Origin of the sequence: Rhodovulum tesquicola (assembly GCF_024128855.1) — a bacterium.
GTDB lineage: Bacteria > Pseudomonadota > Alphaproteobacteria > Rhodobacterales > Rhodobacteraceae > Rhodovulum > Rhodovulum tesquicola.
Genome location: NZ_JAMYDV010000004.1, coordinates 1 through 54,498 on the forward strand (window position 1 = coordinate 1; position 54,498 = coordinate 54,498).

The 54,498-nt window shown below is 67.9% G+C and carries 60 protein-coding genes (1 of these 60 only partly in view); 23 read left to right on the top strand and 37 right to left on the bottom strand.

All coding sequences use genetic code 11. The annotated features are described in order from the left end of the window. Both NHN26_RS05230 and NHN26_RS05235 read right to left on the bottom strand, forming a co-directional pair. Window positions 1-125 (bottom strand): GTP-binding protein (locus NHN26_RS05230; protein WP_253088645.1); only part of this gene is annotated, 125 nt, incomplete at its 3' end. A 118-nt stretch (window positions 126-243) separates the two neighbouring features. Beyond that, complete coding sequence (locus NHN26_RS05235) at window positions 244-864, bottom strand: hypothetical protein (RefSeq protein WP_253088458.1); 621 nt, start codon at window positions 862-864, stop codon at window positions 244-246. A gap of 171 nt (window positions 865-1,035) precedes the next feature. On the opposite strand from NHN26_RS05235, the gene NHN26_RS05240 reads away from it, so the two are divergent. Then, window positions 1,036-1,395, top strand: a complete 360-nt coding sequence (locus tag NHN26_RS05240) for a hypothetical protein (RefSeq protein WP_253088459.1) — start codon at window positions 1,036-1,038, stop codon at window positions 1,393-1,395. Beyond that, window positions 1,382-1,720, top strand: a complete 339-nt coding sequence (locus tag NHN26_RS05245) for a type II toxin-antitoxin system PemK/MazF family toxin (RefSeq protein WP_290442827.1) — start codon at window positions 1,382-1,384, stop codon at window positions 1,718-1,720. Before NHN26_RS05240 ends, NHN26_RS05245 begins: the two co-directional genes overlap by 14 nt. 6 nt (window positions 1,721-1,726) lie before the next feature. Here NHN26_RS05245 and NHN26_RS05250 read toward each other — a convergent pair whose 3' ends face one another. Beyond that, window positions 1,727-4,036: a DNA topoisomerase IV subunit A gene (locus NHN26_RS05250; protein WP_253088461.1), complete on the bottom strand. Its 2,310-nt coding sequence runs from the start codon at window positions 4,034-4,036 to the stop codon at window positions 1,727-1,729. Between the two features lie 53 nt (window positions 4,037-4,089). Here NHN26_RS05250 and NHN26_RS05255 point away from each other — a divergent pair, with 53 nt between their 5' ends. The 4 genes from NHN26_RS05255 (at window position 4,090) to NHN26_RS05270 (ending at window position 7,419) form a co-directional block, all read left to right on the top strand. Continuing rightward, window positions 4,090-4,920, top strand: a complete 831-nt coding sequence (locus NHN26_RS05255) for an SDR family oxidoreductase (RefSeq protein ID WP_253088462.1) — start codon at window positions 4,090-4,092, stop codon at window positions 4,918-4,920. Between the two features lie 78 nt (window positions 4,921-4,998). Further along, window positions 4,999-5,571, top strand: a complete 573-nt coding sequence (locus NHN26_RS05260) for a cob(I)yrinic acid a,c-diamide adenosyltransferase (protein WP_253088646.1) — start codon at window positions 4,999-5,001, stop codon at window positions 5,569-5,571. 158 nt (window positions 5,572-5,729) lie between these two features. Continuing rightward, window positions 5,730-6,491 (top strand): electron transfer flavoprotein subunit beta/FixA family protein, encoded by a 762-nt coding sequence (locus tag NHN26_RS05265; protein ID WP_253088463.1) that lies wholly within the window; start codon window positions 5,730-5,732, stop codon window positions 6,489-6,491. A 1-nt stretch (window position 6,492) separates the two neighbouring features. Then, complete coding sequence (locus NHN26_RS05270; protein WP_253088464.1) at window positions 6,493-7,419, top strand: electron transfer flavoprotein subunit alpha/FixB family protein; 927 nt, start codon at window positions 6,493-6,495, stop codon at window positions 7,417-7,419. A 64-nt stretch (window positions 7,420-7,483) separates the two neighbouring features. On the opposite strand, the gene NHN26_RS05275 is transcribed toward NHN26_RS05270, so the two are convergent. Then, window positions 7,484-8,317: a DUF6473 family protein gene (locus tag NHN26_RS05275; RefSeq protein WP_290442828.1), complete on the bottom strand. Its 834-nt coding sequence runs from the start codon at window positions 8,315-8,317 to the stop codon at window positions 7,484-7,486. Window positions 8,318-8,467: 150 nt separating this feature from the next. Here NHN26_RS05275 and NHN26_RS05280 point away from each other — a divergent pair, with 150 nt between their 5' ends. Further along, entirely contained in the window at window positions 8,468-9,343 is an 876-nt protein-coding gene (locus tag NHN26_RS05280) for a 3-hydroxybutyryl-CoA dehydrogenase (protein ID WP_253088466.1), read from the top strand. Between the two features lie 101 nt (window positions 9,344-9,444). Here the strand turns inward: NHN26_RS05280 and NHN26_RS05285 are convergent, their stop codons facing one another. The 7 genes from NHN26_RS05285 to NHN26_RS05315 form a co-directional block, all read right to left on the bottom strand. Further along, window positions 9,445-10,305 (bottom strand): lysophospholipid acyltransferase family protein, encoded by an 861-nt coding sequence (locus tag NHN26_RS05285; protein ID WP_253088467.1) that lies wholly within the window; start codon window positions 10,303-10,305, stop codon window positions 9,445-9,447. Window positions 10,306-10,376: 71 nt separating this feature from the next. Beyond that, window positions 10,377-10,655, bottom strand: coding sequence for an HPr family phosphocarrier protein (locus NHN26_RS05290; protein WP_132693449.1), 279 nt, complete (start codon window positions 10,653-10,655; stop codon window positions 10,377-10,379). Between the two features lie 9 nt (window positions 10,656-10,664). Next, the gene (locus NHN26_RS05295; RefSeq protein ID WP_132693450.1) at window positions 10,665-11,057 is read right to left on the bottom strand and encodes a PTS sugar transporter subunit IIA; all 393 of its coding nucleotides are present in this window, start codon (window positions 11,055-11,057) and stop codon (window positions 10,665-10,667) included. After that, window positions 11,054-11,980: an RNase adapter RapZ gene (gene rapZ, locus NHN26_RS05300; RefSeq protein WP_253088468.1), complete on the bottom strand. Its 927-nt coding sequence runs from the start codon at window positions 11,978-11,980 to the stop codon at window positions 11,054-11,056. The genes NHN26_RS05295 and rapZ overlap by 4 nt, the downstream gene beginning before the upstream one ends. Further along, window positions 11,980-12,411: an HPr kinase/phosphorylase gene (locus tag NHN26_RS05305; RefSeq protein WP_253088469.1), complete on the bottom strand. Its 432-nt coding sequence runs from the start codon at window positions 12,409-12,411 to the stop codon at window positions 11,980-11,982. The genes rapZ and NHN26_RS05305 overlap by 1 nt, the downstream gene beginning before the upstream one ends. A 9-nt stretch (window positions 12,412-12,420) precedes the next feature. Next, window positions 12,421-14,124, bottom strand: a complete 1,704-nt coding sequence (locus tag NHN26_RS05310; protein ID WP_253088470.1) for an ATP-binding protein — start codon at window positions 14,122-14,124, stop codon at window positions 12,421-12,423. 29 nt (window positions 14,125-14,153) lie between these two features. Then, on the bottom strand, window positions 14,154-14,855 hold the full coding sequence (locus NHN26_RS05315) for a response regulator transcription factor (RefSeq protein ID WP_253088471.1): 702 nt from the start codon (window positions 14,853-14,855) through the stop codon (window positions 14,154-14,156). 334 nt (window positions 14,856-15,189) lie between these two features. Between NHN26_RS05315 and NHN26_RS05320 the strand changes: the two genes are divergently transcribed. After that, window positions 15,190-16,788, top strand: coding sequence for a phosphoenolpyruvate carboxykinase (locus NHN26_RS05320; RefSeq protein WP_253088472.1), 1,599 nt, complete (start codon window positions 15,190-15,192; stop codon window positions 16,786-16,788). A 66-nt stretch (window positions 16,789-16,854) separates the two neighbouring features. On the opposite strand, the gene NHN26_RS05325 is transcribed toward NHN26_RS05320, so the two are convergent. Beyond that, complete coding sequence (locus NHN26_RS05325) at window positions 16,855-17,616, bottom strand: sulfite exporter TauE/SafE family protein (protein WP_253088473.1); 762 nt, start codon at window positions 17,614-17,616, stop codon at window positions 16,855-16,857. A 166-nt stretch (window positions 17,617-17,782) separates the two neighbouring features. Between NHN26_RS05325 and NHN26_RS05330 the strand changes: the two genes are divergently transcribed. Next, window positions 17,783-19,468: an acyl-CoA dehydrogenase family protein gene (locus NHN26_RS05330; protein ID WP_253088474.1), complete on the top strand. Its 1,686-nt coding sequence runs from the start codon at window positions 17,783-17,785 to the stop codon at window positions 19,466-19,468. Window positions 19,469-19,527: 59 nt separating this feature from the next. Here NHN26_RS05330 and recO read toward each other — a convergent pair whose 3' ends face one another. Together recO and NHN26_RS05340 are read right to left on the bottom strand one after the other, a co-directional pair. Beyond that, window positions 19,528-20,253, bottom strand: coding sequence for a DNA repair protein RecO (gene recO, locus NHN26_RS05335; RefSeq protein ID WP_253088647.1), 726 nt, complete (start codon window positions 20,251-20,253; stop codon window positions 19,528-19,530). 60 nt (window positions 20,254-20,313) lie between these two features. Beyond that, a complete protein-coding gene (locus NHN26_RS05340) occupies window positions 20,314-20,646 on the bottom strand; it encodes a DUF1491 family protein (RefSeq protein WP_253088475.1) in 333 nt (110 codons plus the stop codon). A 69-nt stretch (window positions 20,647-20,715) separates the two neighbouring features. Between NHN26_RS05340 and NHN26_RS05345 the strand changes: the two genes are divergently transcribed. After that, complete coding sequence (locus tag NHN26_RS05345) at window positions 20,716-20,949, top strand: hypothetical protein (protein ID WP_253088476.1); 234 nt, start codon at window positions 20,716-20,718, stop codon at window positions 20,947-20,949. Here the strand turns inward: NHN26_RS05345 and era are convergent. From era to folK, 9 genes are all read right to left on the bottom strand, one after another. After that, window positions 20,910-21,818 carry a GTPase Era gene (gene era, locus NHN26_RS05350; RefSeq protein ID WP_253088477.1) on the bottom strand — a complete coding sequence of 303 codons (909 nt, stop codon included), beginning with the start codon at window positions 21,816-21,818 and terminating at the stop codon, window positions 20,910-20,912. The genes NHN26_RS05345 and era overlap by 40 nt on opposite strands. Before the next feature lie 199 nt (window positions 21,819-22,017). Then, entirely contained in the window at window positions 22,018-22,707 is a 690-nt protein-coding gene (gene rnc / locus NHN26_RS05355) for a ribonuclease III (RefSeq protein WP_253088648.1), read from the bottom strand. 5 nt (window positions 22,708-22,712) lie between these two features. Beyond that, complete coding sequence (gene lepB, locus NHN26_RS05360) at window positions 22,713-23,504, bottom strand: signal peptidase I (protein WP_253088478.1); 792 nt, start codon at window positions 23,502-23,504, stop codon at window positions 22,713-22,715. Between the two features lie 87 nt (window positions 23,505-23,591). After that, window positions 23,592-23,993 (bottom strand): holo-ACP synthase, encoded by a 402-nt coding sequence (acpS, locus tag NHN26_RS05365; RefSeq protein WP_253088479.1) that lies wholly within the window; start codon window positions 23,991-23,993, stop codon window positions 23,592-23,594. A gap of 16 nt (window positions 23,994-24,009) precedes the next feature. Continuing rightward, the gene (locus tag NHN26_RS05370) at window positions 24,010-24,759 is read right to left on the bottom strand and encodes a pyridoxine 5'-phosphate synthase (protein ID WP_253088480.1); all 750 of its coding nucleotides are present in this window, start codon (window positions 24,757-24,759) and stop codon (window positions 24,010-24,012) included. Window positions 24,760-24,788: 29 nt separating this feature from the next. Next, on the bottom strand, window positions 24,789-25,430 hold the full coding sequence (locus tag NHN26_RS05375) for a DUF2062 domain-containing protein (RefSeq protein WP_354595923.1): 642 nt from the start codon (window positions 25,428-25,430) through the stop codon (window positions 24,789-24,791). A 31-nt stretch (window positions 25,431-25,461) separates the two neighbouring features. Further along, entirely contained in the window at window positions 25,462-27,582 is a 2,121-nt protein-coding gene (locus NHN26_RS05380; RefSeq protein WP_253088482.1) for a RelA/SpoT family protein, read from the bottom strand. Window positions 27,583-27,628: 46 nt separating this feature from the next. Further along, window positions 27,629-27,985, bottom strand: a complete 357-nt coding sequence (rpoZ, locus tag NHN26_RS05385; RefSeq protein ID WP_253088483.1) for a DNA-directed RNA polymerase subunit omega — start codon at window positions 27,983-27,985, stop codon at window positions 27,629-27,631. Between the two features lie 37 nt (window positions 27,986-28,022). After that, a complete protein-coding gene (gene folK, locus NHN26_RS05390; protein ID WP_253088484.1) occupies window positions 28,023-28,661 on the bottom strand; it encodes a 2-amino-4-hydroxy-6-hydroxymethyldihydropteridine diphosphokinase in 639 nt (212 codons plus the stop codon). A gap of 114 nt (window positions 28,662-28,775) precedes the next feature. Between folK and NHN26_RS05395 the strand changes: the two genes are divergently transcribed. The 5 genes from NHN26_RS05395 to rnhA all read left to right on the top strand — a co-directional run bounded on the left by NHN26_RS05395 (window position 28,776) and on the right by rnhA (window position 31,869). Beyond that, on the top strand, window positions 28,776-29,351 hold the full coding sequence (locus NHN26_RS05395) for a LabA-like NYN domain-containing protein (RefSeq protein ID WP_253088485.1): 576 nt from the start codon (window positions 28,776-28,778) through the stop codon (window positions 29,349-29,351). 65 nt (window positions 29,352-29,416) lie between these two features. Next, window positions 29,417-29,863 (top strand): YqaA family protein, encoded by a 447-nt coding sequence (locus tag NHN26_RS05400; RefSeq protein ID WP_253088486.1) that lies wholly within the window; start codon window positions 29,417-29,419, stop codon window positions 29,861-29,863. 61 nt (window positions 29,864-29,924) lie between these two features. Then, the gene (gene ispH, locus NHN26_RS05405) at window positions 29,925-30,875 is read left to right on the top strand and encodes a 4-hydroxy-3-methylbut-2-enyl diphosphate reductase (RefSeq protein WP_253088487.1); all 951 of its coding nucleotides are present in this window, start codon (window positions 29,925-29,927) and stop codon (window positions 30,873-30,875) included. 25 nt (window positions 30,876-30,900) lie between these two features. Beyond that, window positions 30,901-31,350: a DUF3429 domain-containing protein gene (locus NHN26_RS05410; protein WP_253088488.1), complete on the top strand. Its 450-nt coding sequence runs from the start codon at window positions 30,901-30,903 to the stop codon at window positions 31,348-31,350. Window positions 31,351-31,416: 66 nt separating this feature from the next. Next, window positions 31,417-31,869: a ribonuclease HI gene (rnhA, locus tag NHN26_RS05415; RefSeq protein ID WP_253088489.1), complete on the top strand. Its 453-nt coding sequence runs from the start codon at window positions 31,417-31,419 to the stop codon at window positions 31,867-31,869. Window positions 31,870-31,915: 46 nt separating this feature from the next. Here the strand turns inward: rnhA and NHN26_RS05420 are convergent, their stop codons facing one another. Together NHN26_RS05420 and NHN26_RS05425 are read right to left on the bottom strand one after the other, a co-directional pair. Then, the gene (locus NHN26_RS05420) at window positions 31,916-32,734 is read right to left on the bottom strand and encodes an HTD2 family dehydratase (RefSeq protein ID WP_253088490.1); all 819 of its coding nucleotides are present in this window, start codon (window positions 32,732-32,734) and stop codon (window positions 31,916-31,918) included. A gap of 45 nt (window positions 32,735-32,779) precedes the next feature. Then, window positions 32,780-33,322 carry an NADPH-dependent FMN reductase gene (locus NHN26_RS05425; RefSeq protein WP_253088491.1) on the bottom strand — a complete coding sequence of 181 codons (543 nt, stop codon included), beginning with the start codon at window positions 33,320-33,322 and terminating at the stop codon, window positions 32,780-32,782. 118 nt (window positions 33,323-33,440) lie between these two features. On the opposite strand from NHN26_RS05425, the gene NHN26_RS05430 reads away from it, so the two are divergent. Then, window positions 33,441-35,102, top strand: a complete 1,662-nt coding sequence (locus NHN26_RS05430; RefSeq protein ID WP_253088492.1) for a thiamine pyrophosphate-dependent enzyme — start codon at window positions 33,441-33,443, stop codon at window positions 35,100-35,102. Between the two features lie 15 nt (window positions 35,103-35,117). Here NHN26_RS05430 and NHN26_RS05435 read toward each other — a convergent pair whose 3' ends face one another. Both NHN26_RS05435 and NHN26_RS05440 read right to left on the bottom strand, forming a co-directional pair. Next, entirely contained in the window at window positions 35,118-35,822 is a 705-nt protein-coding gene (locus tag NHN26_RS05435; RefSeq protein WP_253088493.1) for an aspartate/glutamate racemase family protein, read from the bottom strand. A gap of 105 nt (window positions 35,823-35,927) precedes the next feature. Next, the gene (locus tag NHN26_RS05440) at window positions 35,928-37,142 is read right to left on the bottom strand and encodes a TsoY family (seleno)protein (protein WP_253088494.1); all 1,215 of its coding nucleotides are present in this window, start codon (window positions 37,140-37,142) and stop codon (window positions 35,928-35,930) included. Window positions 37,143-37,265: 123 nt separating this feature from the next. On the opposite strand from NHN26_RS05440, the gene NHN26_RS05445 reads away from it, so the two are divergent. Then, window positions 37,266-37,559 carry a hypothetical protein gene (locus NHN26_RS05445; RefSeq protein WP_253088495.1) on the top strand — a complete coding sequence of 98 codons (294 nt, stop codon included), beginning with the start codon at window positions 37,266-37,268 and terminating at the stop codon, window positions 37,557-37,559. On the opposite strand, the gene NHN26_RS05450 is transcribed toward NHN26_RS05445, so the two are convergent. Continuing rightward, window positions 37,529-38,029 carry a GNAT family N-acetyltransferase gene (locus NHN26_RS05450; protein WP_253088496.1) on the bottom strand — a complete coding sequence of 167 codons (501 nt, stop codon included), beginning with the start codon at window positions 38,027-38,029 and terminating at the stop codon, window positions 37,529-37,531. The genes NHN26_RS05445 and NHN26_RS05450 overlap by 31 nt on opposite strands. Window positions 38,030-38,255: 226 nt before the next feature. Between NHN26_RS05450 and smc the strand changes: the two genes are divergently transcribed. Next, window positions 38,256-41,714: a chromosome segregation protein SMC gene (gene smc / locus NHN26_RS05455; RefSeq protein WP_253088497.1), complete on the top strand. Its 3,459-nt coding sequence runs from the start codon at window positions 38,256-38,258 to the stop codon at window positions 41,712-41,714. A gap of 6 nt (window positions 41,715-41,720) precedes the next feature. Here the strand turns inward: smc and NHN26_RS05460 are convergent, their stop codons facing one another. The 3 genes from NHN26_RS05460 to NHN26_RS05470 all read right to left on the bottom strand — a co-directional run bounded on the left by NHN26_RS05460 (window position 41,721) and on the right by NHN26_RS05470 (window position 44,502). Then, on the bottom strand, window positions 41,721-42,710 hold the full coding sequence (locus tag NHN26_RS05460; RefSeq protein WP_253088498.1) for a glutathione S-transferase family protein: 990 nt from the start codon (window positions 42,708-42,710) through the stop codon (window positions 41,721-41,723). An 86-nt stretch (window positions 42,711-42,796) separates the two neighbouring features. Further along, window positions 42,797-43,336: a L,D-transpeptidase family protein gene (locus NHN26_RS05465; RefSeq protein ID WP_253088499.1), complete on the bottom strand. Its 540-nt coding sequence runs from the start codon at window positions 43,334-43,336 to the stop codon at window positions 42,797-42,799. After that, on the bottom strand, window positions 43,333-44,502 hold the full coding sequence (locus NHN26_RS05470; RefSeq protein ID WP_253088500.1) for a MalY/PatB family protein: 1,170 nt from the start codon (window positions 44,500-44,502) through the stop codon (window positions 43,333-43,335). Before NHN26_RS05470 ends, NHN26_RS05465 begins: the two co-directional genes overlap by 4 nt. Before the next feature lie 101 nt (window positions 44,503-44,603). Between NHN26_RS05470 and def (NHN26_RS05475) the strand changes: the two genes are divergently transcribed. The 5 genes from def (NHN26_RS05475) to NHN26_RS05495 all read left to right on the top strand — a co-directional run bounded on the left by def (NHN26_RS05475) (window position 44,604) and on the right by NHN26_RS05495 (window position 47,654). Continuing rightward, the gene (gene def / locus NHN26_RS05475; protein ID WP_253088501.1) at window positions 44,604-45,125 is read left to right on the top strand and encodes a peptide deformylase; all 522 of its coding nucleotides are present in this window, start codon (window positions 44,604-44,606) and stop codon (window positions 45,123-45,125) included. Then, complete coding sequence (def, locus tag NHN26_RS05480) at window positions 45,122-45,616, top strand: peptide deformylase (RefSeq protein ID WP_253088502.1); 495 nt, start codon at window positions 45,122-45,124, stop codon at window positions 45,614-45,616. Before def (NHN26_RS05475) ends, def (NHN26_RS05480) begins: the two co-directional genes overlap by 4 nt. Then, complete coding sequence (gene def, locus NHN26_RS05485) at window positions 45,613-46,116, top strand: peptide deformylase (RefSeq protein ID WP_253088503.1); 504 nt, start codon at window positions 45,613-45,615, stop codon at window positions 46,114-46,116. Before def (NHN26_RS05480) ends, def (NHN26_RS05485) begins: the two co-directional genes overlap by 4 nt. Beyond that, the gene (gene fmt / locus NHN26_RS05490; protein ID WP_253088504.1) at window positions 46,116-47,015 is read left to right on the top strand and encodes a methionyl-tRNA formyltransferase; all 900 of its coding nucleotides are present in this window, start codon (window positions 46,116-46,118) and stop codon (window positions 47,013-47,015) included. The genes def (NHN26_RS05485) and fmt overlap by 1 nt, the downstream gene beginning before the upstream one ends. 111 nt (window positions 47,016-47,126) lie before the next feature. Further along, window positions 47,127-47,654 (top strand): DUF2478 domain-containing protein, encoded by a 528-nt coding sequence (locus tag NHN26_RS05495; protein ID WP_253088505.1) that lies wholly within the window; start codon window positions 47,127-47,129, stop codon window positions 47,652-47,654. 23 nt (window positions 47,655-47,677) lie between these two features. On the opposite strand, the gene NHN26_RS05500 is transcribed toward NHN26_RS05495, so the two are convergent. The 6 genes from NHN26_RS05500 to NHN26_RS05525 all read right to left on the bottom strand — a co-directional run. Continuing rightward, window positions 47,678-48,418, bottom strand: coding sequence for a M48 family metallopeptidase (locus tag NHN26_RS05500; RefSeq protein WP_253088506.1), 741 nt, complete (start codon window positions 48,416-48,418; stop codon window positions 47,678-47,680). A gap of 160 nt (window positions 48,419-48,578) precedes the next feature. Beyond that, on the bottom strand, window positions 48,579-49,220 hold the full coding sequence (locus NHN26_RS05505; RefSeq protein WP_253088507.1) for an ABC transporter ATP-binding protein: 642 nt from the start codon (window positions 49,218-49,220) through the stop codon (window positions 48,579-48,581). After that, a complete protein-coding gene (locus tag NHN26_RS05510; protein WP_253088508.1) occupies window positions 49,217-49,990 on the bottom strand; it encodes an ABC transporter permease in 774 nt (257 codons plus the stop codon). The genes NHN26_RS05505 and NHN26_RS05510 overlap by 4 nt, the downstream gene beginning before the upstream one ends. A 6-nt stretch (window positions 49,991-49,996) precedes the next feature. Beyond that, window positions 49,997-50,941: an ABC transporter substrate-binding protein gene (locus NHN26_RS05515; protein ID WP_253088509.1), complete on the bottom strand. Its 945-nt coding sequence runs from the start codon at window positions 50,939-50,941 to the stop codon at window positions 49,997-49,999. Between the two features lie 32 nt (window positions 50,942-50,973). After that, window positions 50,974-52,827, bottom strand: coding sequence for a [FeFe] hydrogenase, group A (locus NHN26_RS05520; protein ID WP_253088510.1), 1,854 nt, complete (start codon window positions 52,825-52,827; stop codon window positions 50,974-50,976). Between the two features lie 3 nt (window positions 52,828-52,830). Continuing rightward, window positions 52,831-54,498: the 3' portion of an FAD-dependent oxidoreductase gene (locus NHN26_RS05525; RefSeq protein ID WP_253088511.1), read on the bottom strand. The gene runs 315 nt beyond the window's last position; 1,668 of the gene's 1,983 nt are visible here — the last part of the coding sequence; the start codon falls outside the window, past its right edge — the gene reads right to left on this strand; the stop codon is at window positions 52,831-52,833.

Here is a 54,498-nt window from a genome sequence, read left to right on the forward strand (position 1 = left end):
TAGGCCTTGAACTCGCCGAAATACTTCGTGATCGCCGCCGTCAGCGTCGTCTTGCCGTGGTCAACGTGACCAATCGTCCCGATGTTCACATGCGGTTTCGTACGTTCGAACTTTGCCTTACCCATGGCCGGGCGCCTCATTGATTAGGGGGCCGCCAACGGCCCGATTCAACATCGCGCGCTCTCTAGTCGCTGGCTTGCGAGAAATCAAGCACCACTTGCCTTGCAGCCGGGTGCGCAGCGGTCACTCGAGGACCGCGGCAGACACCTCGTCGAGCGGGGCGGCGGCAGCTGTGGGCGCCTCGGCGGCCGGGTCGTAGCCGAACCAGGCCTCGCGGTTCTCGACCAGCCAGCGTTCGATCCGCCAGGCGGCGTTCGCGGCCAGAACCTGCATCTGCTGGTCCTTGCTGCGGGTCAGCCCGGAGCCAACGACGGTTTCGCCCGACATGCCCTCGAAGATGGTCATCTGCTCGGCTTCGGCGTTCAGCTTGGCCTTGGCCGCGTCGTCCCAAACATTGGCCGAGATCACCAGCACCGATTTCGGCGCGGCAACCACCGGCACGCCGGGCACGGCCAGCGCATAGCCGTCCACATTGATGCCGAAATGATAGAGCTTGTCGCCCTCGTAGCGCGAGAAGCGCCGTTCCAGCGCCTGTTTCAGCGCGGCCTGCCATTCCTCGGCGGTGGCGGAGCGGCTGGGCGGGACCAGCTTGGCATTGTCGGCCACGACGATGGTGTAGCCGAGACTGAAATCGCCAAGCGGTTCGGCGGGGCTGTCCATCGGATCCTTGGCGGCACAGGCGGCAAGGACCCAAAGCCCACCGATCAGCAGCGCGGGACGGAAAACGGAAGCGGCGCGGAACATGATCCCCCCAATGTCGCAAACCCCGCCCGGGATAGCGCAGGGGAGAACGGCGCGCAACGCCCCGTCAGATGAAACGGTTGTCGCGCGGGAAGCAAGCCAGCTTACGCCGATGTTGACTTGTGGAGAGAGGGGGTCCACATAGGGTCTACATCATATCATGGAGACCCCATAATGACCCATATCGCACACACCAAAGTCGAAGATGTAACGATGTGGTTCAAGCACGTCGACAGTGCCGCCCTTCGCGCCCGGCTCGAAGCCCTCGACAGCGAGGAAGAGATCGCGCTCGAAGTCCAAAATGTGGTCGGACGCTGGCGCCGGATGCGGACCGGCCGGGACGGTCGCAGGGTCAACGGTCTGAGGCCCGTCGGACCAATGAAGGACGTTTGGCTCGGATGGTTCGAGACAGAGAAGGGAAAAGTGGTCACTGTCCGCACGGTCACCATGGCGGACGACTTTTCGGGCGCCGCCTCGGCCTTGATGGTCGAGTGGACCAGCCCCGAGGACGAGGCCGCCTTTGCCGGTCTTTGAACGATTCGACACCGCCGTCGTCCCGTTCCCCTTCGCCGAAATCCCGGTCCTGAAACGGCGACCCGTCACTGTGTTGTCCGCCGCCTCGTTCAATGCCGAAAACGGCGCGACCTTGGTGGCCATGATCACCACCGCGAAGGCGACGGTCTGGCCCTCGGATATCGAGATTTCCGATCTTCAGTCGGCGGGGCTCGACACGCCCTGCATCCTCCGCTTCCGCCTCGTCACGATCCCGAACGATCTTTTCGTTCGGCCACTCGGGCGGCTCGCTGCTCTGGACCGGCTCAAGGCGGAGGGTCAGCTTGCCAGGATGCTGCTCGGCTGACCGCGCTCAGGTGAAACGGTTGTCGCGCGGGAAGCCGCGCGGGGCCATTCGGCCGGTTCCGGCGCGCTTGCCCAGCCATTCGGACAGGTCGGTTTCGGTGCGGGTGCGCCCGGCCGGGTCGCGCCAGGACAGGCCGTCGGCCAACGTGAAGGTGGTGGCATCCGACAGGCCGCCATCCTTGTATTTCTGCAACCGCACGCCCTTGCCGCGGGCCATTTCGGGCAACTCGTCCAGCGCGAAGACCAGCACCTTTCGGTTCTCGCCGACGCAGGCGACGTGATCGCCCGCCACGATGCGGCAGATCCGTGCCGTTTCGGGCGCCTTGACGTTCAGCACCTGCTTGCCCGCGCGGGTCTGGGCCAGCACCTCGTCGCTGGGCACAAGGAACCCGTCGCCCGCGCTGGAGGCGACCAGCAGACGCTCGCAGGGGCGGTGGATCATCAGCGCGACGATCTCGGACTCGTTGGGCAGATCGACCATCAGGCGCACCGGTTCGCCCATGCCGCGCCCGCCGGGCAGTTGCGCCACCGGCAAGGTGTAGAACCGCCCGTTCGCGCCGAACAGGATCAGCTTGTCGGTGGTCTCGGCCGCGATCAGGAACCGGCCTTCGTCGCCATCCTTGAATTTCAGCGAGGATCCATCCGCCAGATGCCCCTTCATCGCGCGGATCCAGCCCATCTTCGAGCAGACGACCGTCACCGGTTCGCGCTCGATCATCGCCTCGATGGGCATCTCGGGAGCCTCGGCGGCCTCGGACAGACGGGTGCGCCGCGCGCCGCCCGGGGATTTGCGGCCGAACTTCTCGCGTACCTCGCGCAGTTCATCCGCGATCTTCGCCCATTGGACGGACTCGTTGCCCAGCAGGTCCCGAAGCCCGGCGCGTTCGGCCATCAGCGCGTCGCGCTCGGCGTTCAGTTCCATTTCCTCCAGCCGCCGCAGCGAGCGCAGGCGCATGTTCAGGATCGCCTCGGCCTGCACCTCGGTCAGTTGTCCCTCGCCCGCCGCGGGCAGCGGCGAGACGTAATCGCGCTCATTGGTGGCGCGGGGGCGGCGCAGCGACCAGTCCTCGGCCATCAGGGCGGGCTTGGGCTCGTCGTCGTAGCGGATGATGTCGATCACCCGGTCAAGGTTGAGGAAGGCGATCAGCAGCCCTTCCAGCACCTCGAGCCGGTGGTCGATCCTTTCCAGCCGGTGCTGGCTGCGCCGGACCAGCACGTCGCGGCGGTGATCGAGGAAGGCGCGCAGCACCTCCTTGAGCGAACAGACCTTGGGCGTGCGCCCGTCGATCAGCACGTTCATGTTCAGGCTGAAGCGGATCTCCAGGTCCGAACTGCGGAACAGCATCCCCATCAGAACCTCGGGGGCCACATTGCGCGACCGCGGCTCCAGGATCAGGCGCACGTCCTCGGCGCTTTCGTCGCGGATATCGGCCAGGATCGGCAGCTTACGGGTCTGGATCAGGTCGGCGATCCGCTCGATCAGGCGGGATTTCTGCACCTGATAGGGGATCTCGGTCACGACGATCTGCCAGGTGCCGCGGCCCAGATCCTCGACCTGCCAATGCGCGCGCAGCCGGAACGACCCGCGACCGGTCAGATAGGCCTGGGCGATGTTCTCCTTCGGCTCGACGATCACGCCGCCGGTGGGGAAATCGGGACCGGGGATGTAGCCCAGCAGCGTCTCGTCGCGGGCATCCGGCGTCTTGATCAGATGCAGGCAGGCGCCGACCAGTTCGTCGATATTGTGCGGCGGGATATTGGTGGCCATGCCAACCGCGATGCCCGACGATCCATTCGCCAGCAGGTTCGGGAAGGCCGCGGGCAGGACCACGGGCTCTTCCAGCGTGCCGTCATAGTTGGGGCGGAAATCGACCGCGTTCTCGGCCAGCCCCTCCATCAACGCCTCGGCGGCGGCGGTCAGGCGGGCCTCGGTATAGCGGGCGGCGGCGGCGTTGTCGCCATCGATATTCCCGAAATTCCCCTGCCCGTCCACCAGCGGATAGCGGACGTTGAACTCCTGCGCCAGGCGCACCATCGCGTCATAGATCGCGGCATCGCCATGGGGGTGATAGTTGCCCATCACATCGCCCGAAATCTTGGCCGACTTGCGGAAGCCCCCGGTCGCGCTGAGGCGCAATTCGCGCATCGCATAAAGGATCCGCCGATGCACCGGCTTCAGCCCGTCACGGGCATCGGGCAGCGCCCGGTCCATGATGGTGGAGAGCGCATAGGTCAGATACCGCTCGCCGATTGCGCGGCGCAGCGGCTCGGCCAAGGGCGGCACGTCCATCTTGGGGTCGTCGGTGGAATCCGTCATGGATGTTGTGTAAAGCGGCGCATAGGCGTGGTCCAGAGGCGAGTGGTTAACGCATGGCGCAGAGATCGGTCCTGATAACGGGATGCTCGTCGGGCATCGGGTATGACGCGGCCCACGCCCTGCACGGGCGCGGCTGGCGGGTCTTTGCCACCTGCCGGGCCGAAGCCGATTGCGACAGGCTGCGCGCCGAGGGGCTGGAAAGCTTCCGCCTCGACTATGCCGACGAGGCCAGCATCGCCGCCGCGGTGGACGAGGCGCTGGGGCGCACCGGCGGCACGCTTGACGCGCTGTTCAACAACGGCGCCTTCGCCTGCCCCGGCGCGGTCGAGGATCTGCCGCGCGGCGCGCTGCGAGAGATCTTCGAGGTGAACCTGTTCGGCGTGCATGACCTGACGCGGCGGGTGATTCCCGCGATGCGGGCGCAAGGCCATGGCCGGATCGTCAATTGTTCCTCGGTGCTGGGCTTCGTGCCGATGAAATGGCGCGGCGCCTATGTGGCGACGAAATTCGCGCTGGAAGGGCTGACCGACACGCTGCGGCTGGAGATGCGGGATACGGGCGTCAAGGTGATCCTGATCGAGCCGGGGCCGATCGCGACGCGCATCCGCGCCAATTCCATCCCGCATTTCGAACGCTGGGTGGACTGGCAGGCCAGCGCGCGCGCCGAGCAGTACCGCGCAACTCTGCTGAAGCGGCTCTACGAGAGACGTCCCCCCGACCGGTTCGAACTGCCGCCCGCAGCGGTCAGCGCCCGCCTGATCCACGCACTGGAACACCCCCGCCCCCGCGCGCGCTATTTCGTGACCACGCCGACCTGGATCATGGCCGCGCTGCGCCGGGCGCTGCCCACCGCGGCGCTGGACTGGATCGTGGCGAAAGGCTGACAGGGCGGGTTCGCTTTGCGGTCGGAACCCGCTATGTCGCGGGGGGCAAGAGACGGATGCATGAAGAAGGGGGCCGCGATGGTCGTTCTGAACAAGATCTATACCAAGACGGGCGATGACGGGGAAACCGCGCTGGGCGATGGCAGCCGGGTGGCCAAGCACGGGATGCGGGTGACCGCCTATGGCACCGTGGACGAGGCCAACGCGACCGTCGGTCTGGCGCGGATGCATGCGACAGGCGAGATGGATGCCCGCCTTGCTGCGATCCAGAACGATCTGTTCGATCTCGGCGCCGATCTCTGCCGGCCCGACCTGCACAAGGACGCCGAAGCCACGCATCCGCCGCTGCGGATGATCGAAAGCCAGGTCGCGCGGCTGGAAGCCGAGATCGACGCGATGAACGCCGACCTCGCGCCGCTGCGCAGCTTCATCCTGCCCGGCGGTTCGGCGTTGTCGGCGCATCTGCACCTGTGCCGGACGGTGATCCGGCGCGCGGAGCGCGAGACGGTGGAACTGGCCACGATGGAATCGGTGAACCCGATGGCGGTGAAATACCTCAACCGCCTGTCGGACTGGTTCTTCGTCGCCGCGCGTGTGGCAAACGACAAGGGAGCCGCGGATGTACTTTGGGTTCCGGGCGCGAACCGCTGAACCGCGTGCAACAATCGAAAAGCCGGGGGACGCGACGTCGAAACATCATGTCGCGTCGATTTTGGTCTGTTGTCCCGGTTTCAGACTCGCTAACACGTCCCGAAACGATTGACCTGCCCCGGTTCCGGGGCCTGCGATAGCCAAGGAGACACACGCCGATGAAGGTACTCGTGCCTGTGAAGCGGGTGATCGACTACAACGTGAAGGTCCGCGTCAAGGCGGATGGCACGGGCGTCGATCTCGCCAATGTCAAGATGTCGATGAATCCCTTCGACGAGATTGCCGTCGAAGAGGCGATCCGGCTGAAGGAAAAAGGCCAGGCCGAAGAGATCGTGGCGGTCTCGATCGGCGTGAAGCAGGCGCAGGAAACGCTGCGCACGGCGCTGGCGATGGGCGCGGACAGGGCGATCCTGATCGTCGCCTCGGAGGATATCCACCAGGACATCGAGCCGCTGGCCGTCGCGAAACTGCTGAAAGCCGTGATCGACGAGGAGCAGCCGGGCCTCGTGCTGGCCGGCAAGCAGGCGATCGACAACGACATGAACGCCACCGGCCAGATGCTGGCCGCGCTGCTGGGCTGGGCGCAGGGCACCTTTGCCTCGAAGCTGGAGATCGAGGGCGATCATGCGGTCGTGACGCGCGAGGTGGACGGCGGCCTGCAGACCATCAAGGTCAGGATGCCCGCCATCGTCACCGTCGACCTGCGCCTGAACGAGCCGCGCTATGCGAGCCTGCCCAACATCATGAAGGCCAAGAAGAAGCCGCTGGATGAAAAGACACCCGCCGATTACGGCGTGGACATCGCGCCGCGGCTGAAGATCCTCAAGACCGTCGAGCCGCGCGAGCGGCAGGCAGGCGTCAAGGTGGGCTCGGTCGACGAGCTGATCGCGAAACTCAAAGACGAAGCGGGGGTGCTTTGACATGGCCGTACTTCTTCTTGCCGAAGTGACCAATGGCGAGTTGCAGCGCGACGCGACAGCCAAGGCCGTGACCGCGGTCAAGGGCCTGGGCGAGGTGACCGCGCTGTGCGTCGGCGCCCATGCGCAGGCTGCCGCCGAGGCCGCCGCGACGATCGACGGCGTTGCCAGGGTTCTGGTCGCCGAGGACGCGCGCTACGGCCACCGGCTGGCGGAGCCCACGGCCGATCTGATCGTGGCGCTGGCGGACGGGTACGAGCATATCGCCGCCCCCGCGACGACGGATGCCAAGAACGTCATGCCGCGGGTCGCCGCGCTGCTGGACGCCATGGTCATCACCGATGTGGTGGGCGTGGTCGATGCCGCCACCTTCGAGCGGCCGATCTATGCGGGCAACGCGGTGCAGACCGTGCAGACCGCGGACAGCAAGAAGGTGCTGACGATCCGCACCTCGACCTTCGAGGCGGCGGGCGACGGCGCGCCCGCACCGGTCGAGGCGGTGGCCGCGGCCGCCGATCCGGGCCTGTCGTCCTGGGTTGCGGACAGCACGGCGGCCAGCGACAGGCCGGAACTGACCTCGGCCGGCGTGATCGTGTCGGGCGGACGCGGCGTCGGATCGGAAGAGAATTTCCACATGATCGAAAGCCTCGCCGACAAGCTGGGCGCGGCGGTTGGTGCCTCGCGCGCGGCGGTCGATTCGGGCTATGCGCCGAACGACTGGCAGGTCGGGCAGACCGGCAAGGTGGTGGCACCCGAGCTTTACATCGCTGTGGGCATCTCGGGCGCGATCCAGCACCTTGCGGGGATGAAGGACAGCAAGGTCATCGTCGCGATCAACAAGGACGAGGAGGCGCCGATCTTCCAGGTCGCCGATTACGGTCTCGTCGCCGATCTGTTCGACGCGGTGCCGGAGCTGATCGAAAAGCTCTGAGGCGCCCCGCCATCGGAGCGCAAAGGCCCGCCCAAGGCGGGCCTTTCGTTTGTCCGGGGGGGGGTCAGTCGGCGAGCAGGTCGCGCAGGACCGGCTGCAGCACCTCGGCAACTTCGTCATGGACGGCGGGACCGGGCAGGACGGCGGCGGCCGGGGCGTCAAGCTCGCCGACCAGCATGCCCTGGGCGCCGGCGGCACGGGCCTCGGCGCTGTCCGTGACCTCGACCACCTGGTTGAAATAGGGGCGTACCGTGTCCAGCATGTGCCGGGTCACGAAAAGCGGATCGTCGCCCAGCCCGCAGACATGCTGCTCGCCCTCGGGCGGGCGGGTCGAGAGCCACAGCAGCACCTTGGCCCCGGGAAGCCGCGTCGCCAGCATCCGCATCCGCGCCTGCCAGGCCATCTGCAATTCGGCCACGACGATCTCGAAGGCGGTGGGGGATTTCTCCCTCAACGCGCCGAGAAGGTGGCGGGTGAAATGGTATTCGGTGAAGTCGATGCCGGGGTAAAGCGCCTTGAGCATCGCCGAGGCGCGCAGGAAGCGGTCATTGCGGCGGGGATGCACGACATAGAAGCGGTTCGACATGTTCTGCGCGCCCAGCGCCTGGATCACGGTCACCCGCGCCCCCGCCGCCACCTCCATCACCGCGGAATCGTTCACGAAGACGTCAAGGCCGGCATTCACGCAGCCCAGATTGACCACCGGCAGCCCCACCGCCTGTTCCAGAAGGGCGGCAAAGGGCGTGGGGATGAACTTGCCATAGGTTTCCGTGCCGCCAATCACCGCGCAATAGGGCTGGTCGAGATCCCGCCTGGGACCGCGGAAAAGCAGCCTCGAACTGCCATATCGGCATGTTTCGGGGGCCATCGGCCCGTTTCCCGCGTTCTCGAAGCTCATATCCGTGCCGCTCGCCTTTCCGACTCACCGGGATCGAGACTGACCGCCCCGGGTTTCGAACTCGCTAATGTCTGAATTTTAAGCATCCCGCGACCTTGCGCGCAGAGGCGGCCGCACCTTAAGGTCGCGCCAGCAGCGCGGGGGTCTTCCATGGACATCAGGACGGTCGGGGTTGTCGGGGCGGGCCAGATGGGCAGCGGCATCGCCCATGTCTTTGCCCTCGCGGGCTTCGAGGTCACGATCCACGACATCTCGCTGGATGCGCTGGCCCGCGCGCGCGAGATGATCGGGCGCAATCTCGACCGCCAGATCGCGCGCGGCAAGATCGCCGGGGCCGACAAGGACGCAGCCCTCGCGCGGATCGCGACGACAACGACGCTGAGCGAACTCGGCCCCTTGGACCTGATCATCGAGGCCGCGACCGAACGCGAAACCGTCAAGATCGCGATTTTCGAGGATCTGCAACCGCATCTGCGGCCCGAAACGATCCTGACCTCCAACACCTCCTCGATCTCGATCACGCGGCTGGCCAGCCGCACCGACCGGCCCGAACGGTTCATGGGCCTGCATTTCATGAACCCGGTGCCGGTGATGCAGCTGGTGGAACTGATCCGCGGCATCGCCACCGACGAGGCGACCTACACCACGCTTCTGGCCGTGGTCGAACGGCTGGGCAAGACCGCCGCCCCGGCCGAGGACTTCCCCGCCTTCATCGTCAACCGCATCCTGATGCCGATGATCAACGAGGCGGTCTATACGCTCTACGAGGGCGTGGGCTCGGTCAAGTCGATCGACCAGTCGATGAAGCTGGGCGCGAACCACCCGATGGGGCCGCTGGAACTGGCCGATTTCATCGGGCTCGACACCTGCCTGGCGATCATGAACGTGCTGCATGACGGGCTTGCGGACACGAAATACCGCCCCTGCCCGCTGCTGACCAAATATGTCGAAGCCGGATGGCTGGGCCGCAAGACCCAGCGCGGCTTCTACGACTATCGCGGCGAAATCCCGGTGCCGACCCGCTGACTGGCCCTCCCGGCACGGCCTCTTCTTCTTGGGAAAAATACCCGAAAAACCGCACGAAGTGCCAGAAGGCGTGCGCCGCAGGCGCTCAACCGGATCACGCCTCAGCCCAGCGCCAGCGTGCGCTCCCTGAGCCAGGCCATGAAGCCGCGCGGGTTGTCCGCCCATGGCTCAATCTCGTCGCGCCCGATGACCGGGCCGATCACCGGCGCCTGCGGCCGGTTCAGCGCATGGCAGACCTCGTGCAGCAAAAGCCCCTGCCGCAGCGTCGGCGAGATCTGGGCTGCCATCTGGTACCAGCGCGAATTCGCCCCCGGAAAGCGGATCGGCACCACATCCGCACCCGAGCGCTGGATCATCTTGGCGGTGAAGGGGTTCCACTCGGCCTCGATCACGGGGCCGAACATCGTCTGCGACGAGGCGACCACGCCCGAGGGAAACAGCGCGATCGCACCGCCCCGGGCCAGATGCGCCATCGCCCGGCGGCGCATGTCGAGGTTGCGCTCCAGCGCATCGGTCTCGTGCGGAAAGGGCACCGGGATCAAGAATTCCGCGACCTCGCTCACCCCGGTCAGAAGCGAGCGGGTCAGGATCTTGTAATCGGTCCTCACCCGACCGATCAGTTCGGCCAGAACCATGCCGTCGACCAGACCATGCGGGTGGTTGGCCACGACGACCAGCGGCCCCTCGGGCGGGATGTTGGCGATCTGCGCGGGCGGCGTGCGCAGTTCGATCCCCATCACGTCAAGCGCCTGTTTCCAGAACAGCTGACCCTCGGGCAGGCCCATCGCCTCGAACCGCCGGATCAGGCGCAGCAGGCGCAGCTTGCCGGTCATGAATTCCATCGTCCGGATCGTGCGGATCTGCACCGGATTCGTGAAGGAATTGGCATAGGACAGCCGCCGCGACTCGTAGGGGCCGCCGTCAACCGATCGCGCGTCGGCGCCCTGGCCGGCATCACGCATCACGGCCCCGGCGGGACGCGCGGCGGGTGCCGTTCGTCGGGCCGCGGCGGTCTCTTGGGGATTTGGCCGGGTCACATGTCTTCGCCGAAGCGATCCGCAACGAGGCGGGCAAGCGCATCGGCCAGCCGGTCGGCCTCGGGGCCGCTGGTCGTCACCTCGATCGACGTGCCCTTGGAGGCGGCCAGCATCAGAAGACCCATGATCGAGTCGCCCGAGGCGCTCATCCCGTCGCGGCGGACCTCGGCCTGGGCATCGTGCTGTTCGACGCATTCGACGAACCGGGCAGAGGCGCGGGCATGCAGGCCCTTCTCGTTGACGATCTCCAGCCGCCGGCTCACGCTTCCGCCCATGTGCACCCCTCAGAACCCGCCCGCGTCGAAACTGTCGATATATTTCCGCCCAGCGGCCAGCGCCGAGGCGGTGGCTTCGCCCACGCTCAGCCGCCGCGACTTCGCCAGCTTGATCAGCATGGGCAGGTTGGCGCCGTAAAGGATGCGCCGGTCCGAGGGCACGCAGGCGCGGATCGACAGGTTAGAGGGCGAGCCGCCGAACATGTCGGTCACCACCACCACCCCGTCGCCGGTATCGACCTCGTCGGCGGCACGGCAGATCTCGTCCTGCTTCGAGGCGCGGTCGTCGTCGGGCTCTATCGAGATGGCGCGCATGCCCGGCTGGTGGCCGACGACATGCTCGACCGCCGCCAGGTATTCGCGGGCCAGCCCGCCATGCGCGACGATGACGATTCCGATCACGCGCCCCTTCCCGTTGCCTGGGCGGACACGCCCTGCACCCGCCGCTCCAGCTCTCTATGCCTTATAGACACTTGCCATCCGGTTGCCGCAAGCCTCTTTGCCAGCGCTTCGGCCACCGCGACCGAGCGATGCTGCCCGCCGGTGCAGCCGAGCCCGATCGAGATATGGCTGCGTCCCTCCTCGCGATGGGCGGGCAGCACGAATCCCGCCAGTTCGGTCAGCCGCTCGACAAAGGGGGTGTAGCGGGCATCCGTGGCGATATAGGCGCACACCTCCGGGTCGCGGCCGTCTCGGGCACGCAACGCGGCCTCCCAGTAGGGGTTCTTCAGGAAGCGGCAGTCGAAGGCCATGTCGAGGCCATGCGGCATGCCCCGCTTGTAGGAAAAGGAATGCAGGGACACCGCAAGCGGTGCTGCGCCCCCCACGGCGAACCGTGCGGCCATCTCGGCGCGGAACTCGTGGATGGTCAGGTCCGAGGTGTCGATCAGGATCGTCGCAAGGTCGCGGATCGGCCCCAGCAGGTCAAGCTCGCGCGCGACCCCCTCGGCCGGGCTTTCGGCGGGCGCCATCGGGTGGCGGCGGCGCGTTTCGGAAAAGCGGCGCAGCAGCACGTCGGGGCGGCAGTCGAGATAGACCACATCCGCCTCGATCGCGGGCGCGGCCGCCAGGTGGCCGATCAGCTCGGCCAGCGCGCGCGCGGAAAAGTCGCGGGTCCGGGTATCCACGCCCAGCGCCAGCGGCGGGCGCGGCGGCTGTCCTTCCAGCAGCCGCGGGATCAGCGAGATAGGCAGGTTGTCGATCGCCTCGAAGCCCAGATCCTCGAGCACGTTCAGGGCCGTCGAACGGCCCGCGCCCGAGGCGCCGGTCACCAGCACGACGCGCTGCACGGCGGGGCCTTGGTCATTCAGGAGGGCATCGGGCATCACTCGGCGCGGCCGTGGGTCAGGTGGATCAGGATCGCTGCAGCGAAATATGGCCAATCGACCCGGTGAAGCAAGGGCACGGGATGTTCAAGAAACCGCGCCTCGCGCCGGGGGGGCAGGCGCTCGGTCTCGGCCTGGTCCAGATCGACGGCCAGCGCGACGGGGGACGCGTCGCAGGGATCGGCGCGCAGGAGTCCGACGAAGCGCGCCTCGATCAGGCCGCGGATCGGCTCGGCGGCGCTGGCGATCAACCCCTCGGGCGTGGCGGTCAGGATCGTGCGGTCGTCGGCGACAAGGCGGGCGCCCAGCCCCATCAGTTGCAGCGCCAGCGCCGACTTGCCCGCGCCCGAACGACCGAGGATGAGCACCGCGCGCGCGCCGACGGCGACGCAGCTTGCGTGCAGGGTGATCGTGGGCGGCGGGGTCTCCACCGGCACCCCCTAGAGCGGCAGGCCGACGACGAAGCGGGCGCCGAGCGGTTCCGAGGTGAGATCGGCGGCGGTGGGGCGGATGTTCTCGGCCCAGATCACGCCGCCATGGGCCTCGACGATCTGCTTGGAAATCGCAAGGCCGAGGCCGGAATGATTGCCGAACTGACCCGCGGGCCGTTCGGAATAGAAGCGGTTGAAGATCTTGGCCAGCGCCTGGTCGGGGATGCCCGGGCCGGTATCCTCGACCACCACCAGCACGCGGTTGTCACGGGTGCGTGCCCAGACCCGCACCGCATCGCCCGCCTCGCAGAACGAGACCGCGTTCGTGATGAGATTGACGAAGACCTGCGCCAGCCGCCCCTCAAGCCCGTTGATGGTGATCGTGTCGGCCGGCAGGTCGGCGATGAACTCGACCCCCTTCTCGCGCGCTTCCTTGCCCAGATGGCCGGTCAGCCGGCGCAGCAGGCGCACAAGATCGAAGGTCTCCTCTTCCTCCTTGACGAGTTCGCTGTCGAGCCGCGACGCGTTCGAGATGTCACTGACCAGCCGGTCGAGACGCCGCACGTCATGCTCGATCACGTCGAGCAGGCGGGCGCGCTGGTCGTCGCGCTTGGCCAGCCGCATCGTGCCTGTGGCCGAGCGCAGCGAGGCGAGCGGATTCTTGATCTCATGCGCGACATCGGCGGCGAACTGTTCGTTCGCGTCGATCCGGTCGTAAAGCGCGGTGATCATGCCGCGCAGCGCGCCCGACAGGCGGCCGATCTCGTCGGGTCGGGCGGTCAGGTCGGGGATGCGCACGCGCCCTGGGTTCACCTTGCGGGCATTGCGGTCGCGCCCCATCTCGGCCGCGGCAGCAAGCTCGGCCAGCGGGTTGGCGATGGTCGAGGCCAGCACGAGGCTGAGGCCGATCGAGACCACGATGGCAATCACGAAGACCTGCAGGACCTGCTCGCGCTCGATCCGCAGCAGGCGGTCGATCTCGCCGGAGGCAGAGGTCAGGGCGACGACCCCGACGGTCAGATCGTCATGGAGGATCGGCATCGTGACGGTAAAGGTGGTGAGGCCGCGCTCGTCCATCCCGGTCTCGACCTGGGCGCCCGCCTCAAGGGTCCGGTCGACCTGGGAACGCAGCCGGTCCTGCGGATCGACAAGGCCCGGCGCGGCGCGATCCGACCCGGTGATGTGAGCCATCCCCTCCCAGACGATATTGAGGAAATCGGTCAGTCGGGTGATCGGCTGCTTGTCATCGTAAGGTGTGACCGGCCAGCCGGGGCTGAAGGCGCCCCGGGCATGGCCGAGGAAAGCGGCCGTCGCGTCATAGACGAACACGTCCGCACCGGCGGCGAGATCGAGCGCGGCAAGCGTCGCTGCGACGTCCACCCCGTCACCCGAGGCAAGGTCGACCGGCGCGCCGGGGGCCATCTGCAGCTCGAACACATCGGCCACCAATGCGGCCTCGGCGACCATGCCGCTTTCGCGCTGGCCAAGCAGGCTGTCGCGGGCGGGGTTGAGGTAGAGCACACCCGAGACAAGGACGATCTGGGCGATCAGGTTGAACGCGATGATCTTGCGCGCCAGCGGCGAGCGTTTCAGCAGGACGAAACCGCGGCCCTGGCGCCGGGCGCGGCCTGCACGCTCAGGCCCGACGCCCTGGGCGCTCCATCGCTCGTCGAGCGCGACGTCTCCGTCGGAAGTTCGACTGGTGTCCCGCACGGCCGCCCCCGGACTATGGGTTTCTCACGTCACTCTTCGTTGTAACGATAGCCGATGCCGTAAAGCGTTTCGATGGCCGAGAAATCCGTATCGACCTGGCGCATCTTCTTGCGCAGCCGCTTGATGTGGCTGTCGATGGTCCGGTCATCGACATAGACCTGATCGTCATAGGCCACATCCATCAACTGGTCGCGGCTCTTGACGAAACCAGGGCGCTGGGCGAGCGCCTGCAGCAGCAGGAATTCGGTCACCGTCAGCGAGACGTTCTGACCCTTCCACGTCACGGCATGGCGCAGCGGGTCCATGGTCAGCTTGCCGCGCACCAGCACCTTGTTCTCTTCGGGCGAGGGGCCGGAATCCGAGGCGATCACCTCCTGGCGGCGCAGGAGCGCCCGGATGCGCTCGACCAGAAGGCGCTGGGAAAACGGCTTCTTCACATAGTCGTCCGCGCCCATCCGGAGGCCCAGGACCTCGTCGATCTCGTCATCCTTGGAGGTCAGGAAGATCACCGGCATGCTGGATTTCTGGCGCACGCGCTGCAGCAGGTCCATCCCGTCCATCCGGGGCATCTTTATGTCGAACACGGCCATGTCCGGCAGGCGCTTGTTGAACGCATCCAGCGCGGCCTGGCCGTCATTGTAGGTTTCCACCTCGAAGCCCTCGGCCTCGAGCGTCATGGAGACGGAGGTCAGGATGTTCCTGTCGTCGTCAACGAGCGCAATCCTTGACATGGGGGGTTCCTTGTTCTGCGCAACGAAGTATGTGCCCGAATTTGGCGTCACTCTTTCCAGATCGTCGCCACGATTCGAAACACGGATCCGAATCGCGGCCTTCTCGTGGCACCACTGAACGCGGAAATCCCTGACACATTGCTAATCCTCGCCCGCGGGCCGCGATCCGTCGTCCGCCCTCCGGGGACAATTCCGGCGCCACGCAGGATGATTGCGCTAACGGAGCGTCCAAAGTCAGATGATTGCGCTAACGCCTCGCCGCGACCTGTTGCTTCATGGAAACGTCATGTTATAGCCGCGCCAGCGACCAACGCGGCGTCTTGGAGGGTGCGACATGGACATCGGACGGGTGAATCCCGCGCAACGTCTTGAGGATCAAGGCATAACCGGGCTTGGAAAGGTCCATTACAACCTGCTGGAACCCGCGCTTGTCGAAGCGGCGCTGACCCGCGGCGAGGGGCATCTGGGCCAGGGCGGCGCGTTCCTCGTGACCACCGGCGAACATACCGGCCGCTCGCCCAAGGACAAGCATGTGGTGCGCACCGCGGATGTCGAAGACACGATCTGGTGGGACAACAACCGGCCCATGGAACCCGAGGCGTTCGACCGCCTGCATGAGGACATGCTGGCGCATCTGAAGGGCCGCGAGGTCTTCGTCGAGGACCTTTATGCCGGGGCCGACCCGGCCAACCGTCTGGACGTGCGGGTCGTGACGGAGATGGCGTGGCACGGGCTGTTCTCGCGCCACCTGCTGCGTCGCCCCGCGCTGGAGGAACTCGACGGTTTCGTGCCCGAGTTCACCATCGTCAACTGCCCCAGCTTCAAGGCCGACCCCGAACGCCATGGCTGCCGCACCCGGACCGTGGTCGCGATGAACTTCGCCAGGAAGCTGATCCTGATCGCCGACACGGAATATGCGGGCGAAATCAAGAAGTCGGTCTTCACGCTGCTGAACTACATCCTGCCCGCCAGGGGCATCATGCCGATGCATTGCTCGGCCAACCACGCCACCGGCAACCCGGTCGATACCGCGGTGTTCTTCGGGCTGTCGGGCACCGGCAAGACCACGCTTTCGGCCGACCCCTCCCGCACGCTGATCGGCGATGACGAGCATGGCTGGTCGGACAAGGGCACCTTCAACTTCGAGGGCGGCTGCTATGCCAAGACCATCAGCCTGAGCGCCGAGGCCGAGCCCGAGATCTACGCCACCACGACCAAGTTCGCGACCGTGATCGAGAACATGGTCTTCGATCCGCACACGCTGGCGCTGGATTACGAGGATGACAGCCTGACGGCGAACATGCGCTGCGCCTACCCGCTGCACTACATCTCGAACGCGTCCGACACGGCGCTGGGCGGGCATCCCAAGAACATCATCATGCTGACCTGTGACGCCTTCGGGGTGCTGCCCCCGATCGCCCGGTTGACCCCGGCGCAGGCGATGTATCACTTCCTGTCGGGCTTCACCTCGAAAGTGGCGGGGACCGAAAAGGGCGTGACCGAGCCCGAGCCCACCTTCTCGACCTGCTTCGGCGCGCCCTTCATGCCGCGTCGGCCCGAGGTTTACGGCCAGCTTCTGCGCGAGAAGATCGCGACCCATGGCGCGACCTGCTGGCTGGTGAATACCGGCTGGACCGGCGGCGCCTATGGCACCGGCTCGCGCATGCCGATCAAGGCGACGCGCGCCCTGCTGGCGGCCGCGCTCGACGGCACGCTGAACGATGCCGAGTTCCGCAAGGATCCGAATTTCGGCTTCGAGGTGCCGCTGTCGGTGCCGGGCGTGGACGACGCGCTTCTGGACCCGCGCCGCACCTGGGCCGATGGCGCGGCCTATGATGCGCAGGCACGGAAACTGGTGGGCATGTTCTCGGAAAACTTCGCCAAGTACCTGCCCTTCATCGACCAGGACGTGAAGGAAGCCGCGATCGGCTGATCCCGGTCCCGCCGTGGAACCACAAGGCCCGGTCCCCGCGACCGGGCCTTTTTCCTGCGCCCTGCCTCAGCCAATCAGCGCCTTGCGGATCAGGTTCAGCGCCGCCAGCGTCAGAACCACCAGCGTCGCCCTGCGGAACTTGTCGGGGTTCAGCCGGTCCTGCAACCGGAACCCCAGCATCGTGCCCAGCATCGCCGGAACCACCAGCGCGGCCGAGAAGGGCAAGGTCGTGCCGTTCAGCACGCCCGAGCCCAGATGCGCGGCCAGAAGCATCGCCGCGCCCAGCAGATAGACCACCCCCTGCACCCGCACCATCTCGGCCTTGGCGGTGTCGAAGCTCAGCAGATAGGCGATCACCGGCGGCCCCCAGACCCCCGAAATCCCGCCGAAGAACCCCCCGGCCAGCCCCGTCATCACCTCGGCCCGCGCCCGGTGGCGGGCGGGCAGGATCAGCTGCCGGCCAAGCAGCTGCGAGATCGTGAAGGCCGCAATCGGCACGCCCAGCAGCAGAAGCATCGCCCGGTCGGGGATCACGTTGACCAGGGGCGCGCTGGCCGCGATCGCAAGCACCACGCAGCCGATCAGCAGCCGGTATTGCACGACCGACGCCCATGCCGCCCGCGCCCCCTGCCGGAACGCCTGCGCCACATTCGTCACGAGGGTCGAAAGGATCAGCCCCGCCAGCGCCAGCTCGGTGGTCAGAAAGCTCGACAGCCCCGAGATCAGGATCAGCGGCATCGCAAAGCCCAGCGCCCCCTTGACCAGCCCCGCAAAGAGCGCGACGCCGAAAGCGGCGGCGAAAAGATGGGGATCGAGACCGAAGACCATGGCATTTCCCTGCCTGTTGTCCGGCCTATATCGTGGATCGCGAGGCGCTGCAGCGGCAAAATCCGGCAGACATTATCCTTCACCAGACCCATGGAAATTGAATTTTTGTTGCGCTGCACCTGCGAAGGCCCTATGTCACCCCAAGCCCGATTGAAGGAGACGATTCATGCCCCATGACGGACAGGACATGCCCATGTCGGACAGCGCCATCCTTGCCGATCTGACGATCCTGACCCGCGCAGCGCTTGCCCCGGTCGAGGCCGTGACCGACGCCGCGCGCGCTGCCCTGTTGGCCCGCGTCACCGAAGGCGGCCGCATCTCGGGCAGCTTGTTCGAGACGCATCAGCACGCCGCCCATGGCCTTGCCTGGCTTGCGACCTACGAACAGGCGCTGAAACAGATGCAGGGCTGGGCCGAGCGGCTGGCCGAGCAGGGCCGGTTCGGCGAGGTCGAGCAACTGATCCTTCAGATCGCCTTTGGCGAATACCTCGCCCAGATCGCCGGCGGCATCCCGATGAGCCAGGGCGAAATCGTGCGTCTGGGCGATATCGGCGTCTCGGCCGAGGATCGCCATGCCTTCCACACGCCCGAGGTGACGGCGCTGATCGAGGGCGCCAACAGCCCCGCCGCCCGCGCGCGGCTGGTCGTGCTGATGCAGGAACAGGCGGCGAATGTGACCGTGGGGGCCACCGGCCTCGACGAGGAACTGGAAATGATCCGCGAACAGTTCCGCCGCTTTGCCGTCGACCGGGTGGAACCCTTCGCCCATGAATGGCACCTCAAGGACGAGCTGATCCCGATGGAGATCATCGAGGAGATGGCCGAACTGGGCGTGTTCGGGCTGACCATCCCCGAGGAATTCGGCGGTCTGGGCCTGTCCAAGGCGTCGATGTGCGTCGTCTCCGAGGAACTCTCGCGCGGCTATATCGGCGTCGGCTCGTTGGGCACCCGCTCGGAAATCGCGGCCGAACTGATCCTGTGCGGAGGCACCGAGGAACAGAAACAGCACTGGCTGCCGAAACTCGCCAGCGCCGAGATCCTGCCCACCGCCGTCTTCACCGAACCCAATACCGGCTCGGATCTTGGCTCCCTGCGCACCCGCGCGGTCAAGGTTGGCGCGGATTACGAGATCACCGGCAACAAGACCTGGATCACGCATGCCGCGCGTACCCATGTGATGACGCTTCTGGCCCGCACCGACCCGGCGACCAGCGACTATCGCGGCTTGTCGATGTTCCTGGCCGAAAAGACCCCGGGCACCGACGAAGCCCCCTTCCCGACCGAGGGCATGACCGGCGGCGAGATCGAGGTGCTGGGCTATCGCGGCATGAAGGAATACGAGCTCGGCTTTGACCGCTTCAAGGTCAAGGGCGAGAACCTTCTGGGCGGGGTCGAGGGGCAGGGCTTCAAGCAGCTGATGCAGACCTTCGAATCGGCCCGCATCCAGACCGCCGCCCGCGCCATCGGCGTCGCGCAATCGGCGCTGGATGTCTCGATGCGCTATGCCCAGGACCGCAAGCAGTTCGGCAAGGCGCTGATCGCCTTCCCGCGGGTGTCCGACAAGCTCGCCATGATGGCGGTCGAGATCATGGTGGCCCGCCAGCTGACCTATTTCGCGGCATGGGAAAAGGACCACGACCAGCGCTGCGATCTCGAGGCCGGGATGGCGAAGCTGCTGGGGGCCCGCGTGGCCTGGGCCTGTGCCGATAACGGCTTGCAGATCCATGGCGGCAACGGCTTCGCGCTGGAATACACGATCAGCCGCATCCTGTGCGACGCGCGCATCCTGAACATCTTCGAGGGGGCCGCCGAGATCCAGGCACAGGTGATCGCGCGCCGCCTGCTGGGCTGACGCCCCGCCGCCCCGAATGACCGGCCCCGGCCACAGCGCCGGGGCCTTTCCTTTTCGGGCTAAACCTCCCGGCCCAGCATCCCGACCAGCCGCGCCCGGGCGCCGGGCAGGGGCTTGTCGCCCATCGCGGGCGCCAGCCATTTCTCCAGGAAATGCCCGGTCAGGCGCAGCCCCTCGGCAATCTCATGCGCCCGCACCGGACCCTGCCCCAACAGGCAGGGCGGCAGCGGCAGCAGACGATCCGCCCATTCGCCCGCCCCCGCGGCACTGACCGCGCGCCCCGTTTTCGGCGAGACATGAACCAGATCGTCGCGATCGCCCGTGACCGCGCAGCGCGAAAGATCCAGCCCGAAACCCATCTCGTCCAGCAGCGAAAGTTCCCAGCGCAGATAGGCAAGCGGCCAGGCATCGGCATGGCCGAGCAGGTCCAGCAACGTCACCGAGCGGGCGTAAAGCCCGGGATGCGGCGCCCGTTCGGGCAGGGAAAAGGACAACAGCGCCGTGATCGCGTTCAGCCCCGCCAGCGCGCGCGCATCCCTCATCACATGCGCCGCACGGCTGCGCACCGGTTCGACCGTGAAGGCGCCGATATGATCCTCAAGCCGCGCCTTCCAGTTCACGGACAGTTGCGTGCCGGGCTGCAACACGGGCGCCAGCCGCCGCCCCGCACCGCCCCGCACCACGCCCAGATGGCGGCCATGGCGGGCGGTGAACAGCTCCAGGATGGCCGCGCTTTCGCCATGGGGCCGCACACCCAGAACCGCGCCCTCGTCCCGCCACTCGATCATCCGCGCGCGCGCCCTTGCCCCTTCTTCTTGGAAAAAATACCCAAATCCTGCGGCCCGTCACGCAAAACCCGGCTCGTCCAGCAAATGCCGGCCGTCCCGATCCTCGACCTCGATCACCCAGATATCGGGATCGAAGCCGCGTTGGCGGGCCACGGCTGCGTCCACCGCGCGTTCGTCGCCTTCGGCCAGAACGATCCAGACCCGGTCGCCGCTGGACAGATCGAAGGACCGCTGAAACACCCGCGCCTGGCCGTCCAGCGTGTTCAGCTTGACCAGAACCGCGCCTGCCGTGTCGTCGCCATGGGCCACGACAAAGGCCGGGATGCCCGCCAGCCGCAGCCGGGCCAGATAGGCATGCACCCAGAACTCGGCGCTCAGGCGGGGTGACATGCTGGCCTCTGGCCCCTGCCGCCACGCACGCTAGGTTCGCATTGATACGTCCATAGACGAAAGCCCCCCATGCTGGTCCTGCCGCGCTTCTCGAAACCGATCATCGCCGCCGCCATCGTGCTTGACATCATGGTGTTCCCCATGGGCCTGCGCGCCCTTCCGCTGGTGGTGCTGATGCTACTGGCCAATCTGGCGGTCTGCCTCGTGGTCTACTGGGCGATCCTCGGACATTTCTTCGCGCCAAAGCCGGGGGCGGATTCGGATCAGTCGCCGTCGCGGAAATCGAGCCCCATTTCCGAGTAGCGCTCCGCCTCGTCCAGCCAGCCGGGCCGGACCTTGACCGTCAGGAACAGATGCACGGGCCGACCGAGGAACTCGGCGATCTCGGCGCGGGCGGCCTGGCTGACGGATTTGATCGTCTCGCCCTTGTGGCCCAGCACGATGCCCTTGTGCCCGTCGCGGGCGACATAGACGATCTGGTCGATCCGGGTCGAACCGTCCTTGCGATCCTCCCAGGCCTCGGTCTCGACGGTCAGTTCGTAGGGCAGTTCCTGATGCAGCCGCAGCGTCAGCTTTTCGCGCGTCATCTCGGCCGCGATCATCCGCATCGGCAGATCGGCGATCTGGTCCTCGGGGTAAAGCCACGGACCTTCGGGCAGGGTTTCGGCCAGCCATTCGCGCAGATCGTCCACGCCATGCCCCCGCTCGGCCGAGATCATGAAGCTGCGCGCAAAGGGATAGGCGTCGTTCAGGTCGGCCGACAGCGCAAGAAGCGCCTCGGCCTTCACCCGGTCGATCTTGTTGATGGCCAGCGCGACGGTCCGCCCCTCGGCCACCCGCTCGCGCAGCGTTTCGATTATCGCGTCAACGCCGGCCGTTCGGCCGCGATGCGCCTCGACCAGAAGCACCACGATATCGGCATCCGCGGCCCCGCCCCAGGCGGCGGCCACCATGGCGCGGTCCAGCCTGCGGCGCGGACGGAACAGACCCGGCGTGTCGACAAAGACGATCTGCGCCTCGCCCTCGATCGCCACGCCGCGGATGCGGGCGCGGGTGGTCTGAACCTTGTGGGTCACGATCGAGACCTTCGCCCCCACCATCCGGTTCAGAAGCGTGGACTTGCCCGCATTGGGCTCTCCGATCAGGGCAACGAAACCCGCGCGCTGGGTCATGGGATCCTCTTGACTGTTCCGGTCGCCATAGCGTGTTTCCGCCAGACGGACCATAGGCTTCGCTCGCCGCGCGCGACAGGCGTCGGCGGGTGGGCGTTCTTTCGCAGCACAGGACCACGCATCGCAGAACGGCCGGGAGCATAAAACGTCCAGCTCAGCCCACCTAGGGATCGCCCTGCCCCCCGGCCCCGCGCGCGTCCTAGCCCTCGTCCCCGCCAATCCGATCGAGCAGCGCCTTGGCGGCGGCCTGTTCCGCCTGGCGCTTGGCGCCCGCAGTGGCCTGCGCCTCCTCGCCGGTCGAAAGCCGCGCGGCGATGGTGAAGACCGGGGCATGGTCGGGGCCTTCGCGGGCGATCTCGACATAATGCGGCGGGGTCAGGCCGCGGGCCTGGGCCCATTCCTGCAACGCGGTCTTGGCGTCCCGGGAATCGGTTTCGACCGCGCCGATCCGCGTTCCCCAAAGCCGCAGGACCAGATCGCGCGCCGCCTCGAATCCGGCATCGCGATAGACCGCTGCGATCACCGCCTCCATCGCATCGGCCAGCAGCGCCTCCTTACGCCGACCGCCCGACATCATCTCGGAGCGGCCGAGTTTCAGCACCTCGCCCAGGCCGATCTCGCGCGCGACATCGGCGCAGGTCTCGCGCCGGACCAGCGCATTGAACCGCGGCGCAAGCTGGCCTTCGGTCGCGCCCTTGTCGGCCAGCAACAGCGCCTCGGCCATCACCAGGCCCAGGATCCGGTCGCCCAGGAATTCCAGCCGCTGATTGTCCGGCCGGGTCGGGCTGGACAGCGAGGAATGGGTCAGCGCGCGCACCAGCAGTTCAGGCCGGGCAAAGCTGTGGCCCAGGCGTCCGCTGAACGCGGCAAGTTCGGCCGACAGCTTCACGCGACTCACTCGATCTTCTTGAAGAACCGGTCGGGCCGCCAGGTCCAGACGAAGAACAGCGACCGCCCCGCGGACGAGAACATCACCCGGTCCGCGCGCCCGATCAGGTTCTCGGCCGGCACGAAGCCGACACCGCCATTGGCGCGCGCATAGCGGCTGTCCTGGCTGTTGTCGCGGTTGTCGCCCATGAAGAAGTAATGCCCCTCGGGCACGGTAAAGAGCGGCGTGTTGTCCGAGAAAAACCCGTCGCGAAGGTTCAGGATGTTGTGCGACGCCCCGCCGGGCAGCGTTTCGCGATAGCGCGACTTGGTGCAGGTGCCGCCCTCGCCCACCGGCGCGTTCTCGCATTGCGGATAATAGCCCATTGGCCCCTGGCGGTCATAGACCTCCTCGAACTGGCCTGCGGGTTTCACATCGACCGGGGCGCCGTTGAGATAGAGCAACCCCTCACGCATCTGCACCGTGTCGCCGGGCATCCCGATCAGCCGCTTGATGAAATCCGATCCGTTCACCGGATGGCGGAACACCACGACATCGCCGCGTTCGGGTTCCGAGGAGAGGAGCCGACCCTCGAAGGGGCACATCGAGAACGGGCAGGAATAGCGCGAATAGCCATAGGCCATCTTGTTGACGAACAGGAAATCGCCGATCAGCAGCGTGTCCTTCATGCTGCCCGAGGGGATCCAGAACGGCTGGAAGAACAGGGTGCGGAAGATCCCCGCGATCACGAGTGCCCAGAAGATGGTCTTGATCGTCTCGACCAGACCGCCATCCTTCTTTTCGCCCGCCTTCGCCATCTGCCCGATCCTGCCCCTTGTGTAAGCCCCCGCTTCATGCGCGGGCGGGCCGGGGCTGTCAAGGCGACGGCCCGACCCCGGCCGCCGTCACGGGCAGGGACGCGCCTCGATCACCACGAAAGCCTGCGCCCAGGGGTGATCGTCGGTCAGCGAGACATGCACGACCGCCTCGTGGCCCTCGGGCGTCATCTCGGCCAGCCGCTCGGCCGCCCAGCCGGTCAACCGCATCACCGGCTGGCCGGTCTGAAGATTGGCCACCGACATGTCCTTCCAGGCGATGCCCATGCGCAGCCCGGTGCCCAGCGCCTTGGAACAGGCCTCCTTGGCGGCCCAGCGCTTCGCATAGGTGCCCGCCACATCGGCGCGGCGCTCGGCCTTCTGCTGTTCGGCCTCGGTGAAGACCCGGTTGCGGAAACGGTCGCCGAAGCGCTCCAGCGTCTGCTGGACCCGCTCGATATTGGCCAGATCGGTGCCGATGCCGAGGATCATCGGGCAGCGCCTGCGGTCACGTCCGCGCCTCGTCCATGCAGCGACGCATCCGTTCGATGGCAGGCCCAAGTCCGAGGAAGATCGCCTCGCCGATCAGGAAATGGCCGATATTCAGTTCCCTGACCTGCGGAAAGGCCGCGACCGGTCCGACAGTGTCATAGGTCAGCCCGTGACCGGCATGAACCTCCAGCCCCAGGCCGTCGGCATGCGCCGCCATGGCGCGCAGCCGTTCGAGTTCGGCATCGCGCTCGTCGAAGCGGCCTTCGGCATGCAGGTCGCAATAGGCGCCGGTATGCAGTTCGACCACCGCCGCGCCGATCCGGGCCGCGGCCTCGACCTGGGCAAGATCGGCGGCAATGAAGATCGACACCCGGCAGCCCGCATCGCGCAGCGGCGCGATGAAATGCGCGAGCCGGTTCTCGTCCTGCGCAACATCCAGGCCGCCTTCCGTGGTGCGTTCCTCGCGCTTTTCGGGCACAAGGCAGACCGCGTGCGGCCGATGCCGCAGGGCGATCGCCTGCATCTCGTCGGTGGCGGCCATTTCCAGGTTCAACGGCACCCTCAGCGCGGCCATCAAACCGTCGATATCGGCATCCGAGATATGCCGGCGATCCTCGCGCAGATGGGCGGTGATGCCGTCGGCGCCCGCCTCCTCGGCCAGAAGCGCCGCCCGGATCGGATCGGGATAGGCCGACCCACGGGCGTTCCTGACGGTCGCCACGTGGTCGATATTCACGCCCAGCCGAAGATGCGTGCCGTCCGCCATGTCCTTGCCCCCTTGTTCCCTGTCCGGCCTCAGGGCCGGTCGTCGGCCTTGCCCGCCTTTTGGCGCAGTTCGGCCAGTTTCTCCTTCAGCCGCCCGCGGCGGCGATTCTGGTATGCGGCGATCACCGGAACGCTGAGGTAGTAGGCCACCAGCCCCGCGGCAATCCCCGGCGCGATCCCGCCGATCAGATAGGGCAGGAACAGCTCGTGATAGAACTGGCCCAGCTTGGCCCAGTTCGCCTCGGCCCCGGTGAAGACCGCCACGAGATTGTCCAGAAGATCCTCGCCCGCGCCGCGGAACTTGGCGACCAGCGTGGTCTCGCTGGGTTCGTCGAAGCGGCTGCCGAGCAGGAAATGCCCGGTCTTCAGAGAGACCATCGCGATCGGCACATAGGTCAGCGGGTTGCCGAAGAGCGTGGACAGCAGCGCGGCCAGGATGTTGCCGCGCAGCCCCCAGGCGATCAGGGCGGCGAGGAAGAAGTGCAGACCGTAAAGCGGCGTGAAGCTGACGAAGACACCCGCGAAGATGCCCCGCGCGATCTTTTGCGGCGTGTCCGGAAGGCGGCGCACCCGGTGGGTGATATAGTACAGCGCCCGCCCCCATCCGCCGCGCGGATAGACGCTGTCCAGCATGACCCGGCCGAACTTTCGCTTGTCGCGGCGCTTGAACACCAAGCCGGTCGTCCTCGTGTGCGGGCGGCCGTCACTCGGCGCGCTCGGGGTTCCGATACCGTTCTATCTCGGCGACATCGCTTTCCGCCTCAAGGGCGGTCATCACGGTGTGAAGATGTTCGACGTCCCGCAGGTCAACCTGAATCAGCAAACGGTAAAAATCCGGCTTCTTGTCGACGAATTCCATGTCGGAAATATTGGCCTTCTGTTCTCCGATCAGGGTGCAGATGCGCCCCAGCACGCCCGCATCGTTACGGATCGTGATGTAAAGCCCGACGCTGTGCACCGCCGGGTGCTTGCCCGAATGCCAGTGCAGGTCGATCCAGCGGTCGGGCTGGTCCTCGAACCTTTCCAGCACCGGGCAGTCGATGGCATGCACCACCACCCCGCGCCCGCGCCAGGTGATGCCCACGATCCGCTCACCCGGCACCGGCTGGCAGCAGGGCGCGCGGGCAAAGGTCTCGTCGGGCGACAGTCCCACGACCGCCCGGCTTGCGTCGATCTCGTCGCCGCGGGCGGTGGCGAGTTCGGGATAAAGCGCCTCGACCACGTCCTGGGCGCGCAATTCGGCCGAACCGAGCCGGGCCAGCAGTTCGCCCGCGCCACTGAGCCCGAAGCTGCGCGCGGCCGTCCTCAGCGCCTTTTCGGTCGACCGCTTGCCCACATGGTCGAAGGCCACCCGCGCCAGTTCGCGGCCAAGCTTGATGTAACGCTCGCGATCTTCCTCGCGCAGCGACTTGCGGATCGCGGCCTTGGCCCGTCCCGTCACCACGATGTCGATCCAGGTCGCCTGCGGGCGCTGGCCCTCGGCGGTGATGATCTCGACCGATTGCCCGTTCTTCAGCCGCGTCCACAGCGGCACGCGGATGCCGTCCACCTTGGCGCCGACGCAGGAATCGCCGATCCGCGTGTGGATGGCGTAGGCGTAGTCCAGCGGCGTCGCCCCCCGGGGCAGCTTGATCACATCGCCCTTGGGCGTGAAGCAGAACACCTGGTCGGTATACATCTCCAGCTTGACATGCTCGAGGAACTCGTCGTGATCCTCGGCATTCTCGAAGCGTTCGGTCAGGGATGCCAGCCACTTGGCCGGATCGACCGCAAAGGGGTTCTCGGCCCGGACACCGTCGCGATAGGACCAGTGCGCCGCGACGCCCGCCTCGGCCACCTCGTGCATCTGGCGGGTGCGGATCTGCACCTCGACGCGCTTGCCGTCGCGGCCCGAAACCGTGGTCTGGATCGAGCGGTAGCCGTTCGACTTGGGCTGGCTGATATAGTCCTTGAACCGGCCCGGCACCGCGCGCCAGCGGCGGTGGATCGCGCCCAGCACCCGGTAGCAATCGCCCTCGGTCTCGGTGATGACGCGGAAACCGTAGATGTCGGACAGCCGCGAGAAGCCCTGCTGCTTCTCTTCCATCTTGCGCCAGATCGAATAGGGCTTCTTGGCGCGGCCGAAGACATCGGCCTCCACCCCCTCGCGTTCCAGTTCCTTGCGGATGTCCTGGGTGATCTTCTGGATCACGTCGCCCGATTCGCGTTGCAGCGTGATGAAGCGGCGCATGATCGAGTTGCGCGCCTCGGGGTTCAGCACGCGGAAGGCCAGATCCTCCAGTTCCTCGCGCATCCACTGCATGCCCATCCGGCCGGCAAGCGGCGCGAAGATGTCCATCGTCTCGTGGCTCTTGCGGACCTGCTTTTCATGCGGCAGCGACTTGATCGTGCGCATGTTGTGCAGCCGGTCGGCGAGTTTCACCAGAATCACCCGCAGATCCTTGGACATCGCCATGAACAGCTTGCGGAAATTCTCGGCCTGCTTGGTCTCGGAAGAGGACAGCTGCAGGTTGGTCAGCTTGGTCACGCCATCGACCAGTTCCGCGACCTCGTGGCCGAACAGCCGCTCGACCTCGGAATAGGTGGATTTCGTGTCCTCGATCGTGTCGTGCAGAAGCGCGGTGATGATCGTGGCGTCGTCCAGGCGTTGTTCGGTCAGGATCGCGGCGACCGAAACAGGGTGGGTGAAATATTCCTCGCCCGAGCGGCGCAGCTGACCGGCATGCATCTCGCGCCCATAGGCATAGGCACGACGGATCAGATCCTCGTCGGTTCTGGGATTGTAGTTGCGCACCAGCGAGATCAGGTCTTCGACGTCGATCATCCGGCGGCAAATCCAGGGGGGCGCAGCAAGGGGCGCGCCCCGGGGGTCAACGCTGTGCCTGCGCTTCCATCAGGGCGCGCAGCAGCTTCTCTTCCGACATGTCGTCATCCGACGGACGGTCGGGCATCCCGCCGCCCATGAGCAGCGCCATGGAATCCTCTTCGGGCTCGTCAACCTCGATCTGGGTCTGGTTGGCCTCGATCATCCGCTCGCGCAGCTCGTCGGCCGACTGGGTTTCCTCGGCGATTTCGCGCAGCGCGACGACGGGGTTCTTGTCGTTGTCGCGGTCGATGGTCAGCGCGCCGCCGGCCGCGATCTCGCGCGCCCGATGCGACGCGAGCAGAACCAGTTCGAACCGGTTCGGAACCTTGTCAACGCAATCTTCTACCGTCACGCGGGCCATGGCGCACTCCGATCCCTGGGAGATTGAAGCCCCCCTTCTATTGGGTCTCAAATGACTTGACAAGGGCGGAAAGACTCTCCCACGGCCCCGAAATCGGAACAATCGCGGCCTTCTCCGCCTCGGGCAGGGCCGCCAGCATCTGGCGCACGGTCCGCCCCAGGATCGGATGGCACCAGTCGGGTGAGATCTCGGCCAGCGGCACCAGCACGAAGGCGCGGTCCTGCAGGCGGGGATGGGGCAGGATCAGACCGTCGGGGGCCTGCGTCGCCTGCTCCTCGGCGGGAAGGTCGCGCCAGCGGGTCTGGGTCTCCACGTCGGGCAGCACCAGATCGCCCAGCGCGATAAGGTCAAGATCCAGGGGGCGCGGCCCCCAACGGTCGCGGCGCACGCGCCCAAAGGTCGCCTCGACCGCGTGCAGGCGCGCGAGGATCGCGTCGGGCGGCAGCGTGGTCTCGATCTCGGCCACCGCATTCACGAAATCGGGACCGCTGCCCGGAGGCCAGCATGGTGTATGATAAAATTTACTGATTCTCGTGATCCGAATCGCTTGGCTGTCCAGCGCCGCAAGCGCGCTGGCAAGTGTCTTCTGCAGGGGGTCGGCGCCGACCGCGACGTTCGTTCCCAGCGCAACCTGTCCTTTTGGACGGGTTTTTGCATGATTTCCCGGTTGCGGCATCGGCCTCCATCCTTAGATTTCAGGGGGTGCCCCTCAGCGCTTTGTATTTCAGTGCGCATTGTTCCAAACCACTCACGACCCCTGGCTGACGGGCATATTACGGAAGGAGCCCGAATGTTTTACAGAGATGAACGGCTGGCGCTATTCATCGACGGCTCGAATCTCTACGCAGCCGCGAGGGCGCTGGAGTTCGACATCGATTACAAGCTGTTACGCCAGGAATTCATGCGCCGTGGCAAGTTGCTGCGCGCATTCTACTACACTGCCCTGCTGGACAACGACGACTATTCGCCGATCCGGCCCCTTGTCGACTGGCTGAACTACAACGGCTTCACCATGGTGACGAAGCCCGCGAAGGAATACACCGACAGCCAGGGCCGCCGGAAGGTCAAGGGCAACATGGATATCGAACTGACGGTCGATGCCATGGAACTGGCGCCAAGGGTCGATCATATCGTGCTTTTCTCGGGCGATGGCGATTTCAGGCCGCTGGTCGAGAGCCTGCAGAGGCAGGGTGTGCGGGTGTCGGTCGTCTCGACGATCCGAAGTTCGCCGCCGATGATCGCGGACGAGCTGCGCCGCCAGGCCGACAACTTCATCGAGCTCGACGAGCTGAAAGAGGTGATCGGCCGCCCGCCGCGCGAACCGCGCAACTTCGACCAGCGGGCCGAGGCCCAGCAGGACAGCTGAGCAGGTGGGCCGGTCTTTCGCCGGCCTGCCCGCGACGCCGGACCGCCAGCGCATGACCTGACGAGATGCCCGGCCTAGAGACCCTCGCCCAGCTTGGCATACTGTTTCTTGCCGCCTTCGGCGCGGCCACGATCCTGCCGTTTCAGTCCGAGCTGGTCTTTGTCGCCCTGCAACTGGCCGGCCGGGTCGATCTCGGCTGGCTGCTGCTGGTCGCGAGCGTGGGCAACGTGCTGGGCTCGGTGGTGAACTATGTGCTCGGGATATGGATCGAACATTTTCGTGGCCGTCGCTGGTTTCCGGTCAGCGAGAGGCAGCTTGACCGCGCGCAGCACTGGTACAATCGGTGGGGCGTTTGGACGCTGCTGTTGAGCTGGGCACCGCTGGGCGACGGGTTCACCGTGGTCGCGGGCATGATGCGCACGCCGCTCTGGCTGTTCCTGACCCTCGTCACGATCGCCAAGACCGGGCGATATGCCGCGCTTGCCTGGGCCACCGCGGCGGCTGCGGGATAGGGCCGGGACTGGACGAAAAACGCCTGCGGGGTTACCTCTTGGACGGACAGGAGAAACGCCCATGACCAAGCCCAAGCTGACCCTTTACCTGGCCGCGCCCCGCGGCTTCTGCGCCGGTGTCGACCGCGCGATCAAGATCGTCGAGATGGCGCTGGAGAAATGGGGCCCGCCCGTCTATGTGCGCCACGAGATCGTGCACAACAAGTTCGTCGTGGACGGGCTGCGCGCCAAGGGTGCGGTTTTCGTCAAGGACCTGGACGAGTGCCCGGTGGATCGCCCGGTCATCTTCTCGGCCCATGGCGTGCCGAAATCGGTGCCCGCCGAGGCCGCGCGGCGCGAGATGATCTTTGTCGACGCCACCTGCCCGCTGGTCTCCAAGGTGCATCTGGAGGCCGCGCGCCATCACGAGAACGGCAAACAGATCGTGATGATCGGCCATGCCGGCCACCCCGAAACCATCGGCACCATGGGCCAACTGCCCGAAGGCGAGGTTCTGCTGGTCGAGACGCCCGAGGATGTGGCGGGGCTGAGCGTGCGCGATCCCGACAACCTGGCCTTCATCACGCAAACGACGCTGTCGATCGACGACACCGCCGAGGTGGTCAAGGCGCTGGAAGCGCGCTTCCCGGCCATCGAGGGGCCGCACAAGGAAGACATCTGCTACGCCACGACCAACCGTCAGGGCGCGGTCAAGGCGGTGGCGCCCAAGGTCGAGGCGCTGCTTGTGATCGGCGCGCCGAACTCGTCGAACTCGAAACGGCTGGTCGAGGTGGGCGCGGCGGCGGGCTGCGGCACGGCGTTTCTGGTCCAGCGCGCGGCCGATATCGACTGGGCGGCGCTTGAGGGCATGTCGAAAGTGGGGCTGACGGCCGGTGCCTCGGCGCCCGATGTGCTGATCGAGGAAGTAGTGCAGGCCTTCCGCGACCGCTACGACCTGGAGATCGAACAGGTCGTCACCGCCACCGAGAAGATCGAGTTCCGCCTGCCGCGTATCGTGCGCGAACCCGCATGAGCCGCGCGGCGATTCAGGGGCACCCATGAATGCGATCCCGCGCTCTGCACTGATCCTTGGCCTTGCCGGGCTGATCCCCTTCCTGTGGGGCGCGGCCACGGTCTTCATGCCCGAGCTTGCAGGTTACGCGCCGCCCGAGATCGGCCCGCGCTTTCGCGGGGTCGAGGTGCTGACGATCTACGGGACGGTGATCCTGGCCTTCATGTCGGGCGTGTTGTGGGGCTTTGCCGCCAAGGCCACGGGGGCCAAGGCGGCGCTGGGCTACGGGCTGTCGGTGATCCCGGCGCTCTGGGGTTTTGCGGTGCTGGGCGGCGCGATGGGCAAGCCCATCCTGCCGCTGATGGCAGGCTTTGCCGGGCTGCTGCTGCTGGACGCGCTGTTCTGGATGATGAACATGGCGCCGCGCTGGTGGATGCGGCTGCGGATCATCCTGACAGCGGTGGTTCTGGCCTGCCTCGCGGTGCCGCTGGTCTGAGCCTCGGGCGGTTGACGGCACCGGACCCGCCCCCTAAACCCGCGCCGGACCCTTCAGGAAATCGCCATGCCCGACCTGTTCGCCTATACCGACGGTGCCTGTAGCGGCAATCCCGGCCCCGGCGGCTGGGGCGTGCTGTTGCAGGCAAAGGAGGGCGCGCAGGTGGTGCGCGAGCGCGAGTTGTCGGGTGGCGAGGCGGCGACCACGAACAACCGCATGGAATTGCTGGCCGCGATCAACGCGCTGGAAAGCCTGACCCGGCCCTCGCAGATCACGGTGGTCACCGACAGCGCCTATGTGAAGAACGGCGTGACCGGCTGGATCCATGGCTGGAAGCGCAATGGCTGGAAGACCGCCGGCAAGAAACCCGTGAAGAATGTCGAGCTGTGGCAGCGGCTGGACGAGGCGCAGGCCCGCCATCAGGTGCGCTGGGAATGGGTGCGCGGCCATGCCGGCCATCCCGAGAACGAGCGCGCGGACGAACTGGCCCGGGCGGGGATGGCCCCCTACAAGCGGTAGCGCCCGGTGGCGCGGTCGGATTTGGGTATTTTTTCCAAGAAGAAGATCAGAACCGGTCCTGCCCGTGCTCGACCTCGGCCGACATGCAGAGCCGCCCGTCCGGCCCCCGCACCCAGAGCCGGTCGCCCGTCCGGCAGAGCGTGGCGGTTTCGTGGTCGATCAGCGCCGAGCGGGCGCGGAAGGCGAAGCGGCGCAGCGGGCTGCGCTCCGTGGCCTTCAGCATCAGCAGTTGCGCCAGAAGCGGGCCGTGGACGACAAGCCCGCCATAGCCTTCGGTGCCGGTGGCATAGTCGCGGTCGTAATGGATGCGGTGGCCTTCGAAGGTAAGCGCCGAGTAGCGGAACAGAAGCGTGGGCGGGAAATGCGCCTCGGTCTCGTCCTCGGCCGTCTCGGGGGCGGGGGGCGGCGCGGGGCGGGGGGCGTCCGGGCGCGGATCCTCGCGATAGACGATGTCCTGACGTTCGCTGACCCGCAGCACGCCCGCCTGCACGATGTCATGGCGCAGCGTGACGAAGGCCAGCGGGCCGGTCCGCCCCTGCTTGCGGGTGATGCCCTCGATGGTGGTGGTCCGCTCGGCCGGGATGCCGGCACGCAGCGGGCCGAAGAAGGCAAGTTCCCCCCCCGCCCACATCCGCCGCGGCAGGCCGAGATCGGGCAGGAAGGCGCCGAGCCGGGGATGCCCGTCGCAGCCCAGTTCGGCGGGCGGGCGAGGATCCCAGAAATAGGCCTGATGGAAGAAGGGCGGCAGGATGGCCAGATGACCCGGCGGCGGGCCGTCCAGCCCCAGCGTGGCATGCAGCGCCGCGGCCCGGACCGGGTCCATCGCGTCGCGGAGGATTTGCGTTCTGCCCAGCGCCTCGGTCATGCGCGGGACGCTAGCCGCAGGCCGCGAGGCGCGCAAGCGGGGTGGCTAGCGTCCGATCTCGGCCTTGAGCGCGGCCATCAGTTCGCTCAGCAGCTTCAGCCCGACCTCGTTGGTCAGCCGCCCCTCGGCGTCGAATTGCTGGGCGGCATTGCCCACCATCACCTCGGGCCCCTGCAACAGCCGCGGGCGAAAGGCGACAAGGCAATGGCGCAGCGCGAATTGCGCGCGCGGCCCGCCCGCGATCCCGGCGGCGGCCGAGACGATCGCGACGGGTTTGTCCGCCCAGGGGTTCCCACTGGTCCGGCTGACCCAGTCGAGCGCGTTCTTCAGCACGCCCGAGATCGACTTGTTGTATTCCGGCCCCGAGATCACCACCGCATCGGCCGCCGCGATCTGGTCGGCAAGGCGCTGGACGGGCGCCGGGATGCCCTCGGCCGCTTCCAGATCGCCATCGTAAAGCGGCAGGCGCAGGTCGGCCATCTCGAACCCGGCGGGGTCGAAAAGCCGCGCCGCCTCGCGGACCAGCAGGGTGTTGAACGAGCCCGCCCTGAGCGAGCCGGAAATCCCCAGAAGCCTGTGTTCGGCCATGTCGCTGTCTCCGTCTGGTTCAGCCCGAACCTAGGCCGCAAGCACCGGGCTGCAAGCGGGTTGTGCCCTGTGACCGCTTGGCGCAGGGTGCGACCGAGGCAGGACGGAGGGCAAGCGGGTGGAACGGCATGGCGGGCGCATCCTGGCCGATCAACTGGCGCTTCAGGGGGTCAGGCGGGTCTTCTCGGTGCCGGGCGAGAGCTTTCTGGCGGCGCTTGACGGGCTTTACGATGTCGGCATCCCGAACATCACCTGCCGCCACGAGGGCGGCGCGGCGATGATGGCCGAGGCGTACGGCAAGATGACGGGCGCGCCGGGCGTGCTGTTAGTCACGCGCGGGCCGGGGGCGACGAATGCGGCCAGCGGGCTGCATGTCGCGCGGCAGGATTCGACGCCGATGGTCGTTTTCGTCGGCCAGATCGCGCGGGCCCACCGTGATCGCGAGGCGTTTCAGGAACTGGATTATCGCCGCTTCTTCGGCCCGCTGGTGAAATGGGTGGCCGAGGTGGACCAGACCGAACGCCTGCCGGAATACATCGCGCGCGCCTTCCACATCGCGGTCTCGGGGCGGCCCGGACCGGTGGTACTGGCCCTGCCCGAGGACATGCTGAGCGCGCGGGCCGACGTGCCGGACCTGCCGTCCCCTGCCCGCCTTCTGCCCGAGCCCGGCGCCGCGCAGGTCGCCGCGGTGGCCGAGGCGCTGGCGCAGGCAGAACGTCCGCTGGTCGTCGTCGGCGGGCCGCATTGGTCGGCACAGGCGGCGGCGGATCTGGCGCGGTTTGCCGGGGCGTTCGATCTGCCGGTGGCGGTCAGCTTTCGCCGGCAGGGGCATCTGGACAACCGCCATCCCTGCTATGTGGGCGATCTGGGCGTGGGGATGAACCCCCGGCTGGGGGCGCGGCTGGCCGCGGCCGATCTGGTGCTGGCGCTGGGCACGCGGCTGGGCGACACGGCAACCAATGGCTACACGCTGCTCGATCCCACAAGGCCGGGGCCGCGGATCGTGCATGTTCATGCCGACCCGGACGAGCTGGGCCGGGTCTGGCGGCCCGATCCCGGCATCGCACTGCCCGCCCCCGCGATGGTCGCGGCGCTGGCGCGGCTGAACGGCCATCCCGGCCCCTGGGCGGCATGGCGGGCCGGGGCGCGGGCCGAGTACGAGGCGTGGACGATACCCCGGCATACCCCCGGCGCGGTCAGGATGGAACAGGTGATCGCCTGGCTCTCGGCCCATCTGCCCGAGGATGCGATCGTCACGAATGGCGCGGGCAATTATGCCGCCTTCCTGCACCGCTATTTCGCCTTCAAGGCGCATGGCACCCAGCTTGCGCCCACCTCGGGCTCGATGGGCTATGGCTTTCCCGCCGCGATCTCGGCCGCGCTGGAACATCCCGGCCGGGCGGTGATATGTCTGGCCGGGGATGGCTGTTTCCAGATGACCCTGAACGAGATGTCGACCGCTATTCAGCATGGGGCGAAGGTGGTGGTGATCGTCGCGAATAATGGCCGCTATGGCACGATCCGCATGCATCAGGAACGCCGCTTCCCGGGCCGGGTGAGCGGCACCGACCTGGCCAATCCTGACTACGCGGCACTGGCACGGGCCTATGGCGGGGACGGGGTATTGGTGACGGATCAGGCCGCGTTTCCGGCCGCGATGGCGCGGGCGCTCGCCGCGACTGTGCCCTTCGTGATCGAGTTGCAGCTTGACCCCGAGGCGCTGGCCACGGGCTTCACCCTGTCCGAGGCCCGGGCGATGGGCGAGGCCGGCGCCGGTTAGGTGCTGGGCGCGCCGCTACTCCGCCGGGGCCAGGTCCAGCGCCATGTCCAGCGCGGCGGCGCAATGCACCTGCACCGTGTCGAAGACCGGCATCGGCACATTGCCCGCGTGCAGCAGCATGCCGACCTCGGTGCAGCCAAGGATCAGGCAATCGGCCCCGCGCTTGGCCAGCCGCATCGCGATATCCTCATAGGCGGCGCGGCTGTCGTCCCGGATCACGTCGCGGCAAAGTTCGTCATAGATGATCCGGTGCGTGGTGGCGCGGTCCTCGGGGCCGGGCAGCATCGGGGAAAGGCCTGCGGCGCGGAGCCGGTCGGTGTAGAAGCTTTGTTCCATCGTGTAGGCGGTAGCCATCAGGCCTGGCCGGGACAGCCCCGCCGCGCGGATCGCCGCGGCGGTCGCATCGGCGATGTGCAGGAACGGGATCGAAACGCCCGCCATCATCGGCTCGGCCAGCTTGTGCATGGTGTTGGTGGCCAGCATCAGGAGCGCCGCGCCACCCGCCTGCAGCGCGCGCGCCTCGCGGTTCAGAAGACGGCCCGCCGCCTCCCAGTCGCCAGCCGCCTGCATCCGCTCGATTCCCGCGAAATCGAGCGAGCGGATCAGCAGTTCGGCCGAATGCAGCCCCCCCAGCCTCTCGCGCGCGCCGCGGTTCAGCGCCTCGTAATACAGCGCGGTCGAGGCGGCGGACATGCCGCCCAGGATGCCGATTGTCTTCATGCGTGTCGCCCCATGTCGGCTTGGTGATGGACCGGCGCGCACGCAGGCACAAGGCGACAAAGCGCGACGGGCGGCAGATCGGCCGCCCGCCGCCGATCGGTCGGGCTATTCGGCAGGCACCTGTTCGGCGACGCGCGCTGGGCCGAAATGGCGCCGGTTCAGGTAGAAGGTGAAGCCCAGCGTCCCAAGCTGGACCGCCACGGCCAGCGCCGAGATCGCCCAGTAGCCGACCGAGAACCGGTCAACCAGCCCTGCCCCCACGAGCCCCGCGTTCAGCCAGAAATGCAGCATCACCGACAGCGCCACGCCCGGGCAGACCAGCGCATAGGCCCCCGCCGACTCGCGCGGGCCAAAGACGAAGTCGCGCCAGTAGTCCAGCCGCGCCAGCACCATCAACCCAAGCATCAGCACCAGCGCCTGCACCGCCAGAAGCCGCGATAGGAAGACCAGCGTCTCGACCGCGGCGATCTCGGCGTCGAAGCTGTGGGTCATGCCGTGGTTCTGCCGCAGGAAGGTGATGCCCAGCACCGTCAGGATCGGCACCATGACCATCAGCGTCGGCGCCGCCTCGCGCGCGGTGCCGTGCTGGAGGATCGCGTTGAAGCCGGTGATCGCGGCGAGCAGGGCATAAAGGATCGCGGCCATCCCGAAGAAGGTCGAGCCGATCAGGCTGATGCCCGCGATCAGCGGCACGCCGCTCATCGCGGCGGGGGCGGCAAAGCCCACGGCGACCATCGACAGGGCAAAGGCCGGCAGGATCTGCGCGAACGAGTTGTGCTGCGCCATGTCGAAACTGCCCGCCCGGGTCATCACCCGACCTAGGAACGCACCGATCTGGGCCAGCGCCAGCGCCCCGATCAGGCCAAAGGCGATCAGCGCCAGCGGGAACAGGAATTCGACCACGCCCCACAATCCCGGCACGAAGACCATGCCGAGGACGAAGCCCACATTCACGCTCATCGCCAGCGCCAGCGGCAGGGCAAGGCGCTGGGTCTCGGCATTGCCCGAGGTGAAGGTGGACCATGCGGGGCTGGCCTTGAACCGGCGATACTGCGCGATGTTCCAGACCAGAAGGCGGATGTTGTGATAGGCCAGCACCGCGATCGCCAGCGCCGCGGTCACGACGAGCGCCTGAAGCGCAGGGCCGCCCGTGGCCAGCGCGCGGGCCAGGTCCTCGAAGACCGGCACGGGTTGGCCGGGATGGGGCACCCAGAACATCAGGAACATGAAGAACGACACCGCCAACCCGCCCGCACCCAGCGAGGCGAGGAAATAGAGCGGCGAGTAGCGGTCGGCGGGGCGCGAGGCGGGGGATGGCATGGAAGGCTCCGATTCATATTCGTGGTTTGGAATATGATATAAAGCGACATCCCCGATATTGCAATTGCTTCGTCGCGCTTGCGCCTTTACCGGCGCTTAACGCGGATCCGGTCCCATGCCGCCATGACGCGGCCTGTTCTCGTTCTTGTTGTCCTGATGCTTGCGGGCTGCGATTCGCCCGGCCCCGGTTTTGGCGCATTGCCGGGCACGCGCGTCACGGTCGAGGGGTCGACCTTCGCGGTCCGGCGCAATGGCGGCACGGCGCAGGCGATCCGGCTGAATGCCGAACGCCGGGATGGCGGGATGGCACGGGGCGCGCGGGCGATCGAACTGGGCACCGGTTGCCAGATCCGGCCCGGCACCCTGTCGGGCGATCCGGCGGTGGTCTACGCCCGGCTGAGCTGCGCGAGCCTGTAATCCTCGCGCAAGAGGATCCCGATCCGCTTTTGCATGAACAGGTTCGAGGCGATGTCCGGATAGCCGCCAAAGGGCGCACAATCGGCATAGCCCATCCGGCGATAAAGCTGCACCGCCGCCGCCAGCGCCGCCCCGGTTTCCAGCCGCAGAAGCCCCAGCCCGATATCTCGGGCGGCACCTTCCAGCTCCTCCATCAGCGCCCGGCCGATTCCCCGGCCGCGCTGGCCGGGATCGACATAAAGCCGCTTGACCTCGCCATATCGGCCCTGATCGACGAGTGCGACACAACCCACGGGCGCCCCGGCGCGGCGGGCGACGAGGAACTGGGTGGATTTCGTCGCCAGTTCCTCGGCCGAGAAGCTGAAGCATTCCTCGGGCGGATAGACGGCCAGCAGCGCCGCCTCGCTCGCCTCGATCAAGGCCCGTCCGTTGTCGGACAGGACGGATTCGGTTGCGATGGTCACAGGCATCCGGGTCACCCTTTCGCAAAATCTTAACGGTGGTCGCCCGGCGCGCGGGAAAGGTCAAGGGGTGACGCCGCACCGCAGCGAAAGCCACCGGCACCGCAGGAATCGTTAGTCAATATCTTGTGGAGAAGTCCCCGAAGGCGCCCAGATGCTGGGGCGAACGCTTGACACCCGGGGCGACCCGGCAAAGGATCGAACAACCTCGCTGGAATCAGGACAGGACGAATCCGTGCGCTTCACCCGACTCAGGCTCAACGGTTTCAAGAGCTTCGTCGATCCCACCGACCTGGTGATCGCCGAGGGGCTGACCGGCGTTGTCGGGCCGAATGGCTGCGGCAAGTCGAACCTGCTGGAGGCGCTGCGCTGGGTGATGGGCGAGAACCGCCCGACCGCGATGCGCGGCGGCGGCATGGAAGACGTGATCTTTGCCGGTGCCGCCACAAGGCCCGCCCGCAACTTCGCCGAAGTCAGCCTGATGATCGACAATTCCGACCGTCTGGCCCCCGCCGAGTTCAACGACAGCGACATCCTCGAGGTCGTGCGCCGGATCACCCGCGATGCGGGCTCGGCCTACAAGCTCGGCGGCAAGGAGGTGCGTGCGCGCGATGTGCAGATGCTGTTCGCCGACGCCTCGACCGGCGCGCATTCCCCGGCGCTGGTCCGCCAGGGCCAGATCTCGGAACTGATCAACGCCAAGCCGCGCAACCGCCGCCGCGTGCTGGAAGAGGCCGCGGGCATCTCGGGGCTTTACCAGCGTCGGCACGAGGCCGAATTGCGCCTGAACGCGGCCGAGCAGAACCTGTCTCGGGTCGATGACGTTCTGGACCAGCTTGCCCAGCAGCTTGCGCAACTGGCCCGGCAAGCCAAACAGGCCGCGCGCTATCGCGAGATCGCCGAGGAATTGCGCCGCGCCGAGGGGCTGTTGCTGTTCCGCCGCTGGCAGGAGGCCGACACCACCCGCGCCACGACCGAGGCGCAGCTGACCGAACGCACCCGCACCGCCGCCGCCGCCGAGGTCGCGGCGCGCAAGGCGGGCACCGCGCGCGAGGCTGCCGAGACCGCCCTGCCGCCCTTGCGCGAGGAAGAGGCCATCGCCGCCGCGATCCTGCAACGGCTGGTCGTGCAACGCGACGCGCTGACCGAGCAGGAAACCCGTGCGCGCGCCGCAATCGAGACGCTGACAGGCCGGATCGTGCAGCTTGGCCGCGATATCGAGCGCGAGGCGGGGCTCAACCGCGATGCGGGCGAGACGCTGGCGCGGCTGGACGAGGAACGCGCCGCGCTCGAGGCGGCACATCACGGGCACAAGGCCGCGATGGAGATTGCCAGCGCGGCCGCGCAGGAGGCCGCGTCGGTGCTGCGCGACCGCGAGGATGTGCTGGGCCAGAAGACCGAGGACATGGCCCGTCTGTCGGCCCGCCACCATTCGGCCCAGCGCCTGCGCGAGGATGCGGCCCGGACGCTGGCCCGCAACGAGGCCGAGGCCGCCGAGGCCCGCGCCGCGGTGGGCGAGGCCCAGGGCGCGCTGTCGGCGGCACGCGCGGCGGTCGAGGCCGCGACCGAGCGGCAGGACCATGCCGCCGAAGCCGCCGAGGCCGCCGAAGCCGCCCTGATCGCCGCGGACGAGGCGCGCGGCGATGCCCAGGCGCGCGAGGCCGAAGCCCGGGCCGACAAGGCGCAGGCCGAGGGCGAGGCGAATGCCCTGCGCGCCGAGGCGGCCGCCCTTGCCCGGCTGGTCGAGCGCGACGCGGCCGAAGGCGGCCAGGTGCTGGACCTTCTGGGCGTCGAGAAGGGCTATGAAAAGGCGCTGGGCGCCGCGCTTGCCGACGATCTGCGCGCGCCCGAGGCGCGGGACCAGGCCGCCTCGGGCTGGGCAGCCCTGCCCCCCTATGACCGGCCGCAGTCGCTGCCCGAAGGCGCGCTGCCGCTGGCCGATCATGTGAGCGTGCCGCCGGTCCTGCTGCGCCGGATCGGGCAGATCGGGCTGGTGCCGGATCGGGCGACGGGGATGCGGCTGCACCCCGCGTTGAAACCCGGTCAGCGGCTGGTCAGCGCCGAGGGCGATCTGTGGCGCTGGGACGGTTTGCGCGCTGGCGCAGGCGATGCCCCCAGCGCCGCCGCGCTGCGCCTGCAACAGCTCAACCGGCTGGCCGATCTGCGCCGCGATCTGGACGCGGCGACGGCCCGGGCCGAGGCGGCGGCGCGCGCCCATCAGGGAGTGGCCGCGGCGCTGGCCGATGCGACCGAGGCCGACCGCGCCGCGCGCGAGGCCCGCCGCGCCGCCGACCGCGATCTGGCCGAGGCGGGAAGGGCGCTTTCGCGCGCCGAGGCCGAGCGCGATATCGCGGCAAGCCGACTGGAAACCGCGAAGATGGCGGTCTCGCGCCACGAGGACGAGGCCACCGCCGCGCGCACCCGCCTGCGCGAGGCCGAGGCGGCGCTGGCCGGGCTGGGCGATCTGGACGCGGCGCGGGCCGGGCTTGAGGATGTCCGCACCACGGTCGAGGCCGCGCGGATGACGATGATCGCCCGCCGCGCCGCCCATGACGAACTGAAGCGCGACGCCGAGGCACGGCAGCGCCGTCTGGTCGAGATCGCGCGGGAAGCGGCGACCTGGCGCAAGCGGCTGGACACCGCCGAAACGCGGATCGCGGAACTTGCCGAACGCAAGGCGGCATCAGAGGCCGATCTGGAGGAAGCCGCCGCCGCGCCCGAGGAAATCGCCGCGAAGCGCGAGGAACTGGACGCCGCGATCGTGCAGGCCGAGGACCGGCGGCAGCGCGCGGCCGATGCGCTGGCCGAGGCCGAGACCGCCCTGCGCGAGGCCGACCGCGCCGCGCGCGAGGCCGAACGCGCCGCCGGCGAGGCCCGCGAAGCCCGCGCCGGAACCGAGGCCCGTGCCGAAGCCGCGCGCGAGGCCGCAGCCCAGGCCGCCGCCCGCATCGCCGAGGAAATGGAGGCGACCCCCGCCGCGCTGCTGGACCGGCTGGGCGCCGATCCCGACCGGATGCCCTCGGCCGAACAGATCGAGCATGACGTCACCCGGCTGAAACGCCAGCGCGAGGCGCTGGGCGCGGTGAACCTGCGCGCCGAGGAAGATGCCCGCACCGTGCGCGCCGAGCACGAGACACTGGCCACCGAAAAGCGCGATCTGGAGGAGGCGATCCGCGCGCTGCGCTCTGGCATTGCCAGCCTCAACCGCGAGGGGCGCGAGCGGCTTCTGACCGCGTTCGAGCAGGTCAATTCCAACTTCGCGATGCTGTTCACACATCTGTTCGGCGGCGGCGAGGCGCGGCTGGTGCTGGTGGAATCCGACGATCCGCTGGAGGCAGGGCTCGAGATCATGTGCCAGCCGCCGGGCAAGAAACTCTCGACCCTGTCGCTTCTGTCGGGGGGCGAGCAGACGTTGACGGCGCTGGCGCTGATCTTCGGCGTGTTCCTTGCAAACCCGGCCCCGATCTGCGTGCTCGACGAGGTGGACGCGCCGCTGGACGACGCCAACGTCACGCGCTTCTGCGACATGCTCGACGAGATGACGCGCCGCGCCGATACGCGCTTTCTCATCATCACCCACCACGCGATCACCATGAGCCGGATGAACCGGCTGTTCGGTGTGACCATGGCCGAGCAGGGCGTCAGCCAGCTTGTTTCCGTCGATCTGAGCCGGGCCGAGGCGCTGGTCGCCTGACCGGCCTCACGCGGCTTTCAGCCGGTCCCGGCCATGCGGCGCCAGCCAGTCGATCCGCGGGCCCGTGGGCAGGATCCGGTGCGGATTGATGCTGTCATGGCTGTAATGGTAGTGGCGCACGACATGACCGAAATCGGTCGTCGCCGCGACGCCGGGCCACTGGTACAGCTCGCGGGTATAGGCCCAGAGGTTCGGGAAATCGGCCAGCCGGTTGCGGTTGCACTTGAAATGCCCGTGATAGACCGGATCGAAGCGCACCAGCGTGGTGAACAGCCGCCAATCGGCCTCGGTGATCCGCGCGCCCGTCAGGTAGCGCCCGCTGGCAAGCCGATCCTCCAGCCAGTCGAGGCTGTCGAACAGCGCCGCAACGGCCTCGTCATAGGCGGCTTGCGTGGTGGCAAAGCCCGCCTTGTAGACGCCGTTGTTCACGCTGTCATAGATGCGCTCGTTCAGCGTCTCGATCTCGGCGCGCAGGGCCGCGGGCCAGTAATCGTCGCGGTTGCCGGAGATGCCGTCGAAGGCCGAATTGAACATCCGGATGATCTCGGCCGATTCGTTCGAGACGATGGTGCCGCGCGTCCTGTCCCACAGGACGGGCACCGTCACCCGGCCCGAAACGTCGGGTTTCGCGCGTGTATAGATGTCGCGCAGAAAGGGCAGTCCGTGCAGGCTGTCGCCTGTCGCGCCGGGGAAATCGGTGGCAAAGGTCCAGCCATCGTCCAGCATGTCGGGATGCACGACCGAAACGCCGATATGCTCCGTCAACCCCTTGAGCGCGCGGAAGATCAGCGTGCGATGCGCCCAGGGACAGGCAAGCGAGACGTAAAGGTGATAGCGCCCGCTTTCGGCCGGAAACCCGCCCTCGCCCGAGGGGCCTGGGGCGCCATCGGCCGTGATCCAGTTGCGAAACCCGGCGGTGGAACGCACGAAACGCCCGCCGCTTTCGGCGGTGTCATACCAGCCCGGATGCCATTTTCCGTCGATCAGTTGACCCATATCGTCCTCCTTTGCAGGACCGAGATAGGGGCGCGGGCGGCGCGCTGCCTCCCCGCTCGACGCGCAAGAGCCCTGCGCAGACGCACCTAGGGCAGGATGTCGACCGGGGTTCCCAGCGGCACGACGCGCCAAAGCTCGTCCATTTCGGCATTGCTCAGCGCGATGCAGCCCGCTGTCCAGTCATGGCCAAGGCGGCGGTCCCGGGGAATGCCGGGTGGCTGGCCGTGGATGAAGATGTCGCCGCCCGGGTTCACGCCCGCCCGCTCGGCATTGGCGCGGTCTTCGGGGCGGGGATAGTTCAGGCCCAGCGACAGGTGATAGCTGCTTTGCGGATTGCGCCGGTCGATATGAAACCGCCCCTCGGGCGTGCGGCCATCGCCCTGCGCCTGCTTGTGCCCCTCGGGGTCAAAGCCCAGGGCGATCGCGTAGCTGCGCACCGGCAGGTCGCCGACGAACAGGGTCATGCGGCGATCCGACTTCACCACTTCGATCCGGTCGACGGGGCCGGTCAGCGGCGGGGGTGGTGCAGGCATGCGCGGCGCGATCAGGCCCAGCGCCAGGACAACCGCGCCCGCCGCCAGAAGCGCCAGCGCCAGATGGCTGAAAAGCCCCGCGATCCGTTTCATTGCAGGTCGGCAAAGGACGCCTGCAACCGTTCGACCGCCTGCGCGACGCGGGCGCGGGACGTGGCGATGTTGAACCGCAGGAAGCATTCGCCCCCGGCCCCGAAGGTCGGCCCATGGTTCGCGGCGATCCTGGCGCCCTTCTCGACGCGCGCGGTAAACTCGGCCGCCGTCATGCCGGTGCCCGCGAAATCGACCCAGGCCAGATAGGTCGCCTCCAGCGGCATGGACGCAAGCCCCGGGATGGCGTTCACGCCCGCGTCGAACAGCCGCCGGTTGCCGTCGAGATAGAACATCAGCGCGTCGATCCATTCCGCGCCCTCGGGCGAATAGGCGGCGGTTGCCATCTCGATCCCGAAGGAATTGGCCGAGATCCCCAGCGCCGCCATGCGCCCGGCGAAGCGGGCGCGCAGCGCCTGATCGGGGATGATGACATTGCCGCTATGGGCGCCCGCGATGTTGAAGCTCTTGGTGGTGGCGGTCAGCATCACCAGCCGCTCGCGCAGCGTCGGGTCCACCAGATCCATGACGATGTGCTTCTGCCCCGGATAAACCAGGTCGTGATGGATCTCGTCCGAGACGAGGATCAGGTCATGCCGCTTGGCGAAATCGGCCACGCCCTGCAATTCGGCGCGGCTCCAGACCCGCCCGCCGGGATTGTGCGGCGAACACAGGATCACCATGCGCGCGCCCTCGGCCAGCGCGTCACAGGCGTCGAAATCCATCTCGTAGCGGCCATCGCGGTTCACCAGCGGACATTCCACCACGCGCCGCCCCGCCGCCCGGATCACCCGCGCAAACGCGTGATAGACCGGCGTGAACAGCACCACGCCATCGCCCGGCGCGGTGAAGGCATCGACGCACATCGCGGTGCCGTTCACCAGACCATGGGTGGTAAAGATCCAGTCGGGTTCGATCTGCCAGCCGTGGCGGCTGTGCATCCACCAGCCGATTGCCGCACGATAGGCGCCCTCGTCGCCGTAATAGCCGTAGATCCCGTGATCGACCATGCGTTGCACGGCGGCGCCGACACAGGCGGGCGGGCGGAAATCCATGTCGGCCACCCACATCGAAATGCCGTCGGCGGCGGGCACGCCATAGATCGGCTCCATCATGTCCCATTTCATCGAATGGGTGCCGCGGCGGTCGATGATCTCGTCGAAATCCATGGGGCCTCCTGCTCGTGCCGCGCCAAGCTAGCGGCTGGCCCCGCAGGCGCAAGCGTTCGTCGCATTGCAAGGCGGCCTCGATTCGCCTAAATCCATGCGCCATGAGCATCCGACCGATCCTGATCCATCCCGATCCGCGCCTGAAGACGGTGGCCGACCCCGTGTCGGACATCACGGGCGAGTTGCAGCGCCTGGCCGAGGACATGCTGGCCACCATGTATGACGCGCCGGGCATCGGCCTTGCCGCGCCGCAGGTGGGCATCCTGTCCCGCCTCATCGTGATGGATTGCGCCAAGGACGAGGGCACGCGGCCCAAACCCTTTGCCATGTTCAACCCCGAGGTGGTCTGGAAATCGGACGAGCGCAACATCCACGAGGAAGGCTGCCTGTCGGTGCCCGAGACCTATGCCGAGGTGACGCGCCCCGCCGAGGTCGTCGTGCGCTGGACCGATCCCGCGGGCGACCAGAAGGAGGATCGGTTCTCGGGCCTCTGGGCGACCTGCGTCCAGCACGAGATCGACCACCTCGATGGCATCCTGTTCATCGACTACCTCAAGCCGCTGAAACGCCAGCTCATCACGCGCAAGATGCAGAAGATCAAGCGCGACCGGGCCAGGGCGTGAGCATCCTGCAGATCCTGCGCTGGCCGGACGAGCGGTTGCGCATGGTCTGCGCCCCGGTGGAAGAGATCACCGACGAGATCCGCCTGCTGGTCGCGGACATGCTGGACACGATGTACGACGCGCCGGGCCGGGGTCTGGCCGCACCGCAGGTGGGTGTTCTCAAGCGGCTTTTCGTCATGGATGTGAACGGAAGGGCGGGCCCGCGCGCGCCGCGCATCTTCCTCGACCCGGTGATCGAGGCGTGGTCCGAGGAGACCGCCACCGGCCCCGAAGGCTGCCTGTCGATCCCCGGCATCGTGGCCGAGATCGAGCGGCCGGTGGAAATCGCGCTGCGCTGGCGCGATATCGACGGGACCGAGCGGCGCGAGACGCTGGCGGGGTTTCCCGCGATCTGCGCCCAGCACGAGATCGACCACCTGGACGGCATCGTCACCCTGGACCGCATGGCGCCCGCGTTGCGTGCCGGGCTGGAAGAGGCCTATCGCGCATGATCCGTCCGATCCTGCAATGGCCCGACCCAAGGCTTTCACGCCCCGCCGCCCCGGTCGAGACGATCACCGACGAGATCCGCGCCCATTGGGCGGACATGATCGACACGATGGAGGCGATGCCGGGACAGGGTGTGGGCCTTGCCGCGCCGCAGATCGGGGTCATGCTGCGGCTGGCGGTCGTGGATTGCTCGGACAGCCGCGGCCAGGCCGTGCGCATGGCCAATCCCGAGATCGTCGCTTCCTCGTCCGCGCTGAACGCCCATGACGAGGCCAGCCCCTGCCTGCCGGGCGTATGGGCCGAGATCACGCGCCCCGCGCGGGTGACGGTGCGCTTCCTGAACGACAGCGGCCAACCCGAGGAACGCGCGTTTGCCGAGCTTTGGGCCACTTCGGTCCAGCACCAGATCGACCATCTGGATGGCCGGATGTATTTCGACAACCTGTCACGCCTGAAACGCGACCGGCTTCTGAAAAAGGCCGCCAAGCTGGGGCGGGGCTGATGCGCGTCGTCTTCATGGGCACGCCCGATTTCTCGGTGCCGGTGCTCGATGCGCTGGTCGCCGCGGGCCACCGGATCGCCGCCGTCTATTGCCAGCCCCCCCGCCCCGCAGGGCGCGGCAAGAAGGATCGCCCCAGCCCCGTGCAGGCCCGGGCCGAGGCGCTGGGGCTGCCCGTTCGCCATCCGAAATCGCTGAAGGGCGCCGAGGCGCAGGCCGAATTCGCCGCGCTGGGCGCCGATATCGCGGTCGTGGTCGCCTATGGGCTGATCCTGCCGCAACCGGTGCTGGACGCGCCCCGGCTGGGCTGTCTGAACATCCATGCCTCGCTGTTGCCGCGCTGGCGGGGGGCGGCGCCGATCCACCGGGCGATCATGGCGGGCGACGCGGAAACCGGCATCTGCATCATGCGGATGGAGGCGGGGCTGGATACCGGCCCCGTCCTGCTGCGCGAGGCAACACCCATAGGGGCGCAGGAAACCATCGGCGAGTTGCACGACCGGCTGTCCGCCATGGGCGCGCGGCTGATCGTGCAGGCGCTGGAGCGGCTGCCCGAGTTGACGCCCGAGACCCAGCCCGAGGCGGGCGTCACCTATGCCGACAAGATCGACAAGGCCGAGGCGCGGGTGGACTGGACCCGCCCGGCCGCCGAAATCGCACGCCAGATCAATGGGCTCTCGCCCTTTCCCGGCGCATGGTGCATGGCGGGGGACGAACGGCTCAAGCTGTTGCGCGCCCGGGTGGACGAGGGCGACGGCGCGCCCGGCCAGGTGCTGGATCGCCTGACCATCGCCTGCGGATCGGGCGCGGTCGCCATCCTCGAAGCCCAGCGCGAGGGCAAGCGGCCCATGTCGGCGGACGAGATCCTGCGCGGATTGACGCTGCCCGAACGGCTGGATTGATCGCCCCGCGCCGGGGGCCTTCCGGACAGGGGCGTTTTCGCGACAGTGCCGCCGGGCTATACAGGCAGGGTCAGGTCGAATTAGACGCAGGTCGGGCAGGGGAGGCCGGGCATGACCGGAACGGAGGAGGGGACGGCCGAGCCGCGGATCGCCGCTTTTCCCATTGCCGCGGGGGTTTCGGTCGATACCCTTCTGGCGGGACTGGTGGCGGCGCTGCAGGCCGAGGGCTGGCGGCTGGCGGGGTTCCGGCAGACCGGGCTTGCGGATGGCGGCATGGCGGTCGTGGCCCTGTCGGATGGCGCGGTGTTCGGGATTTCGCAGGCCCTGGGGCCGGGCGCGACAGGCTGTCGCCTCGATCCCCGGGGTCTTGCCGAGGCGGCAGGCGCGGTACTTGTGGCGCTCGATGCCGGGGCCGATCTGGTCGTCCTGCCGCGCTTCGGCAAGGCCGAGGCCGAAGGCGGCGGCTTCCGCACGGTGATCGAGCGTGCCTGCGCTTGCGGTATCCCCGTGCTGGTCGCGGTGCGCCCCGACTGCGCCACCGCATGGGAGGCATTCACCGGCGGGCTTGCACACAACCTGCCGCCCGAGCCGCAGGCCCTGCTGGGCTGGTGCCGCGCGGCGCTGCCGGTCCGCGCCTGACCGCAAGGGGGCCGCGCGGGGTCTCAGGCCGGAAGGGTGGCAAGAAGGCGTTCCATCGCCCCGATCCGGGCCGCCGGTGCCGGATGGGTCGCCAGGAATTCCGGCGCGCGCGCGCCACCGGCCAGTTCCATCTGCTGCCAGAGCGTGACCGCCTGCCGCCCCTCGTAGCCCGCGCCGACCATCGCCCGGACGCCGAACTCGTCGGCTTCAAGCTCCTGGTTGCGCGAATAGGGCAACAGCAGCCCGACCTGCGCCCCCAGCCCCAGCGCCGCGGTTATCACATCGGCATTGCCCACATTGCTTGCGCCCAGCATCCCGCCGATAAGCCGCAGCCCGGTTTCGGTCGCAACCTCGGCGCTGATGCGTTCCTCGGGGTGGTTGGCCAGAAGATGCCCGATCTCGTGACCGATCACGGCGGCAAGCTGGTCGGGCGTGCGGGCGACGCGGAACATGCCTTCGTAGACGCCGATCTTGCGCCCCGGCAGGGCAAAGGCGTTGATCTCGGGCGAGGCAAAGACCTGCACCTCCCACGCGCCTGTCGGCTCGCCCAGATGGGTCAGCAGCCGCCGCGAGACCTGTTGGGCCGAGGACTGGAACCCGGTATCGCGCGACAGCGGCTGTTGCGCGCGCAGTTCCGACCAGGCGCGCAGCCCCATCGCCTCGACCTCGGACGAGGACACCAGCGCGGGCGGCACCCCGACGCAGCCCGAAAGCGACAGCACCGATCCGGCGGCGGTGGTGGCAAGAAAGCGGCGGCGGGTCATACAGCAACAGGCCAAGGCGATATCCTCACAGGATGCATGCGCCGGCGGGTGCAGCCTGCGGCCCGCCCGGCATGCACCCTAGATAGGCACCGCCCCCCCGGATCGTCCAGTGGGGATCGCTTCGGCGATGCAGCCTTTTGCCGATCCTGCCCGGGATCCCTTATCCCGCTCCGGGCTGCCCCGACGGCACGATCCGGCCTTTGTCCATCACGGCCAGACAATCCGCCTCGGCCGTCGCCTCGTCCCGGTCATGGGTGACGACAAGCATTGTCAGGCCGGTGCGCTCACGGATCTGCCGCAAGAGCTGCCACAAGGCGCGGCGCGGTTCGGCATCGAGCACCGCAAAGGGTTCGTCGCACAGCAGCAGATCAGGCTCCACCGCCAGCGCACGCGCCAGCGCCACGCGCTGACGCATGCCCCCCGAAAGCTGGCGGGGGAATTTCCCCGCATCGCCGGGGTCCAGCCCGACCGCCTCCAGCATCGCCCGGGCGCGCGCGCGCCGCTCTGCCCGGCCAAGGCCCAGCCCGCGCAGCGCGAAGCCGACATTGCCCAGCGCCGTCTTCCAGGGCAGCAGCGCGGGGTCCTGGAACACGATCCCCAGCCGGGCACAGCGCCGCGCGACCCGGCCCGCATCGGGGGTCAGCAGCCCCGCGGCCAGCGCGATCAGCGTGCTCTTGCCGCAGCCCGACGGCCCCATCAGCGCGGTGATCGTGCCCGCGCGCAGCGACAGGTCAAGCCCGCGCAGCACCGGCTTGCCGTCATGGGCAAACTCGACACCCTCAAGGCGCAGCGGCGCGGTCATGCCCCCACGCCCCGCCCATCGTCGCGCCAATGGACCATGCGGCGCTGAAGCGGCTGCAACAGCGCCAGATCGACCGCGACCAGCACCGCCACCACGACCAGCACCCAGCCCATCATCGCGGCCGTATCGACATGGGCGCGCGCGGTGGCCAGCCCGTCGCCGATGCCGCCCGCACCGGCCAGCAACTCGGCCATGACCGACACCTTCCAAGACATCGCCAGCGTCGTGGCCAGCGCGGGAAAGACATGGACCAGCATATGCGGCAGGTGCATGTGGGCCAGCCTTGCGCCAAGGGGCACGCGGAACGCCTGCGCCATCCGGATCAGCCCGCCATCAAGGCTGTGAACCCCGGCCACGGCGGCGGCAAAGACCAGCGGGCCGGTTGCCACGGCCACGGTGAACACGACCGCCCAGCGCCCGCCGAACCACAGAAGCGCCAGCACCACCCAGGCAATCGCGGGGATCCCCAGCAGCACCACCGCGACCGGCTGCAACGCCCGCTGCGCCTCGGGACGCAGGCCCGCGAGCGTCCCGGCGATCATTCCCGCCGCCGCGCCCGCGGCCCAGCCCATCCCGGCATTCCCGGCGGTCTGGGCCAGCGCGGGGGCAACCATGCCCTCTGCAATCATGCGCCATAGGGTTACGCCCGTCTCGGCCAGACCGGGCAGCACCAGCGGCCCCCAGATGCGATGCCCGGCCTCCCAAAGGACCAGCAACAGGGCAAGGCCCGCAAGGCTCCAGAGCCGGGAGGGAGGGCGTTTTCGCGCCATGTGACCCTAGCCCCAGTAGAAATCGGCATCGGGCAGGCGGTTCGCGACGATGCCCGGGGCCAGCGTCATGAGGTGCTGGAAATAGGTCTCGATATCCTGCTGCGCCTGCCGCGCGCTGGCCACGCCCAGCCGCACGAAGGGCAGCGACCGGGCGACGATCTCGGGCGCAAGACCCAGATGCGGCGCGGCCAGCGCGCCCGCCGCCACCGGCTCGGCCTGCGCCCAATCGGCGGCCTCGATACAGGCGGCATGGGCGGCGGCGACGACTTCGGGCGCGCTGTCCAGAAACTCGGCGCTGACCGCCAGCCCCACCTGCGGAATCCGCGGGCCGCGCCCGGTATGCCGGCCATAGATCTCGGCGATGTCGAGCGCGCGGATCATGGGCAAGCCTTCGCGTTCGGCACGGATCTGCGCGGTCGTGGCGGCCGGTTCATGCAGCAGCGCCACATCGCCCCGCCCGGCCAGGAACAGCGGCACCGCCTCGCCGGGCGAGCCGACATAGTCGAGCCGTAGATCGCGGTCGGGGTCCAGCCCGGCCCAGCCCAGCACCATGCGGAACAACAGATCCGGCGCCTCGTTCTTGTTCGACAGCAGCACCCGGCGGCCCGCGAGATCCGCGATCGAGCGGATGCGGTCATCGCGCGCCATGACATGAAGCACGCCCCAGGTCACGACATTGATCATCCGCGTGCCCGCCCCGCGATTGAAGAAATTGGCCGCGGCATAGGTGGAACTGGCAAACAGCCGGAACGCGCCCGAGGCGATGCCCGCGCGCAACTGGTCGGTGCTTTTCCAGATCTCGAACCGCGCGCCGGGCGCGGCCCTCTGGAACCGCTCGGACGCCACCGCCCCGGCAAATACCGCCGAAGGCGTGCCCGGAATACCCCAGAGCGTCAGCGGCTCCGCCCCCCGCGCCGGGGCCGCAAGGGGCAGCGCGGCCAGTCCGGCCACCACCGCGCGGCGGTCGAAACAGGGCCTCCGGGTCAATAGACCATCGTGCTCATGGTGATGTCGTCCCAGATCTCCTTGACGGTATGCTTCAGCTCGCGTCGGCGATCCTCGTAGCTCGTATGCAGCAATTGGTGCGCAAGTTCCGAGTTCGGCGCGCCCAGGAAATCGCGATACAGCGCCTGCACCTGCGGGTTGTTGTGCGACTGGCGCACGCGGGCCGCGCGGTCGACCGAATAGATGGTTTCGCGCCGTTTCTGGGCCAGCGGCAGATACGCCTTTTTCGAGCGCAGCGACCCGCCCCCATCGACGCAGCCGCCGGGGCAGGCCATCACCTCGATGAAATCGTAATCGGCCCTGCCTGCCAGCACCGCCTCCACCAGCGCGCGCGTGTCGCCAAGCCCGTGGACCATCGCCACCCTGACCTCGCCCACCTGCCCGCCCAGATCGACGCGGGCCTCGCGGATGCCCTCGAAGCCGCGCAACTGGGTCAGTTCGATCTGCTCCAGCTCGCGTCCGTTGACGATGGCATAGACGGTGCGCAGCGCGGCCTCCATCACACCGCCGGTGGTGCCGAAGATGGCACCCGCGCCGGAATATTCGCGCAAAAAGGGGCTGTCGAAGCCCGAGGGTTCCAGCGTCTTCAGGTCGATCCCCTCGCGGCGCAGCAGGCGCGCGAATTCGCGGGTGGTCAGCACCAGATCCGTATCGGGCCGCCCGTCCCGCGCCAGTTGCGGGCGCGTCGCCTCCTCTTTCTTGGCGACGCAGGGCATGACCGAGATCACGCGGATCCGATCCGGCGCGACGCCCAGTTTTCCGGGCAGCCAGGTCTTGGCAATGGCCGACAGCACCTGTTGCGGCGACCGGGTCGAGGACAGAAGCGGCAGCAGCTCGGGGTAATGGATCTCGGCAAAGTCGATCCAGGCCGGGCAGCACGAGGTAAAGGTGGGCCGCCGCCCCGCCTTGAGCCGGCCCAGCAACTCGGCGCCTTCCTCCATGATGACGACGTCGGCGGCGAAATTGGTGTCCAGCACCACGTCGAAGCCGAGCTTGCGGCAGGCGGTGGCGATATGGCCCTCGACATTGGTGCCGGGGCGCATGCCGAATTCCTCGCCAAAGGCGACGCGCACGGCGGGGGCGAATTGCACCACCGTCACAAGGTCGGGGTCGCAGATGTAGTCGATGGCCCGGTCGGTCTCGTCGCGTTCGCCCAAGGCGCCGGTGGGACAGACCAGCACGCATTGCCCGCAGGACACGCAGGCCGACGAGGGGTAATCCTCGGCGCCCCGCAGCGCCACCAGCCGGTCAAGCCCGGTGCCCTCCATCGCCAGCGCGTCGACCTGCTGGTGATGGCGGCAGATCGCGACGCAGCGCTGGCAGCGCACGCAGCGGCGCATGTCGCGCACCATCGCGGGCGAGGTCAGGTCGATGGGCCGCGCCTCGGTCCGGGCGCGGTCGAAGAAGCGGTTTTCCTTGAGACCCACGAACTGCGCCAGATCCTGCAATTCGCAATCGCCATGCCGGATGCAGGTCGCGCAATCCTGCAAATGGTCGGCCATCAGCAGTTCCACCTGCAAGCGCTGCATGTCGCGCGCGCGCTTGCTGCGGGTCCGCACCTCCATCCCGTCGCGGATGGGCGTGTTGCAGGCGGTCACGATCTGCGGCGCGTCATGGCCGGCCTGCACGATCTCGACCACGCAGACGCGGCAGGTGCCGGGGGTGTGGTCGATGTCGTCCAGTTCGCACAGCGTCGGGATATAGATGTCATGCCGCCGCGCGCAGGACAGGATGGTTTCGTTCGCCCGGCCGGTGCAGGGCGTCCCGTTGAGGATCAGCGCCACGGTCTCGGGCGCGTCGGGGCCGGGTGTGTCGGGGCCGGAGGTGCACATGGCTCAGACCGCTCCTTCGGGGATGGGATGGCCGGTAAGGACCGTGTAGACGCGATAGCAGCGCATGCAACGCTGCGCCTCGGCATAGGCGGCCCTGGCGCTGATCGTCTGCTCGACCTCCTCGAACATGCGCTTGCGCAATTCGGGGTCGAGTTCGGGATTGTGCACGCGATAGGCGTTGCGCACCGGCGTCTCGACCACGTCATTGGCCAGGAAATCGTTGTCGGCGATCAGCTTGCGCATGCGCGCACGCTTGTAGAACCTGACCGAACCGCGCTGGATCCAGTCGTCGATATTGCGCGCAGCCTTCAGCCCGTCGGCCATCGCCCAGATCAGCGTCGAGGGGCCGGTGACGCAATCGCCCCCCGCAAAGACACCGGGCCGCGAGGTGGTGAGCGCATCATCCGCGGCCACGCAGCGCCAGCGGTCCAGCGCGATGCCGTCCGCCTCGATCCGGCTGCCATCCTCGACCTGCTGGCCGATGGCCGCGATCAGCGTGTCGCAGGGCAATGTCACCTCGCTGCCGGGGATGGGGCGGACCTTGCGCCGGCCGCTGTCGTCAGGCTCGCTCTGTTCCATCTGCGCGACCACGACGCCGGTGACGCGGCCCGCCTGGGTCAGCACGCGGACCGGGTTGCAAAGCGTGTGAAAGGTCACGCCCTCGGCCTCGGCATCCGCGATCTCGCCGGGATCGGCGGGCATGTCCTCGCGGGTGCGGCGGTAAAGGACATGCACGCGCCCCGCCCCCAGCCGGATCGCCGAGCGCACGCAATCCATCGCGACATTGCCCCCGCCCACCACCAGCACCTCGCCCGACAAGGACAGCGGCGCAGCCCCCGCAACATGATCGTGAACCCGCAGAAGGAAGTCGATGCCGCTGAAATAGCCCGCGCGCGCCTCGTCCTCGCCCGCAACCCCCAGCCGCGAGCCCGCCTGGCAGCCGAGCCCCAGGAACACCGCCCGGTAGCCGCGCGCGAACAGATCGTCGATATCGAAGTCGCGCCCCAGCTGCTGGCCGAACAGGAAGCGCCCGCCCAGATCGGCGATGATTTCGGTTTCCAGCGCCAGCGTGTCCTTGGGCAGCCGGTAGGCGGGAATGCCGATCTGCGCCATCCCGCCCGCCTGGCTTGCCTTGTCGAACACATCGACATGATAGCCGCGCAGCAGCAGATGATAGGCGCAGGAAATGCCCGCCGGACCCGCACCGACCACCGCCACCCGCATGGCCGGATCCAGCGGCTTGCGGATCATGTCGCGGGTGAATTCCAGCGCGTTCGGGCCGCTTTGCTGGTCGGCGACAAAGCGTTTCAGGGTCTTGATCCCCACCGCCTCGTCCACGAACTTGCGCCGGCAGGCCTGTTCGCAATAACGCACGCAGACCCGCCCGCAGGTCGCCGCCATCGGATATTTCTGCAACAGAACCCCCAGCGAGTTCTCGGGCTTGCCGTCGCGGATATAGTCGATATAGCGCGGCACGTTGACCTTGGAGGGGCAGGCCTCGATGCAGGGGGCGGTCATGTAGGCCATGCCATGCTGGGCGCGGATCGGCCGCTTCGGGGCCAGTTCCTCCTCGATCCGGCCGCGGAAATGGCCCAGCGCGTCCAGCAGCGCCACCGAACAGGTCTGGCCCAGACCGCAAAGCGACGTTTCGCGCATCTGCTCGCCCAGCAT

Bases quoted from the DNA above. Each gene is read 5' to 3' on its own strand.
- def (WP_253088503.1), top strand. From the start codon at position 45,613: ATGATCCGTCCGATCCTGCAATGGCCCGACCCAAGGCTTTCACGCCCC.
- NHN26_RS05465 (WP_253088499.1), bottom strand. From the start codon at position 43,336: ATGAAACGGATCGCGGGGCTTTTCAGCCATCTGGCGCTGGCGCTTCTG.
- NHN26_RS05450 (WP_253088496.1), bottom strand. From the start codon at position 38,029: ATGCCTGTGACCATCGCAACCGAATCCGTCCTGTCCGACAACGGACGG.
- NHN26_RS05445 (WP_253088495.1), top strand. From the start codon at position 37,266: ATGACGCGGCCTGTTCTCGTTCTTGTTGTCCTGATGCTTGCGGGCTGC.
- NHN26_RS05285 (WP_253088467.1), bottom strand. From the start codon at position 10,305: ATGCGTGATGCCGGCCAGGGCGCCGACGCGCGATCGGTTGACGGCGGC.
- rpoZ (WP_253088483.1), bottom strand. From the start codon at position 27,985: ATGGCCCGCGTGACGGTAGAAGATTGCGTTGACAAGGTTCCGAACCGG.
- NHN26_RS05330 (WP_253088474.1), top strand. From the start codon at position 17,783: ATGCCCCATGACGGACAGGACATGCCCATGTCGGACAGCGCCATCCTT.
- NHN26_RS05250 (WP_253088461.1), bottom strand. From the start codon at position 4,036: ATGACGGATTCCACCGACGACCCCAAGATGGACGTGCCGCCCTTGGCC.
- NHN26_RS05370 (WP_253088480.1), bottom strand. From the start codon at position 24,759: ATGGCGGACGGCACGCATCTTCGGCTGGGCGTGAATATCGACCACGTG.
- NHN26_RS05255 (WP_253088462.1), top strand. From the start codon at position 4,090: ATGGCGCAGAGATCGGTCCTGATAACGGGATGCTCGTCGGGCATCGGG.
- NHN26_RS05510 (WP_253088508.1), bottom strand. From the start codon at position 49,990: ATGGCGCGAAAACGCCCTCCCTCCCGGCTCTGGAGCCTTGCGGGCCTT.
- NHN26_RS05520 (WP_253088510.1), bottom strand. From the start codon at position 52,827: ATGTGCACCTCCGGCCCCGACACACCCGGCCCCGACGCGCCCGAGACC.
- NHN26_RS05320 (WP_253088472.1), top strand. From the start codon at position 15,190: ATGGACATCGGACGGGTGAATCCCGCGCAACGTCTTGAGGATCAAGGC.
- era (WP_253088477.1), bottom strand. From the start codon at position 21,818: ATGACCCAGCGCGCGGGTTTCGTTGCCCTGATCGGAGAGCCCAATGCG.
- NHN26_RS05410 (WP_253088488.1), top strand. From the start codon at position 30,901: ATGAATGCGATCCCGCGCTCTGCACTGATCCTTGGCCTTGCCGGGCTG.
- NHN26_RS05240 (WP_253088459.1), top strand. From the start codon at position 1,036: ATGACCCATATCGCACACACCAAAGTCGAAGATGTAACGATGTGGTTC.
- NHN26_RS05435 (WP_253088493.1), bottom strand. From the start codon at position 35,822: ATGAAGACAATCGGCATCCTGGGCGGCATGTCCGCCGCCTCGACCGCG.
- NHN26_RS05325 (WP_253088473.1), bottom strand. From the start codon at position 17,616: ATGGTCTTCGGTCTCGATCCCCATCTTTTCGCCGCCGCTTTCGGCGTC.
- NHN26_RS05315 (WP_253088471.1), bottom strand. From the start codon at position 14,855: ATGTCAAGGATTGCGCTCGTTGACGACGACAGGAACATCCTGACCTCC.
- lepB (WP_253088478.1), bottom strand. From the start codon at position 23,504: ATGGCGAAGGCGGGCGAAAAGAAGGATGGCGGTCTGGTCGAGACGATC.
- NHN26_RS05280 (WP_253088466.1), top strand. From the start codon at position 8,468: ATGGACATCAGGACGGTCGGGGTTGTCGGGGCGGGCCAGATGGGCAGC.
- NHN26_RS05275 (WP_290442828.1), bottom strand. From the start codon at position 8,317: ATGAGCTTCGAGAACGCGGGAAACGGGCCGATGGCCCCCGAAACATGC.
- NHN26_RS05420 (WP_253088490.1), bottom strand. From the start codon at position 32,734: ATGACCGAGGCGCTGGGCAGAACGCAAATCCTCCGCGACGCGATGGAC.
- NHN26_RS05400 (WP_253088486.1), top strand. From the start codon at position 29,417: ATGCCCGGCCTAGAGACCCTCGCCCAGCTTGGCATACTGTTTCTTGCC.
- NHN26_RS05505 (WP_253088507.1), bottom strand. From the start codon at position 49,220: ATGACCGCGCCGCTGCGCCTTGAGGGTGTCGAGTTTGCCCATGACGGC.
- NHN26_RS05260 (WP_253088646.1), top strand. From the start codon at position 4,999: ATGGTCGTTCTGAACAAGATCTATACCAAGACGGGCGATGACGGGGAA.
- NHN26_RS05265 (WP_253088463.1), top strand. From the start codon at position 5,730: ATGAAGGTACTCGTGCCTGTGAAGCGGGTGATCGACTACAACGTGAAG.
- NHN26_RS05500 (WP_253088506.1), bottom strand. From the start codon at position 48,418: ATGACCCGCCGCCGCTTTCTTGCCACCACCGCCGCCGGATCGGTGCTG.
- NHN26_RS05470 (WP_253088500.1), bottom strand. From the start codon at position 44,502: ATGGATTTCGACGAGATCATCGACCGCCGCGGCACCCATTCGATGAAA.
- NHN26_RS05495 (WP_253088505.1), top strand. From the start codon at position 47,127: ATGACCGGAACGGAGGAGGGGACGGCCGAGCCGCGGATCGCCGCTTTT.
- NHN26_RS05270 (WP_253088464.1), top strand. From the start codon at position 6,493: ATGGCCGTACTTCTTCTTGCCGAAGTGACCAATGGCGAGTTGCAGCGC.
- rapZ (WP_253088468.1), bottom strand. From the start codon at position 11,980: ATGCCCGATGCCCTCCTGAATGACCAAGGCCCCGCCGTGCAGCGCGTC.
- def (WP_253088501.1), top strand. From the start codon at position 44,604: ATGAGCATCCGACCGATCCTGATCCATCCCGATCCGCGCCTGAAGACG.
- NHN26_RS05340 (WP_253088475.1), bottom strand. From the start codon at position 20,646: ATGTCACCCCGCCTGAGCGCCGAGTTCTGGGTGCATGCCTATCTGGCC.
- NHN26_RS05425 (WP_253088491.1), bottom strand. From the start codon at position 33,322: ATGGCCGAACACAGGCTTCTGGGGATTTCCGGCTCGCTCAGGGCGGGC.
- NHN26_RS05440 (WP_253088494.1), bottom strand. From the start codon at position 37,142: ATGCCATCCCCCGCCTCGCGCCCCGCCGACCGCTACTCGCCGCTCTAT.
- acpS (WP_253088479.1), bottom strand. From the start codon at position 23,993: ATGATCCTCGGCATCGGCACCGATCTGGCCAATATCGAGCGGGTCCAG.
- fmt (WP_253088504.1), top strand. From the start codon at position 46,116: ATGCGCGTCGTCTTCATGGGCACGCCCGATTTCTCGGTGCCGGTGCTC.
- NHN26_RS05395 (WP_253088485.1), top strand. From the start codon at position 28,776: ATGTTTTACAGAGATGAACGGCTGGCGCTATTCATCGACGGCTCGAAT.
- NHN26_RS05345 (WP_253088476.1), top strand. From the start codon at position 20,716: ATGCTGGTCCTGCCGCGCTTCTCGAAACCGATCATCGCCGCCGCCATC.
- NHN26_RS05235 (WP_253088458.1), bottom strand. From the start codon at position 864: ATGTTCCGCGCCGCTTCCGTTTTCCGTCCCGCGCTGCTGATCGGTGGG.
- folK (WP_253088484.1), bottom strand. From the start codon at position 28,661: ATGCCGCAACCGGGAAATCATGCAAAAACCCGTCCAAAAGGACAGGTT.
- NHN26_RS05380 (WP_253088482.1), bottom strand. From the start codon at position 27,582: ATGATCGACGTCGAAGACCTGATCTCGCTGGTGCGCAACTACAATCCC.
- ispH (WP_253088487.1), top strand. From the start codon at position 29,925: ATGACCAAGCCCAAGCTGACCCTTTACCTGGCCGCGCCCCGCGGCTTC.
- NHN26_RS05460 (WP_253088498.1), bottom strand. From the start codon at position 42,710: ATGGGTCAACTGATCGACGGAAAATGGCATCCGGGCTGGTATGACACC.
- rnhA (WP_253088489.1), top strand. From the start codon at position 31,417: ATGCCCGACCTGTTCGCCTATACCGACGGTGCCTGTAGCGGCAATCCC.
- NHN26_RS05290 (WP_132693449.1), bottom strand. From the start codon at position 10,655: ATGGGCGGAAGCGTGAGCCGGCGGCTGGAGATCGTCAACGAGAAGGGC.